The sequence below is a fragment of the Ligilactobacillus hayakitensis DSM 18933 = JCM 14209 genome, from assembly GCF_000615845.1.
In the GTDB taxonomy this organism is placed as follows: domain Bacteria; phylum Bacillota; class Bacilli; order Lactobacillales; family Lactobacillaceae; genus Ligilactobacillus; species Ligilactobacillus hayakitensis.
In genome coordinates this window covers 1-57,671 of the sequence record NZ_BAML01000006.1, presented here as the reverse complement: position 1 = coordinate 57,671, position 57,671 = coordinate 1, and the positions used below count along the sequence as shown (strand labels likewise).

At 33.6% G+C, this 57,671-nt stretch carries 54 protein-coding genes, 1 tRNA gene and 2 pseudogenes (1 of these 57 running past the window's edge); 46 read left to right on the top strand and 11 right to left on the bottom strand.

Annotation, left to right across the window (positions count from 1 at the left end):
• Positions 1–575, bottom strand: partial view of a CPBP family intramembrane glutamic endopeptidase gene (locus JCM14209_RS02940; protein WP_025022125.1) — the 5' portion only. 49 nt of this gene lie to the left of the window's left edge; the window shows 575 of its 624 coding nt (coding positions 1–575); it begins with the start codon at positions 573–575; the stop codon falls past the left edge of the window.
• A 183-nt stretch (positions 576–758) separates the two neighbouring features.
• On the opposite strand from JCM14209_RS02940, the pseudogene JCM14209_RS08910 reads away from it, so the two are divergent.
• The 7 genes and pseudogenes from JCM14209_RS08910 to hpf all read left to right on the top strand — a co-directional run bounded on the left by JCM14209_RS08910 (position 759) and on the right by hpf (position 8,807).
• Positions 759–1,048 (top strand): annotated as a pseudogene (locus JCM14209_RS08910) (co-chaperone GroES).
• Between the two features lie 18 nt (positions 1,049–1,066).
• Entirely contained in the window at positions 1,067–2,686 is a 1,620-nt protein-coding gene (gene groL / locus JCM14209_RS02930) for a chaperonin GroEL (RefSeq protein WP_025022124.1), read from the top strand.
• Positions 2,687–2,939: 253 nt separating this feature from the next.
• Complete coding sequence (gene kimA, locus JCM14209_RS02925) at positions 2,940–4,769, top strand: potassium transporter KimA (RefSeq protein ID WP_025022123.1); 1,830 nt, start codon at positions 2,940–2,942, stop codon at positions 4,767–4,769.
• 156 nt (positions 4,770–4,925) lie between these two features.
• A pseudogene (locus JCM14209_RS08905) lies at positions 4,926–6,034 on the top strand (glycosyltransferase family 4 protein).
• A 41-nt stretch (positions 6,035–6,075) separates the two neighbouring features.
• Positions 6,076–7,416, top strand: a complete 1,341-nt coding sequence (locus JCM14209_RS02915) for an ATP-dependent helicase ComFA (RefSeq protein ID WP_025022122.1) — start codon at positions 6,076–6,078, stop codon at positions 7,414–7,416.
• A 132-nt stretch (positions 7,417–7,548) separates the two neighbouring features.
• On the top strand, positions 7,549–8,097 hold the full coding sequence (locus JCM14209_RS08900; protein WP_155830662.1) for a ComF family protein: 549 nt from the start codon (positions 7,549–7,551) through the stop codon (positions 8,095–8,097).
• 155 nt (positions 8,098–8,252) lie between these two features.
• Positions 8,253–8,807 (top strand): ribosome hibernation-promoting factor, HPF/YfiA family, encoded by a 555-nt coding sequence (gene hpf / locus JCM14209_RS02905; RefSeq protein WP_025022121.1) that lies wholly within the window; start codon positions 8,253–8,255, stop codon positions 8,805–8,807.
• Between the two features lie 95 nt (positions 8,808–8,902).
• Here the strand turns inward: hpf and JCM14209_RS02900 are convergent, their stop codons facing one another.
• Positions 8,903–9,184 (bottom strand): hypothetical protein, encoded by a 282-nt coding sequence (locus tag JCM14209_RS02900; protein ID WP_025022120.1) that lies wholly within the window; start codon positions 9,182–9,184, stop codon positions 8,903–8,905.
• A gap of 298 nt (positions 9,185–9,482) precedes the next feature.
• Between JCM14209_RS02900 and secA the strand changes: the two genes are divergently transcribed.
• The 18 genes from secA to whiA all read left to right on the top strand — a co-directional run bounded on the left by secA (position 9,483) and on the right by whiA (position 30,485).
• Positions 9,483–11,846, top strand: a complete 2,364-nt coding sequence (gene secA, locus JCM14209_RS02895) for a preprotein translocase subunit SecA (protein WP_025022119.1) — start codon at positions 9,483–9,485, stop codon at positions 11,844–11,846.
• Between the two features lie 67 nt (positions 11,847–11,913).
• Positions 11,914–13,030, top strand: a protein-coding gene (prfB, locus tag JCM14209_RS02885) for a peptide chain release factor 2 (protein WP_155830661.1) whose coding sequence is annotated in 2 segments (ribosomal slippage) — positions 11,914–11,991 and positions 11,993–13,030 — 1,116 coding nt in all. Because the reading frame shifts where the segments join, the coding sequence is not laid out codon by codon here.
• A gap of 139 nt (positions 13,031–13,169) precedes the next feature.
• Complete coding sequence (locus JCM14209_RS08895; RefSeq protein ID WP_225349678.1) at positions 13,170–13,970, top strand: hypothetical protein; 801 nt, start codon at positions 13,170–13,172, stop codon at positions 13,968–13,970.
• Positions 13,970–14,299: a PDZ domain-containing protein gene (locus JCM14209_RS10230; protein WP_225349677.1), complete on the top strand. Its 330-nt coding sequence runs from the start codon at positions 13,970–13,972 to the stop codon at positions 14,297–14,299. The genes JCM14209_RS08895 and JCM14209_RS10230 overlap by 1 nt, the downstream gene beginning before the upstream one ends.
• A 16-nt stretch (positions 14,300–14,315) precedes the next feature.
• Positions 14,316–15,032, top strand: a complete 717-nt coding sequence (locus JCM14209_RS02875; RefSeq protein WP_025022117.1) for a response regulator transcription factor — start codon at positions 14,316–14,318, stop codon at positions 15,030–15,032.
• A gap of 130 nt (positions 15,033–15,162) precedes the next feature.
• Positions 15,163–16,446 carry a sensor histidine kinase gene (locus JCM14209_RS08890; protein WP_025022116.1) on the top strand — a complete coding sequence of 428 codons (1,284 nt, stop codon included), beginning with the start codon at positions 15,163–15,165 and terminating at the stop codon, positions 16,444–16,446.
• Positions 16,433–16,780 carry a PspC domain-containing protein gene (locus tag JCM14209_RS02865; RefSeq protein WP_025022115.1) on the top strand — a complete coding sequence of 116 codons (348 nt, stop codon included), beginning with the start codon at positions 16,433–16,435 and terminating at the stop codon, positions 16,778–16,780. The genes JCM14209_RS08890 and JCM14209_RS02865 overlap by 14 nt, the downstream gene beginning before the upstream one ends.
• A 14-nt stretch (positions 16,781–16,794) precedes the next feature.
• Positions 16,795–17,154 carry a phage holin family protein gene (locus JCM14209_RS02860; RefSeq protein ID WP_025022114.1) on the top strand — a complete coding sequence of 120 codons (360 nt, stop codon included), beginning with the start codon at positions 16,795–16,797 and terminating at the stop codon, positions 17,152–17,154.
• A gap of 67 nt (positions 17,155–17,221) precedes the next feature.
• A complete protein-coding gene (gene hprK, locus JCM14209_RS02855) occupies positions 17,222–18,163 on the top strand; it encodes an HPr(Ser) kinase/phosphatase (protein ID WP_025022113.1) in 942 nt (313 codons plus the stop codon).
• Positions 18,164–18,174: 11 nt separating this feature from the next.
• Positions 18,175–18,984, top strand: coding sequence for a prolipoprotein diacylglyceryl transferase (gene lgt, locus JCM14209_RS02850; protein WP_025022112.1), 810 nt, complete (start codon positions 18,175–18,177; stop codon positions 18,982–18,984).
• A 41-nt stretch (positions 18,985–19,025) separates the two neighbouring features.
• Positions 19,026–20,750 (top strand): phospho-sugar mutase, encoded by a 1,725-nt coding sequence (locus JCM14209_RS02845; RefSeq protein WP_025022111.1) that lies wholly within the window; start codon positions 19,026–19,028, stop codon positions 20,748–20,750.
• Between the two features lie 107 nt (positions 20,751–20,857).
• A complete protein-coding gene (uvrB, locus tag JCM14209_RS02840) occupies positions 20,858–22,855 on the top strand; it encodes an excinuclease ABC subunit UvrB (protein WP_025022110.1) in 1,998 nt (665 codons plus the stop codon).
• A 14-nt stretch (positions 22,856–22,869) separates the two neighbouring features.
• A complete protein-coding gene (uvrA, locus tag JCM14209_RS02835) occupies positions 22,870–25,716 on the top strand; it encodes an excinuclease ABC subunit UvrA (RefSeq protein WP_025022109.1) in 2,847 nt (948 codons plus the stop codon).
• Between the two features lie 55 nt (positions 25,717–25,771).
• On the top strand, positions 25,772–26,242 hold the full coding sequence (locus JCM14209_RS02830; protein ID WP_025022108.1) for an S-ribosylhomocysteine lyase: 471 nt from the start codon (positions 25,772–25,774) through the stop codon (positions 26,240–26,242).
• Between the two features lie 225 nt (positions 26,243–26,467).
• The gene (guaC, locus tag JCM14209_RS02825) at positions 26,468–27,445 is read left to right on the top strand and encodes a GMP reductase (protein ID WP_025022107.1); all 978 of its coding nucleotides are present in this window, start codon (positions 26,468–26,470) and stop codon (positions 27,443–27,445) included.
• Between the two features lie 204 nt (positions 27,446–27,649).
• Entirely contained in the window at positions 27,650–28,531 is an 882-nt protein-coding gene (rapZ, locus tag JCM14209_RS02820) for an RNase adapter RapZ (RefSeq protein WP_025022106.1), read from the top strand.
• Positions 28,528–29,523 carry a gluconeogenesis morphogenetic factor MgfK gene (gene mgfK / locus JCM14209_RS08885; protein WP_035519837.1) on the top strand — a complete coding sequence of 332 codons (996 nt, stop codon included), beginning with the start codon at positions 28,528–28,530 and terminating at the stop codon, positions 29,521–29,523. Before rapZ ends, mgfK begins: the two co-directional genes overlap by 4 nt.
• Positions 29,524–29,540: 17 nt before the next feature.
• Positions 29,541–30,485 (top strand): DNA-binding protein WhiA, encoded by a 945-nt coding sequence (whiA, locus tag JCM14209_RS02810; protein ID WP_025022105.1) that lies wholly within the window; start codon positions 29,541–29,543, stop codon positions 30,483–30,485.
• A gap of 89 nt (positions 30,486–30,574) precedes the next feature.
• Here the strand turns inward: whiA and clpP are convergent, their stop codons facing one another.
• Complete coding sequence (gene clpP / locus JCM14209_RS02805; protein WP_025022104.1) at positions 30,575–31,165, bottom strand: ATP-dependent Clp endopeptidase proteolytic subunit ClpP; 591 nt, start codon at positions 31,163–31,165, stop codon at positions 30,575–30,577.
• 173 nt (positions 31,166–31,338) lie between these two features.
• Here clpP and JCM14209_RS02800 point away from each other — a divergent pair.
• From JCM14209_RS02800 to smpB, 10 genes are all read left to right on the top strand, one after another.
• Positions 31,339–31,410, top strand: a tRNA-Arg gene (locus tag JCM14209_RS02800).
• A gap of 303 nt (positions 31,411–31,713) precedes the next feature.
• A complete protein-coding gene (locus tag JCM14209_RS02795; protein ID WP_025022103.1) occupies positions 31,714–32,742 on the top strand; it encodes a sugar-binding transcriptional regulator in 1,029 nt (342 codons plus the stop codon).
• 61 nt (positions 32,743–32,803) lie between these two features.
• Entirely contained in the window at positions 32,804–33,817 is a 1,014-nt protein-coding gene (gene gap / locus JCM14209_RS02790) for a type I glyceraldehyde-3-phosphate dehydrogenase (protein ID WP_025022102.1), read from the top strand.
• A gap of 107 nt (positions 33,818–33,924) precedes the next feature.
• The gene (locus JCM14209_RS02785; RefSeq protein WP_025022101.1) at positions 33,925–35,127 is read left to right on the top strand and encodes a phosphoglycerate kinase; all 1,203 of its coding nucleotides are present in this window, start codon (positions 33,925–33,927) and stop codon (positions 35,125–35,127) included.
• Positions 35,128–35,177: 50 nt separating this feature from the next.
• Positions 35,178–35,936 (top strand): triose-phosphate isomerase, encoded by a 759-nt coding sequence (tpiA, locus tag JCM14209_RS02780; RefSeq protein WP_025022100.1) that lies wholly within the window; start codon positions 35,178–35,180, stop codon positions 35,934–35,936.
• Positions 35,937–36,053: 117 nt separating this feature from the next.
• Positions 36,054–37,379, top strand: a complete 1,326-nt coding sequence (gene eno, locus JCM14209_RS02775; RefSeq protein WP_025022099.1) for a phosphopyruvate hydratase — start codon at positions 36,054–36,056, stop codon at positions 37,377–37,379.
• 69 nt (positions 37,380–37,448) lie between these two features.
• Positions 37,449–38,987, top strand: coding sequence for a ClC family H(+)/Cl(-) exchange transporter (locus tag JCM14209_RS02770; RefSeq protein WP_025022098.1), 1,539 nt, complete (start codon positions 37,449–37,451; stop codon positions 38,985–38,987).
• Positions 38,988–39,062: 75 nt separating this feature from the next.
• Entirely contained in the window at positions 39,063–39,299 is a 237-nt protein-coding gene (gene secG, locus JCM14209_RS02765) for a preprotein translocase subunit SecG (RefSeq protein WP_025022097.1), read from the top strand.
• A gap of 75 nt (positions 39,300–39,374) precedes the next feature.
• On the top strand, positions 39,375–41,768 hold the full coding sequence (gene rnr, locus JCM14209_RS02760; protein ID WP_025022096.1) for a ribonuclease R: 2,394 nt from the start codon (positions 39,375–39,377) through the stop codon (positions 41,766–41,768).
• Between the two features lie 22 nt (positions 41,769–41,790).
• The gene (smpB, locus tag JCM14209_RS02755) at positions 41,791–42,252 is read left to right on the top strand and encodes an SsrA-binding protein SmpB (RefSeq protein WP_025022095.1); all 462 of its coding nucleotides are present in this window, start codon (positions 41,791–41,793) and stop codon (positions 42,250–42,252) included.
• 44 nt (positions 42,253–42,296) lie between these two features.
• Here smpB and JCM14209_RS02750 read toward each other — a convergent pair whose 3' ends face one another.
• Positions 42,297–42,827, bottom strand: a complete 531-nt coding sequence (locus JCM14209_RS02750) for an LURP-one-related/scramblase family protein (protein ID WP_155830659.1) — start codon at positions 42,825–42,827, stop codon at positions 42,297–42,299.
• Positions 42,828–42,833: 6 nt separating this feature from the next.
• Entirely contained in the window at positions 42,834–43,706 is an 873-nt protein-coding gene (locus JCM14209_RS02745) for a Cof-type HAD-IIB family hydrolase (RefSeq protein WP_025022093.1), read from the bottom strand.
• A gap of 130 nt (positions 43,707–43,836) precedes the next feature.
• On the opposite strand from JCM14209_RS02745, the gene JCM14209_RS08880 reads away from it, so the two are divergent.
• The 3 genes from JCM14209_RS08880 to tsaE are packed head-to-tail and all read left to right on the top strand — an operon-like array spanning position 43,837 to position 45,971.
• Positions 43,837–44,523, top strand: a complete 687-nt coding sequence (locus tag JCM14209_RS08880) for a uracil-DNA glycosylase (protein WP_035519832.1) — start codon at positions 43,837–43,839, stop codon at positions 44,521–44,523.
• Positions 44,524–44,537: 14 nt separating this feature from the next.
• On the top strand, positions 44,538–45,512 hold the full coding sequence (gene pta / locus JCM14209_RS02735; RefSeq protein WP_025022092.1) for a phosphate acetyltransferase: 975 nt from the start codon (positions 44,538–44,540) through the stop codon (positions 45,510–45,512).
• Positions 45,513–45,515: 3 nt separating this feature from the next.
• Positions 45,516–45,971 carry a tRNA (adenosine(37)-N6)-threonylcarbamoyltransferase complex ATPase subunit type 1 TsaE gene (gene tsaE, locus JCM14209_RS02730; protein ID WP_025022091.1) on the top strand — a complete coding sequence of 152 codons (456 nt, stop codon included), beginning with the start codon at positions 45,516–45,518 and terminating at the stop codon, positions 45,969–45,971.
• A 34-nt stretch (positions 45,972–46,005) separates the two neighbouring features.
• Here the strand turns inward: tsaE and JCM14209_RS02725 are convergent, their stop codons facing one another.
• A complete protein-coding gene (locus JCM14209_RS02725; protein ID WP_025022090.1) occupies positions 46,006–46,539 on the bottom strand; it encodes a 3'-5' exonuclease in 534 nt (177 codons plus the stop codon).
• Between the two features lie 116 nt (positions 46,540–46,655).
• On the opposite strand from JCM14209_RS02725, the gene murB reads away from it, so the two are divergent.
• Positions 46,656–47,555, top strand: a complete 900-nt coding sequence (gene murB, locus JCM14209_RS02720; protein ID WP_025022089.1) for a UDP-N-acetylmuramate dehydrogenase — start codon at positions 46,656–46,658, stop codon at positions 47,553–47,555.
• Positions 47,556–47,619: 64 nt separating this feature from the next.
• Here the strand turns inward: murB and JCM14209_RS10355 are convergent, their stop codons facing one another.
• Together JCM14209_RS10355 and JCM14209_RS10350 are read right to left on the bottom strand one after the other, a co-directional pair.
• Positions 47,620–47,934: a DUF1361 domain-containing protein gene (locus tag JCM14209_RS10355; protein WP_263640346.1), complete on the bottom strand. Its 315-nt coding sequence runs from the start codon at positions 47,932–47,934 to the stop codon at positions 47,620–47,622.
• Entirely contained in the window at positions 47,909–48,250 is a 342-nt protein-coding gene (locus JCM14209_RS10350) for a DUF1361 domain-containing protein (RefSeq protein WP_263640345.1), read from the bottom strand. The genes JCM14209_RS10355 and JCM14209_RS10350 overlap by 26 nt, the downstream gene beginning before the upstream one ends.
• A gap of 204 nt (positions 48,251–48,454) precedes the next feature.
• Here JCM14209_RS10350 and cdaA point away from each other — a divergent pair, with 204 nt between their 5' ends.
• From cdaA to glmM, 3 genes are read left to right on the top strand one after another with little or no spacing between them, the layout of a single operon-like run.
• Positions 48,455–49,312: a diadenylate cyclase CdaA gene (gene cdaA, locus JCM14209_RS02710; RefSeq protein ID WP_025022088.1), complete on the top strand. Its 858-nt coding sequence runs from the start codon at positions 48,455–48,457 to the stop codon at positions 49,310–49,312.
• Positions 49,309–50,412 carry a CdaR family protein gene (locus JCM14209_RS02705; RefSeq protein WP_025022087.1) on the top strand — a complete coding sequence of 368 codons (1,104 nt, stop codon included), beginning with the start codon at positions 49,309–49,311 and terminating at the stop codon, positions 50,410–50,412. The genes cdaA and JCM14209_RS02705 overlap by 4 nt, the downstream gene beginning before the upstream one ends.
• Positions 50,413–50,429: 17 nt before the next feature.
• Positions 50,430–51,782 (top strand): phosphoglucosamine mutase, encoded by a 1,353-nt coding sequence (glmM, locus tag JCM14209_RS02700; protein WP_025022086.1) that lies wholly within the window; start codon positions 50,430–50,432, stop codon positions 51,780–51,782.
• Between the two features lie 35 nt (positions 51,783–51,817).
• Here glmM and JCM14209_RS09655 read toward each other — a convergent pair whose 3' ends face one another.
• Both JCM14209_RS09655 and JCM14209_RS02690 read right to left on the bottom strand, forming a co-directional pair.
• Positions 51,818–52,267 carry a hypothetical protein gene (locus JCM14209_RS09655; RefSeq protein ID WP_051523368.1) on the bottom strand — a complete coding sequence of 150 codons (450 nt, stop codon included), beginning with the start codon at positions 52,265–52,267 and terminating at the stop codon, positions 51,818–51,820.
• A gap of 122 nt (positions 52,268–52,389) precedes the next feature.
• On the bottom strand, positions 52,390–53,412 hold the full coding sequence (locus tag JCM14209_RS02690; RefSeq protein WP_025022085.1) for a lactonase family protein: 1,023 nt from the start codon (positions 53,410–53,412) through the stop codon (positions 52,390–52,392).
• Between the two features lie 93 nt (positions 53,413–53,505).
• Here JCM14209_RS02690 and JCM14209_RS02685 point away from each other — a divergent pair, with 93 nt between their 5' ends.
• Positions 53,506–53,853, top strand: a complete 348-nt coding sequence (locus JCM14209_RS02685) for a PTS glucitol/sorbitol transporter subunit IIA (protein ID WP_025022084.1) — start codon at positions 53,506–53,508, stop codon at positions 53,851–53,853.
• A 39-nt stretch (positions 53,854–53,892) separates the two neighbouring features.
• Here the strand turns inward: JCM14209_RS02685 and JCM14209_RS02680 are convergent, their stop codons facing one another.
• The gene (locus JCM14209_RS02680; RefSeq protein ID WP_025022083.1) at positions 53,893–55,173 is read right to left on the bottom strand and encodes a cation:dicarboxylate symporter family transporter; all 1,281 of its coding nucleotides are present in this window, start codon (positions 55,171–55,173) and stop codon (positions 53,893–53,895) included.
• 250 nt (positions 55,174–55,423) lie between these two features.
• Here JCM14209_RS02680 and JCM14209_RS02675 point away from each other — a divergent pair, with 250 nt between their 5' ends.
• The 3 genes from JCM14209_RS02675 to JCM14209_RS02665 all read left to right on the top strand — a co-directional run bounded on the left by JCM14209_RS02675 (position 55,424) and on the right by JCM14209_RS02665 (position 57,666).
• On the top strand, positions 55,424–55,918 hold the full coding sequence (locus JCM14209_RS02675; RefSeq protein ID WP_025022082.1) for a YbaK/EbsC family protein: 495 nt from the start codon (positions 55,424–55,426) through the stop codon (positions 55,916–55,918).
• Positions 55,919–55,920: 2 nt separating this feature from the next.
• On the top strand, positions 55,921–56,769 hold the full coding sequence (locus JCM14209_RS02670) for a methyltransferase domain-containing protein (RefSeq protein ID WP_025022081.1): 849 nt from the start codon (positions 55,921–55,923) through the stop codon (positions 56,767–56,769).
• A gap of 261 nt (positions 56,770–57,030) precedes the next feature.
• Positions 57,031–57,666 carry an IS607 family transposase gene (locus tag JCM14209_RS02665; RefSeq protein WP_025022080.1) on the top strand — a complete coding sequence of 212 codons (636 nt, stop codon included), beginning with the start codon at positions 57,031–57,033 and terminating at the stop codon, positions 57,664–57,666.
• Positions 57,667–57,671 lie beyond the last annotated feature (5 nt).

The following is a 57,671-nucleotide window of genomic DNA, read 5'->3' as shown; positions in this document are numbered from 1 at the left end:
ATAGGAGCCAAAATAGACTGTGTTTTATGATAGGTAAAGCATAAAATAAGACCTAAAACAAAATAAATAATAAAATGTCCGTCATGATGTGCGAAGCTAAATAGCAAACTTGAAAAAGCAGCCGCCAAGTTAGGAGAGATAAAATCAGACATGTTTCCAAATAATACTTTGCGAAAAACGAGTTCTTCCAAGACTGGTGCAGTAAAAATTATTCCAATGATATAAAAAGGATACTTACGAGAAATTTCTAAAAGTAAATTAGTATTTTCAGAAAAGCCGCTAAGATGGAAGAGATGAATTTCAATCCACTTAAAGATAATTTGAGCGATTAACAGACTAACAAATGCGAGAATACTTCCTAAAAATAACCTATTGAAGGAAATAACACTTGTTTCTTGACTGTTTTGATAAGCAATTTTGTAATTAATTAAAATAAATAAGCCAAGACTTAAGATATTAAAAAAAGTTTGGGTTGTAAAAGCAATTGATGGATTAGATATTCGTGATAAAAGTGGCATGACTAATCCATAAATAAGATAACTGCTTAAAATGAAAAGTGAATTTTTTTGAGTCAAGAAAATTCCCCCTTTATGACTATAATAGTTAATTTTATCATAAGTTAATTATGAGATAAATTAATGCTTAGATTAGAGCAAGGTTAAAAGCTTGCATTTTTATTTTAATCCGTTTATAGTAAGTAGTGTAAGTTAGCACTCTAGATTGATGAGTGCTAAATTTAGAGATGGAGGTACAAATTAATGATTAAACCACTAGATAATCATGTTGTATTAAAAGTAGAAAAGCAAAATCAAGAAGAAAAGCAGGTTGGCGGAATTTACTTAGCAGGAGCTAAGGAAGAAAAGCCAATACAGCAGAAGTACTTGCTGTGGGACCAGGTAGAGTTTTAGAAAATGGTAACCGTGTAGCTCCAGAAGTAGAAGTTGGACAAAAGGTTTTATTTGATAAATATGCAGGTAGCGAAGTGGAATTAGACAATCAAAAGTATCTAGTAGTACGTGATACAGATTTAATTGCAGTAATTGATTAGTTGAGGTGAATGTAAATTATGGTTAAAGAAATTAGATTTTCAGAAGATGCACGTTCAAAAATGTTAAAAGGTGTTGATAAATTAGCTAATACAGTTAAATCAACAATTGGTCCTAAAGGCCGTAACGTTGTATTAGAAGAATCATTTGGATCACCAACAATAACAAATGACGGGGTTACAATTGCAAAAGCTATTGAATTAGAAGATCATTTTGAAAATATGGGGGCAAAGTTAGTTTCAGAAGTTGCCTCAAAAACTAATGATATTGCAGGTGATGGAACAACAACTGCAACAGTATTAACCCAAGCAATTGTTAATGAAGGAATGAAAAACGTAACGGCTGGTGCTAACCCTGTTGGAATTCGTCGTGGGATTGAATTAGCAACAAAAGCAGCGGTTGATGAATTACATGCTATGTCGCATAAAGTTGAATCAAAAAGTGATATTGCTCAAGTTGCATCAATCTCATCAGCAAATCCTGAAGTAGGGAATTTAATTGCTGATGCCATGGAAAAAGTTGGTAATGATGGGGTAATTACAATTGAAGAATCAAAAGGAATTGATACTTCATTAGATGTTGTTGAAGGGATGCAATTTGATCGTGGATACCTTTCACAATACATGGTAACAGATACAGATAAGATGGAAGCTGATTTAGATAATCCATATATTTTATTAACTGATAAGAAGATTTCAAATATTCAAGAAGTCTTACCATTGTTACAATCAATTGTCCAACAAGGACGTCCACTATTAATTATTGCAGATGATATTGATGGTGAAGCTTTACCAACATTAGTTTTAAATAAAATTCGTGGAACCTTTAATGTTGTTGCTGTTAAAGCGCCAGGATTTGGTGATCGCCGTAAAGCAATGCTTGAAGATATTGCAATTTTAACTGGAGCAACTGTAATCACTGATGATTTAGGGTTACAACTTAAAGATACAACCCTTGAACAATTAGGTTCTGCCGGAAAAATTACTGTAACAAAAGAAAGCACAACAATTGTTGAAGGTGCAGGTTCTAAAGATTTAATTGCTGAACGTGTTGAACAATTGAAACGTCAAATTGCAGAAACAACATCAGATTTTGATCGCGAAAAATTACAAGAACGTTTGGCTAAATTATCAGGTGGTGTTGCCGTAATCAAAGTCGGAGCTGCAACTGAAACGGAATTAAAAGAACGTAAATATCGAATTGAAGATGCTTTAAACGCTACACGTGCTGCAGTTGAAGAAGGATTTGTCCCAGGTGGTGGTACAGCTTTAGTAAACGTGATTGATAAGGTAGCAGCATTAGAAGAAAAAGGCGATGTTCAAACAGGAATTAACATTGTTAAGCGTGCTTTAGAAGAACCGGTTCGTCAAATTGCAGAAAATGCGGGACTTGAAGGTTCAGTAATCGTTGAAAAGCTTAAGGAACAAGAACCAGGAATCGGATTTAACGCTGCAACTGATGAATGGGTTGATATGGTTAAAGCTGGAATTGTTGATCCTACTAAAGTTACACGTTCAGCACTTCAAAATGCTGCAAGTGTATCAGCTTTATTATTAACAACAGAAGCTGTTGTAGCAGATAAACCAGAACCTAAAGAAGACGACATTCAACCTGCCGGTCCTGGAATGGGAATGATGTAATTTTCTAGTCATATTAGTTATTTAAGAAGTTGGAGAATAATTAAGGATAGCTTAATTATCTCCAACTTTTTAATTTTGAGAGCATTATTTGAAAAATACTGAATAAAAGGGTTTAAAATGTCTTTTAAATATTGGTAATGAAAAAATGTTAAGATAAGTGCTTGAAACTTTATTGAAAATATGATTTTATATAATTTGTATCGAATCTGTAATGAGGAGAAAATATTAATATAGATTAAGGGGATCATAGATTATGTATCGTTATTTTAAACGACTTTTACTTGGTCAACCGCTTAAAACAAATGAAGAAGGCGAGCAAGCTTTAACAAAATTCAAAGCATTAGCCTTACTTTCATCTGACGCATTGTCATCAGTGGCATATGGGACAGAACAGATTACAACAGCGTTAATTGCTTTATCTGCCGCTGCTACATGGTATGCCCTTCCTGCTGCTGGAATTGTTTTAATTTTATTATTTGCGATTACTTTATCATATCGACAAATTATCAACGCGTACCCATCTGGTGGTGGGGCATACGTTGTTGCAACAAAAAATTGGGGAACTGGTGCTGGATTAGTTGCCGGGGGCTCATTACTTGTTGATTATATGCTGACAGTTGCGGTATCTGTAACAGCTGGGACTGAAGCGATTACTTCAGCAATTCCATCATTAAGCGCACATAGTGTCGGGATTTCAATTTTAATTGTTCTTTTCATTATGACTTTGAATTTGCGGGGAATGCGCGAGTCAGCTTCATTTTTAACCGTTCCAGTTTACTTCTTCGTGATAATGATTATTGCGTTAGTTATCTGGGGTGTTATTAACATCTTGTCTGGCAATATCGAGTATACTGCAGCTGCTAAAGTTGGATCATATGTTCCAGGAATGACAGTTGTATTATTCCTTAAGGCATTTTCAGCTGGTTCATCTTCATTAACAGGTGTGGAAGCAATCAGTAATGCGGTACCTAATTTTAAGGAACCTAAAAAAAGAAATGCAGCTAACACATTAGCAATAATGTCATTAATTTTAGCAATCTTCTTTGCTGGAATTACTTTTTTAAGTTACTATATTGGTGTGTTACCAAATGAACACCAAACTGTATTATCTCAGATTGGTGAAGCTGTATTTGGAAAAGGAATTTTTTATTACTTACTTCAATTATCAACTGCAATGATTTTAGCGGTTGCTGCTAATACAGGTTTTTCAGCTTTTCCAATTTTGGCATATAATTTAGCTAAAGATAAATTTATGCCACATATGTTTATGGATAAAGGTGATCGTCTAGGTTACTCTAATGGGATTATTTCGCTTGCTATTGGCGCAATCGTATTGATTTTTATTTTTAAAGGACAAACTAACTTATTAATTCCGTTATATGCGGTTGGAGTTTTTGTTCCGTTTACATTATCGCAATCAGGGATGATTGTTCACTGGTTAAGAGAAAGAGGAAAGAATTGGGTGTTAAATGCCGCAGTTAACTTACTCGGGGCTTTAATATCATTAGCACTAGTTATTTTCTTATTCTGGTTACATTTTGATAATGTTTGGCCATACCTCGTAATCATGCCAGTCTTATTATTTGGCTTTTATAAGATTCATGATCACTATGTTAAGATTGCTGCTCAATTACGTTTGGGTGTGGAAGTTGATACTCATAAATATGAAGGTTCAACAGTTATTGTTTTAGTTAGTTCTGTAACTCATGTTACTGAAGGTGCTATAAATTATGCTCGTTCAATTGGGGATTATGTCATTGCAATGCACGTATCTTTTGATACAAATCCGAAAAAAGAACATGAAACTGCTAAGGAATTTAAACAAGCGTTTCCTGATGTGCGTTTTGTAGATTTACATTCATCATATCGTTCTGTTTCAGTTCCGGTTGTTCGTTTTTGTGATGTAATTGCTAAGAACGCTGCTGAGAGAAATAGTTCAGTGACAGTTTTAGTACCGCAATTCGTGCCAAAGAAACCATGGCAAAACATCTTGCATAACCAAACTGCTTTAAGATTACGGACGGCATTAAATACAAGAGAAAATATCATTGTTTCAACATATAATTACCACTTGAAGAAATAATGATTTTATGAGATTAAAAAGAGTTGGAGTTCCAACTCTTTTTTAGTTTTAAAAGTCTCGTGGAAGTAATGACGGACAAAGTGAAATATGTTAATATATGAATTAATATATATTTTCAAGATGAATGTGAAATTTACTAGAAAAAGAGGACTAGTTATGTATGGGATTATAGCTACGTTATTTGTGACGATGCTTCTTTCAGTGATATTAACCCCATTTGTACGACTAATGGCTTTTAAGTGTGGGGCGGTTGATAATCCAAATGCCCGACGAGTTAATCAAGTAGTCATGCCGACAATGGGTGGATTAGCTATTTTCTTAGCTTTTAATTTAACGAATATATTTTTATTATATAAGCAATATAATCCGGAGCAATTTTGGGCATTATTATTAGCCAGATTATTATTATAGCTACCGGGATAATTGATGATATTTTTGAATTGACACCTAAAAGAAAAATTTTGGGAATTTTACTTGGTGCTTTAGTAATATTTTTTGTTGCCAAAATTAAAATGACCACGTTGACCTTACCTTTTATAGGGATGGTAAAGTTGGGATGGATGAGTTTTCCAATCACAATTATATGGATATTAGCAATCACGAACGCGGTTAATTTAATTGATGGATTAGATGGATTAGCCACAGGCGTATCGATAATTGCAATTTCAACGAGTGCGATAACAGGATTTTTCTTTTTAAATACTACAAGCATTTATATTTCAATAATGATGTTTAATCTTGTATTTGCTTTACTTGGATTTCTGCCATATAATTTCAATCCTGCCAAAATTTATTTAGGTGATACGGGATCGCTGTTTATTGGATTTATGATTTCGGTGTTTTCATTATATGGTTTAAAAAATGCCACGTTCATCAGTATAATTATCCCTGTGATTATTTTAGGGGTTCCGATAACAGATACATTTTTTGCTATTTTGAGACGTTTTTTAAATAATGTTCCGATTTCACAAGCAGATAAGCATCACTTGCACCACCAGTTGATGCAAATGGGACTTTCACATCGGCAAACAGTTTTAGTGATTTATGGAATTGCTTTGATATTCTCAATGATTTCTTTGTTATACCCAATTTCAAGTTTACTAGGATCATTATTGTTGACTATTGCGACTTTATTTGGATTAGAAATTTTCGTTGAACAAATTGGTTTGATGGGACCTAATCGGACGCCGTTGTTAGATTTTATTAAAAAAGTCGTTTTATTTACTGAAGAAAATGATGTAATTAATAAAAAAAATAAAAAATAATTCCTTTCTTGACGTATTTTATACGTGAAGGGAGGAATTTTTTGTTAGCTACGAAATATTATGGACGTTTGGTGTTAAAAAGCGATGTTCCAAAAGAAATATTAGACAATAATCCATTTGAAGAAATGGAAGCAATTTGTATAAAAAATGGTAAGATATTATGTAATCGATGTGGACAAATAACAAATAAAAATCAAGGGTACCTACCTAATAATAACTATTACTGTCCTAAATGTATTATCTTAGGGAGAATGTCAACTCTGCAAAAATTAGTCTATCTTCCTAATATGAAAGAAAAATTTACATTACCCAATGAAGTTCTAACTTGGAAGGGAAATTTATCAAAATATCAACAAAAGTGTTCCCAAGAATTGCAAACGGCAATTGAAAAAAGACAACGTTTTTTGCTTTGGGCAGTTACCGGAGCTGGAAAAACAGAAATGCTTTTTAAGCCGCTTGAAAGAGGGATTAAAGCGGGGTTACGCATTGCAATTGCTTCGCCGCGAGTTGATGTGTGTAATGAGTTATTTCCGCGAATCGATGCAGCATTTAAACATGTCTCTAAAATCTTGTTACATGGTAGGACAGATGTAAAGTATGAATATACGCAAATTGTTGTATGCACAACGCATCAATTATTAAATTTTAAGGCCGCGTTTGATATTTTAATTATTGATGAAGTTGATTCTTTTCCTTATGTTAATGACAATGGCTTAAAATTTGCAGCACAAAAAGCAATTAAAGATAATGGAGCATTAATTTATTTAACTGCGACGCCTAGTCATGAATTATCGCAGCAAATAAAAAGAAACCAACTAATAACGAGCTATTTGCCGTTAAGATTTCACCAAAATCCATTACCAGAAATTAAATTATTATTCAGTAATAATTGGTGGCAAGAAATAAGTGAAAAAAAGCAATTGAATCGCAAGGTGATTAAAATTTTAAAACAGTGGGTTCAAAGTGAAAATCAATTTTTAATTTTTGTTCCTCATGTAAGTATGCTTGAAGCAGTTTTTCAAGTAATTCAAGAAAATTTGCCTGCAAATATAAAAGGACAAACAGTTCATGCCCAAGATCCACTGCGTATTGAAAAAGTTCAAATGATGCGTGATAAAGAAATCCGATATTTGATAACGACAACAATTTTAGAACGAGGGGTAACTTTTCCAAAAATTGATTTAATAGTACTAGGCGCGGATAATGAAGTGTTTTCAATATCGTCATTAGTACAGATTGCAGGAAGAGTGGGGCGAAGTTTAGACCGACCTAAAGGAGACGTTTATTTTATGTGTGATAACTATACTAAGACGGTTCATAAAGCCAAACAGCAGATAATTTTTTTAAATCGGAAAGCAAAGAAGATGTTAGCAAATGAATAATTGTATACTTTGCCACAGAAAATTATTTCAAAAAATTGAAAGTCAATGGTTATTCTCCTTAAAACCCTTATCAAAAGCGACGATTTGTGAAGAATGTGAACAAACTTTCGTTACATTTGAAAATGAAGAAATTTGCGAAGCTGTGGACGCCTAGAAAAACAAAAATGGTGTCAAGATTGTTTACGTTGGAAAGAAAAAGGATATCTTTCATTGCATAATCGCGCGATATTTGTATATCAAAATGAAGCTATGAAAGATTATTTTCAAAAATATAAATTTATGGGGGATTATTATATGCGAAATGTATGGCAAGCAAAATTTAGCCAATATATTCGAAAAAATTATCCACCCAAAAAATGGAGATATATTCCAATTCCGGTCTCTCAAGCAACGATGCAAACTAGGGGATTCAATCAAGTTGAAGGTTTAATTAAAGGATTGAAATTAGATCATGATTTGATAGTTGCCCAACAATCGAAGCAAGTTCAATCACAAAAAAATCGAAAACAACGCATGGAAAATCATCAAATATTTGAATATGTCGGTCCAAAGATAATTAACCAAAAGAATATTTTACTAATTGATGATATCTATACAACCGGTAGAACGTTGTATTTTGCGCAAGAATTAGTTCAGAAACATACTGTTAAAGAGATAAAATCTGTAACTTTAGCACGGTAAAAAAATGTTATAAAAAAAAATATTAAAATTAATAAATTTTTTATTTGATATTTAAAGCGCTTTCTATTATAATAAAAGCAGAAAGAGTGATAAAAGTATAATTTTATACTCTCTCGAAAAGCTGGAAATTTCCAGTTGTGAAAGGAGAGATTACCATGTTAAAGATCAATGTTCGTGGTGAAAATATCGAAGTTACAGGAGCAATCCGTGAATACGTAGAAAAGAAACTTGAAAAATTAGAAAAGTTCTTTACTCCTAACACAGAAGCAACTGCACACGTTAATTTAAAAGTTTACTCAAATAAAAATGCGAAGGTTGAGGTTACTGTTCCGTTACCATACTTAACTTTAAGAGCAGAAGAAACTTCTCAAGATATGTATGGAAGTATTGATTTGGTAACAGACAAGCTTGAACGTCAAATCAGAAAATTCAAAACAAAAGTGAACCGTAAATCACGTGAAAAAGGTATTGCAAATTTTGAATTTGTAACGCCAACAAGTGAAACTGAAAATACAGAAGAAAAAGAATTAGAGATCGTTCGTACAAAGCGTCTATCACTAAAGCCTATGGATAGTGAAGAAGCTGTCTTACAAATGGATATGTTAGGACACGATTTTTTTGTGTATGAAGATGCAAATGATGGTAGTGTAAATATTGTTTACCGTCGTCGTGATGGAAAGTATGGCTTAATTGAAGCAAGCGATAAATAATTTCGGAAAAAATAAAGGAATTAGGAAGTAATTTGGCTCTTTGTCAATTAATACTGATGAAGAAAATTAATTAAATATATTCAAAAAGATAATGGTTAAGTAGATTTTAAACCAAGCTGCTTAGCCGTTATTTTTTTGCGCATTTTTTCTTTAATATTTAGAGTGCCTGCGGTAGATTCAAGACATCTTTGGACAGTATTACTAGAAACGTGGTAATCAAAAGCAGAGGCTTTCATTGATGTATTTTTCTTAAAATTAACAACAATATGTTGTTTAATATTGTTTAAAATAAAACAATGTTCTTCAACACCAGAAATCGGGAATACACGAGTTAAACGACAATTCTTACAGATGAATTTTTGTTTACGAACTTCCATATAATATGGGTATCTTTAATTCCTGTTAAAAATTTAATAATATTAGACATAGAGAAGCCAATCTTTTCTTAGAGAAACCGGGGTTCAGTCGACTTCTCTTTTTTTGTACAATTTTACACCAAAAAAATTCTCATCAGTACAGAATAGTATAGAACTAGTAATTTTCTTAATCCCTTTATTTTTTCTGTTTCTAATTGACTTAAAATATTTCATTTGTGGTGATTTAATGTTAAAATAGCAATTGGTATAATCTCAAGATTATAATGAGAAAAATGTGTGAATAGGAAGGAATTGACTTATGGCAAATCTTCTTAAAAAATGGGTGGAAAGTGATAAACGCGAACTTAGACGCCTAGGTAAAATTGCTGATAAAGTAGAATCACTTGCTGATGCAATGGCAGCTTTATCAGATGAAGAATTAAAAGCAAAAACTAATGAATTTAAAAAAAGATATCAAGATGGTGAATCACTTGATCATATGTTACCGGAAGCATATGCAGTATGTCGTGAAGGAGCACGCCGTGTATTAGGATTGTATCCATATCGTGTTCAAATTATCGGTGGAACGGTATTGCACGAGGGAAACATTGCCGAAATGAGAACTGGGGAAGGAAAAACCCTTACAGCTACAATGCCTGTATATTTAAATGCGATTTCAGGAAAAGGGGTTCACGTTGTTACTGTTAACGAATATCTTTCAGAACGTGATGCTACTGAAATGGGTGAATTGTACACTTGGCTTGGTTTAACTGTTGGTTTGAATGTCGCTGACAAAACACCTGAAGAAAAACGTGCGGCTTATAATGCTGATATCACATATTCAACTAACAGTGAATTAGGTTTCGATTATCTTCGTGATAACATGGTTGTTTATAAAGAAGATATGGTGCAACGTCCTTTGAATTTTGTTTTAGTCGATGAAGTTGACTCAATTTTAATTGATGAAGCGAGAACACCATTGATTATTTCTGGACAAGCAACAGGAACAACAACCTTATACACAAGAACAGACCGTTTCGCTAAGACTTTAGTTGAAGATGATGATTTTAAAATTGATTTAGAATCTAAGACAGTTGCTTTAACTGAAGAAGGTATTCAAAAAGCTGAAAAATACTTTAACTTAAATAACTTATATGATCCAGATAATATGGCATTAAACCACCACTTGGATAATGCTTTACGTGCTAACTTCATTATGCTTCGTGATAAAGATTACGTGGTGCGTGAAGGCGAAGTAATGATTGTTGATCAATTTACAGGTCGTATTATGGATGGTCGTCGCTATTCTGATGGACTTCACCAAGCAATTGAAGCAAAAGAACATGTGGAAATTGAAGAAGAAACTAAGACAATGGCTAACATTACTTACCAAAACTTCTTTAGAATGTATAATAAATTATCTGGAATGACTGGGACAGCTAAAACTGAACGTGAAGAATTCCGTGAAATTTATAATATGGAAGTTATTACAATTCCAACTAACCGTCCTATTCAACGTGTTGATAAACCTGATTTATTATATCCAACTCTTCAAAGTAAATTTAATGCAGTTGTGGAAGATGTAAAACAACGCCATGAAGCTGGACAACCAGTTTTAGTTGGGACAGTGGCTGTTGAAACGTCTGAATTACTTTCAAACATGCTTGATCAACAAGGAATTCCACATTCAGTTTTAAATGCTAAAAATCACGCTAAGGAAGCTGAAATTGTTATGAATGCCGGTCAACGTGGTGCAGTAACAATTGCTACTAACATGGCCGGACGTGGTACTGATATCAAATTAGGACCGGGAGTACGCGAAATTGGTGGACTTGCTGTTATTGGGACAGAACGTCATGAATCACGAAGAATTGATAATCAGTTACGTGGACGTGCTGGTCGTCAAGGGGACCCAGGATCAACACAATTCTATCTTTCTTTAGAAGATGAATTGATGTTACGTTTCGGTTCAGAACGCATTAAGAACTTCTTAGAACGGATGAAAGTTGCCGATGAAGATGCAGTAATTCAATCTAAGATGATTACTAAACAAGTCGAATCAGCTCAAAAACGTGTTGAAGGTAATAACTATGATACACGTAAGCAAGTTTTACAATATGATGATGTTATGCGTGCTCAACGTGAAGTGATTTACTCTCAAAGACAACAAGTTATCATGGAAGATAAGAGCCTTAAAGGAATCATTATGCCAATGATTGAACGTACAGTTAAGCATAATGTATTAAACAATACGCAAGGTGATAAGAGTCAATGGAACTTGGATGGAATTATCGATTTTGCCATTGCTGCAATGGTTAAAGATGATACAATTAGCACTGCTGATTTAGAAGGTAAAACTCCTAACCAAATGATTGAATATTTAATGCAACGTGCTGAAGAAGTTTATGCACAAAAAGCTGAACAACTTTATGATGAAAGCCAAATGCTAGAATTTGAAAAGGTTGTTATTTTACGGGTGGTTGATTCATTATGGACTGATCATATTGATGAAATGGATCAATTGCGTCAATCAATTGGCTTACGTGGATATGGACAATTAAATCCACTTGTTGAATATCAACAAGATGGTTTCAGAATGTTTGAACAAATGGTAGGCGCTATCGAATATGATGTAACGCGCTTATTCCTAAAAGCTGAAATTCGTCAAGATATGAAACGTTAATTTTAAAAGCTTGGATAATGATAGAAATATCAGGACCGAGCTTTTTTTAGAAAGGTAAGGGATGTAAATGAAATTTGAAACGGCAGAACTTAAACAAGAAATAGAAGAGATGAAACAAAAAGTCTCTGAGTTTAGGGGGTCTCTTTGACTTAGATGCTTTAGAAGAACAAATCGCAGAAAATGAGTCAAAGATGGCTGATCCAACCTTTTGGGATAATCAAGAAACCGCCCAAAAAGTTATTAATGAAAATAATGGATTGAAAGCCAAATATGATACTTTTCATCAATTAAGTGAAAAAGTAGATGAATTGGATGTTTCATTAGAATTGTATTTAGAAGAACCAGATGAAGATTTAGAACAAGAAATAGAAATTCAACGTGAAGAAACTAATAAGTTGTTGCAAAGTTATCAATTAGGCTTACTGTTAAATGGACCTTATGATGGTAATAATGCAATTTTAGAAATACACCCAGGAGCAGGTGGTACCGAGTCACAAGATTGGGGATCAATGTTATTGCGAATGTATACAAGATGGGCGCAACAACATGGCTTTAAGGTTGAAACGATGGATTATCAACCGGGTGATGAAGCAGGAATTAAAAGTGTTACTTTAATGATTGAAGGTCAAAATGCTTTTGGATATTTAAAGAGTGAAAAAGGGGTTCATCGCTTAGTGCGGATTTCACCGTTTGATTCAGCAGGAAGACGCCACACATCGTTTGCTTCAGTTAATGTGATGCCAGAATTAGATGATTCTGTGGAAGTTGAATTAAGACCTGAAGATATTAAAATGGAAGTTTTCCGGGCAAGTGGAGCTGGGGGACAACATATTAATAAGACCTCTTCAGCGGTGCGTTTGATTCACATTCCAACTGGAATTGTGGTTTCAAGTCAAGCTCAACGTTCTCAGTTCCAAAACCGTGCGACTGCTGAAAGCATGCTTCGTTCAAAATTATATCAATTAGAAATGGAAGAAAAAGAAAAGCAAAGAGCCGCAATTCAAGGAGAGCAACTTGATATCGGTTGGGGTTCGCAAATTCGTTCATATGTATTTCATCCATATACAATGGTAAAAGATCATCGTACTAGCTACGAAACTGGTAATGGTCAAGCCGTGATGGACGGAGATTTAGATCCATTTATGAATGCATATTTGCAATGGAATTTAAAAAGAAGTAATTAAGAGTTAGGCACAAATCCCTAACTCTTTTTTCTTAGGGGAAAACTTGCTTAACCCTTGATAATATAGGTCTTATTATCTTGAATAATAAGTGGGAAAATTGATATACTAAAAGAGACGATTTTAAAGGGAGGTTATTGTAATGGAAATCCTTAGCTTGATATTAAATTATCTGGGGGCACCGATTCTATGGCTAGGAATTCTAGCGGTTATTTTTTCCTATAATCAACGCGTAAAAAAAGAGCGCAAACAGTTTCGAGTTGCGATTAACAAAGATTTTTTTGAAGGTAGAATTTTTATTAAATATGGCCTTTTATTTGCGATAGTAAGTAGCGTTCTTGCGATAATTACAGGAATTACATTACCTGTTCAAAGTATTATAATTTATCAATTAATCGTAGTTTTAGCATGTTTATTAAGAGGCTTTTCGGATATTTCTTTTCTAACTAGTCTATTCGTATTTTTTATGAGTGGAATATTTTTTTCGAATGAATTGAATTTAGGAAAAGTTTTTAATGATAATACAGCAACAAATTGGCTAGCCTTAGTTTTTGTAAGTTTTATCTTAGAATATCTTTTAATTGGAAGCTTCAAAAAAGAATCGCTTACCCCAGAATTAAAGAAGGGAAAAAGGGGGCGCAAAATTGTTAATTATTTTGGACGCCAAACAACAGTTTTTCCAATGTTAATCCTGATTCCAAGCGGAGATATGGGGCAAGTAATGAAATTTTGGCCAATTTTAAATATTGGAAATCATACATTTACATTAGCCGTGTTACCATTTTTAATGAGTGTAGGATTAAAAGTTACAAAATATTCTAAAGAAGAAAGTATTAAGTTAAAGTTAAAAGATGTGAAATTAATGTCAATCTTAGCGTTGTTAGCTGTAATTGGAAGTTTTATCACAAAAGATGAAATGTTGGCAGTAAGCTCATTGCTTTGATGTTAATTGTAGATGCTTATTTAACGATTAAGCGGAGAAATAAAGAAAAGCAAATCGACACGGGTTATGTTCAAACTGATGAAGGGATTCGAATTATTGCCGTTAAACCTGATACTCCAGCTGCTAAAATGAATTTACATGCGGGAGATACTATTTTAACTTGCAATAATATTCCGGTAAATACAGAAGACGAATTTTATCGTGCTATTCAAAAAAATGCGGCCTATTGTCATATTAAAGCTAAAACATATGGCGGTGATTTAATAATCGTTGAGAGTGCAATTTTTAAAGATTCACCGCATGAAATTGGGTTGGTGTTATTTCGTTAATTAAAGAGGTGATAAGATGAAAAAAGTACTCGTTGTTGATGATGAAATTTCAATTGTAACTTTATTAAAATATAATTTGGAAAAAGAAAATTATGAAGTAACTACAGTTGATGATGGTCAAGACGCGTTGGAACAAGGGCTAACAAATAATTATGATTTTATTATCCTGGATTTAATGTTACCAAGTTTAAATGGAATTGAAGTCGTAAAAAAATTGCGCCAAGAAAAAATTGAAACCCCAATTTTAATTTTAACGGCTAAAGATGATGAATATGACAAAGTAATAGGATTAGAATTAGGCGCCGATGATTACTTGACAAAACCTTTTTCTCCTAGAGAAGTTATTGCAAGATTAAAAGCAATTGCTAGAAGAGTAAGTAAGCTTCAAAAAGTAGAGCAACAAAATAGAATTAAAGAAGAAAGTAAGTATATTTTTGGTCAATTTAGAGTTGATCGCGATAAGTATCTTCTTTTTAGAAATAATGAAATTGTTAAGTTAACTCCTAAGGAAATTGAATTATTAATGTATTTCCTAGAAAAACGTGGAAAAGCGTTAAGCCGTGATGAATTATTGAATCATGTTTGGGGATTTGATTTCATTGGTCAAACTAGAATTGTTGATATGCATGTTAGTCATTTACGTGAAAAAATTGAAGAAAATGCTAAAACACCGAAGTATATAAAGACGGTTCGTGGTTTTGGATATCGATTTGATGGTGATGACGATGAATAGTTTAAAAAAAATAATCATAAATTTTTTGGGAATAGCAACTTGTATTATAGTTGCTGTTTTTGTAATCTCGGATTTTAAGATAAATAAGTTTGTTAATAACATTAATCACCAATGGAGTGAGTTATTAATAATGGTTATTTTGTTATTAATGATGAAGTTATTTTTTGATTATCGAAGATATTTACTTGAACAAAAACAAATTGAGTTAATCAATAGTGAAATTAAGCGGATTGAAAAAAATCATGAACTAAAGGGGAGTTTGCATGAAGGAAATCCGTATTTAAAATTATTCCAATCACTTGAAATGATTAAGCAAAAGCAAGATCGCTTACTCAGAAAATATAGTATGCAAAGACGAGGATATTTAAGTTTGCTGGAATATCTTGAAGATGGAATTGCACTAATTGATGTAAAAGGAAAAGTGAAATATTATAACAGTTCTATGAGAGATTTATTTGGTGTTTCAACTAGTTTGAAAAATACTGATTATCGAGATTGGATTTATGATATAGGTATTCAAAAAATAATTAAAAAAACAATTGAAATGCGCTCAGATCAAAGAGAATTAGCTGAGTTTAGAAGTTTCAAATATAAGAATAAAAATATGTTTGCCAATATTCATACAATCTTTATTCCAGATGAAAAAAGAGATGTTATGATGATTATTATTAAAGACATCACAATGTTAAAGGAAAAAGAGAAGCGACAATCTGAATTAATAAGTAATGTTAGCCATGAAATTAGGACACCAATTACTTCAATTATGGGATTTAGTGAAACTTTACTGGAAGGTGCTAAAGATGAACCGGAAATTTTAGAAGAATTTTTAGGAATTATCTATAAAGAAAGTAAAAAACTAAATGAAATGGTTGAAGATATGCTTGTTTTGGCAAAAGAAGGTAATCAAAGAGAACTTGTTATTGAAAAGATAAATCTTTATCAAATGATAGTTGAGATTTTTAAATTAAGAAAAAAGGAACTTTTACAAAAGGACATCTCTTATTCAATTAATATGCCTGAAGATACACTGGTTCATTGTGATCGAATTAAGCTAAAGCATATTATTGAGAATTTAATTCAAAATGCGATTAGGTATAATTGTCAAGGCGGAAAAATTATCATAAAATTAAATGATTTTAATCAAGATAGTTGGAGCTTATCTGTAGTTGATACAGGGATTGGAATTTCAATTGAAGAACAAGAAAAAGTTTTTGAACGTTTCTATCGGGTTGATAAGTCTCATAGTAAAAAAATTAATGGAACCGGTTTAGGCTTAGCAATCGTTAAAGATTCAATTGAAATCCTTTCAGGGAGAATAAATTTAAAAAGTAAGTTAAATGAAGGAACCGAAGTTAAGATTGTAATTCCTAACTTCATTATGAATCAAAGAGGTGAGATGAATGAAAATCTATAAATCAAAAAATGATCGCTTAATTGCAGGAGTTTGTGGTGGATTAGCAAAAGCATTCAATTTAAAGGCTAACTATTTGCGGATTATATTAGTAGGATTAACCTTAATATTAGGTCTTATAAAAGAAAACTTAGTTATTATTACTCCAGGGTTATATTTAATTACAGCTTTATTTTTAGATTACGATAAAAATGAAGTGCCTAAAAGTTTATTTGTTAAGATTATTGAAAGGTTGATTGATTCTGAAGAGCAAACAACAAATCAGCAAGTAAAACAAAAAAATAATGGACGTAAGCAATTAACAGATGTTCAAGAAAGAGATGTAAAAAAGAAGTAGAGTAGAGGAATTAAATGTTAAGGTATCTTATTCAAAGAATTATTATTAATACAATCATGTTTTTAGCAATTGCAGGATTTTTTCCAATGAAATTTCAAGTTCAAAATGTTTTGGTTGCAGTCATAGCGGCAATCGTTTTATCGCTTTTGAATATAATTGTAAAACCATTGTTAATGATTATTACAATGCCGATAACTGTGGCCACGATGGGAATATCAATGCTATTTATTAATGCTTTGATCTTAGAATTAACGTCATATATTTTGGGCGGAGCTTTTCATTTTTATAGCTTCGGAACAGCCCTAATGGTGGCGATTATAATGAGTGTAGTAAATGGTATTTTGTCAATCCATGCAAGTGAAAAAAACTCTTAATTTAAACCATGAAAACGTTTTATAAAATGTGGTAAAATTAACTTAAATGTTAAAGGAGGGCTAGGAAATGAATAGTGTAACAGTTAAAGAAATTATTGATTCAATTGGACTTGAAGTCTTTTATGGCGAAGAATTTGTTCAAGAAAAGAAAATAACAACAAGTGATATTTCTCGTCCTGGATTAGAATTAACCGGATATTTTGAATATTATCCACAAGAACGCGTTCAATTATTAGGGATGACAGAAGTTTCCTTTGCGCATCAAATGAAAAATGTTGATAAAAGTCAAATTATGCGACGGTTATGTGGGAAAGATACACCATGCTTTGTTATTTCTCGTGGATTAAAAGTTCCAGAAGAGCTTGAAAAGGCCGCAAGAGAAAAGCATATTCCAATTTTAGTATCAACGTTACCAACTTCACGTTTATCGTCAAAACTTACTGACCTATTAGAAAATAGGTTAGCTGAAAGAAAATCGATGCATGGAGTATTGATGGATATTTATGGTTTAGGGGTATTTATCACAGGGGATTCCGGTGTTGGTAAATCTGAAACAGCCCTCGATTTAATCAAAAGAGGACACCGTTTAATTGCAGATGATCGTGTGGAAGTTTGGCAAAAAGATGAACAAACAGTTGCCGGTGAAGCTCCAAAAATTTTAAATCATTTACTTGAAATCCGTGGTATCGGAATTATTGATGTAATGAATCTTTATGGTGCCGGAGCTGTACGTCAAGAGACTGAAATTGATGTCATCATGCACCTAGAAGACTGGAGTCCGGATAAACAATTTGATCGTTTAGGGTCAGGGGAAGAATATCAACAGTTGTTTGATGTCAAAATTCCAAAGATTACTGTTCCAGTTAAAATTGGACGTAATATTGCAATCATTATCGAAGCAGCAGCGATGAACTTTAGGGCAAAAACAATGGGATATGATGCAACAAAGACATTTGAAAATAATTTAAACGAGTTAATTAATGAAAATTCAGCTCGTCAAGATATTTAAGGTGAAAAACAATGTTAGGAAATATTAACCCAATTGCAATAGAACTTGGACCTTTTCAAATTCGATGGTACGGACTCATTATTGCAAGTGCAGTGTTAATTGCAACTTTTCTGTCAGTGCGCGAAGGAAAAAAGCATGGAATATTGGAAGATGATATCTATGACTTGTTATTAAGGGCGTTGCCGGTAGCGATTATTTCTGCACGGATTTATTATGTGATTTTTGAATGGTCGTACTACAAAAATCATTTAAGTGAAATTTATCGGATTTGGGATGGCGGTATTGCAATTTACGGTGCGCTGATTGGTGCTATTATAACAATTATTATTTTTTGTCGTAAAAGATCCATTGAAATTTGGAATTTGTTAGATGTTTTAGCGCCAAATGTCATCTTGGCTCAAGGAATTGGCCGCTGGGGTAATTTCACTAATCAAGAGGCACATGGCAGCAAAACAACGTTAGAATTTCTCCAAAATTTACATATACCGGAGTTTATAATCAAACAAATGCAAATAGCAGGAAGCTATTATCAGCCAACATTTTTGTATGAATCACTTTGGGATATTGGTGGTTTTATAGTGCTATGTGTATTACGAAAGCAACATCATTTATTAAAAAATGGAGAAGTTGTTTTATCATATGTAATGTGGTATGCATTTGGAAGATTTTTCATTGAAGGGTTACGAACAGATAGTTTGATGCTTGGTGGAATCAGAGTTTCGCAATGGTTATCCGTGTTATTAATTATCGGAGCACTAGTAATCTTTTTCTACCGAAGACAACACAATTCGAACTTACAGTGGTATAATAAAAATACATGAAATGTAAAATTAAAAGAATGAAAATATGGGAGAGTGTATCGATGAGTTGGGAAAAAACATATCAACTATGGGATAAGAATACTGAATTACCAACAGATTTGCGTCAAAGTTTAGATGAATTAAAGGAAAATAAAGAGACATTAGAAGATGCCTTCTATGCTCCACTTGAATTTGGAACTGCAGGGATGCGTGGTGTCTTAGGTGCTGGAATTAATCGGATGAATATTTATACAGTTCGCCAAGCAACTGAAGGATTAGCAATGCTAATGGACGGCTTAAGCGAAGATGTAAAAAAACGCGGTGTAGCAATTAGCTATGATTCACGTCATCATTCACAAGACTTTGCTTTTGAAGCTGCGCGTGTATTAGGGCAACATAACATTCCAACATATGTGTTTGAAAGTTTACGCCCAACTCCAGAATTATCATTTGCTGTGCGCCATTTGCATACATATGCTGGTATCATGATTACAGCAAGTCATAATCCAAAACAATATAATGGTTATAAAATTTATGGTGAAGACGGGGCACAAATGCCACCAAAAGAATCAGATTTAATTACTGAATATATTCGCAAAGTTGACGATTTATTTGCAATCAAAGTTGCTAATAAAGATAGCTTAATTAACGAAGGTCTTTTGAAGATTGTTGGTAGTGAAATTGATAAACCATATCTTGATGAAATTAAGAGCGTAACTATTAATCAAGAACTAGTAGCAGAAGAAGGAAAAGCAATGAAGTTAATTTTCACTCCGTTGCATGGTACTGGTGCAATGTTAGGTGAAAAAGCTCTTAGACAAGCTGGTTTTGAAAACTTTACGATGGTACCAGAACAAGCTACACCTGATGCTGATTTTTCAACAGTTAAATTACCAAACCCAGAAGATCCAGCAGCTTTTGATCTTGCAATTAAACTTGGTAAGCAACAAGGTGCTGATTTATTAATTGCGGTTGATCCTGATGCTGACCGTTTAGGTGCTGCGGTTCGTCAACCAAGTGGAGAATATCAATTATTAACTGGTAATCAAATTGCGGCAATTATGCTTAACTATATCTTAACTGCTAGAAAAGAAGCAGGTAGTTTGCCAGCTAATGCAGCAGCGGTAAAATCTATCGTTTCAAGTGAATTTGCAACTAAAGTAGCAGAAAGTTATAACGTTAAGATGATTAATGTATTAACGGGATTTAAGTTTATTGCTGAACAAATTAAGAATTTTGAAGATACAAATTCAAATACATTCATGTTTGGTTTTGAAGAAAGTTATGGATATCTTGTACGTTCATTTGTACGTGATAAGGATTCAATTCAAGCTTTAGTATTATTAGCTGAAGTAGCAGCTTACTATAATAAACAAGGTAAAAATTTATATGATGGACTGCAAGAACTTTTTGAAAAGCATGGATATTTTGCAGAAAAAACAACCTCATTAACATTTGATGGTGTTGAAGGGGTTCAACAAATTAAAGATTTAATGACTAAATTTAGAAATGAATCACCAGTTGATTTTGCCGGTTATAAAGTAGTAGCAATGGAAGATTTTGATAAATCTGAAAAGCGCTATACTAATGGGACAGTTGAAAAAATTGATATGCCAAAATCTAATGTATTAAAATATCTTCTAGAAGATGGAACTTGGATTGCAGTTCGTCCTTCAGGAACAGAACCAAAAATCAAGTTTTATATTGGAACTCACGGCAAAGATCAAGACCAAGCAAATGAAAAACGAGCATCATTCGATAGTGCAATTCAATCATTTGTAAAATAATACTCCAAAGAGGCTTAGAAATACTCTAAGCCTCTTTTTACACCCTTCAAAACGGGTATGTGTTACAATATATTTACAATATTGATGCAGAAAACGAGGTTTTGTAAGTGATTGAACGACAAACAGATCGGAAGTTTGAATTAGTTTCTAAATATCAACCAACCGGCGATCAACCTGAAGCGATTAAAGAATTAACGACAGGAATAAAAGAAGGGAAAAAAGCCCAAATTCTTTTAGGTGCAACTGGAACGGGAAAAACATTTACTATTTCGAATGTAATTAAAAACGTAAATAAGCCAACGTTGGTATTGGCTCATAATAAAACTTTAGCAGGGCAACTTTATGGGGAATTTAAAGAATTTTTTCCAAATAATGCAGTGGAATATTTTGTAAGTTATTATGATTATTATCAACCTGAGGCTTATGTTCCATCCAGCGATACTTATATTGAAAAAGACTCCGCAATTAATGATGAAATTGATAAGTTACGTCACTCAGCTACGAGTTCGCTTTTAGAACGAAACGATGTAATTGTTGTGGCATCAGTTTCTTCAATTTTCGGTTTAGGTGATCCTAGAGAATATCAAGCACACATGCTTTCGTTAAGAGAAGGTCAAGAAATAGAACGGAATGAGTTGTTAGCTCAGTTAGTAGAAAATCAATATGATCGCAATGATATTGATTTTCAACGGGGACGTTTTCGTGTTCGAGGTGATGTGGTTGAAATTTTTCCTGCTTCACGGGATGAAATTGCTTTGAGAGTTGAATTCTTTGGAGATGAAATTGATCGAATTCGTGAAATTAATCCATTAACAGGAGAAATTATCGCTGAAAGAGAGCATATTACCATTTTTCCCGCAACTCACTTTATGACGAATGAAGAAAAACTTAAGCATGCAATTGAAAGAATTGAAAATGAATTAAAAACACAACTAAAAAAATTACGTGATGAAGATAAATTACTTGAAGCGCAACGTCTAGAACAACGAACGACTTATGATATTGAAATGTTGAAAGAAGTGGGATATTGTTCTGGAATTGAAAATTATTCACGCCATATGGAAGGTAGAAGTGAAGGTGAACCGCCATTTACTTTATTAGATTTCTTTCCAGATGACTTTTTGATTGTTGTTGATGAATCGCACGTTACAATGCCTCAAGTTCGAGGAATGTATAACGGTGACCGAGCAAGAAAACAAATGTTAGTGGATTATGGTTTTCGTTTACCAAGTGCTCTTGATAATCGTCCTTTAACGCGTGACGAATTTGAAGATCATGTTAATCAAATTATCTATATGTCAGCAACACCTGGACCATATGAAGAAGAACAAACAAGCACAGTAGTTCAACAAATTATCCGTCCAACTGGATTGTTAGACCCTAATATTGAAGTGCGTCCAATTATGGGGCAAATGGATGATTTAGTTGGTGAAATTAATAAAAGAGTTGAACGCGATGAACGTGTTTTCATAACGACTTTAACTAAAAAAATGGCAGAAGATTTAACAGATTACTTCAAAGAAATGGGAATAAAGGTTAAATATTTACACTCTGACATTAAAACTTTAGAACGGACTGAAATTGTACGTGATTTACGGCGTGGAAAATTTGATGTTTTAATTGGAATTAATTTATTGCGGGAAGGAATTGACGTCCCTGAAGTTTCACTAGTAGCGATTTTGGATGCTGATAAAGAAGGGTTCCTTAGAAATGAACGTTCACTTATCCAAACAATTGGGAGAGCCGCAAGAAATGCTAATGGACATGTGATTATGTATGCTGATGAAATTACACCGTCAATGCAAGCCGCAATTGATGAAACTAAGCGTCGCCGCTCGATTCAAGAAGCTTATAATGAAAAACATCATATCGTTCCTAAAACAATTATTAAACCAATCCGTGATCTAATTAGTATCGAATCTAAGAAAAATGATGTAACAAGTGATGCTACGGATATAGATTTTGATAATATGAGTAAAGAAGATAAATTAGAAATGATTGCAAGTTTAGAAAAACAAATGAAAACTGCTGCTAAAAATATGGAATTTGAAGAGGCAGCTACTTTAAGAGATACAATCATTGAATTAAAGGCACAAATAAAATAAAAGGAGGGAATAGTATGGCACAAAATAAAATTGTGATTCGTGGGGCTAGAGCTCATAACTTGAAAAATGTTGATGTTGACATTCCAAAAGATAAGTTAGTTGTTGTTACTGGATTATCAGGATCAGGGAAAAGTTCATTAGCATTTGATACATTATATGCTGAAGGTCAAAGAAGATATGTGGAAAGCCTATCAGCTTATGCACGTCAATTTTTAGGTCAAATGGATAAACCAGATGTAGATTCAATTGATGGGCTTTCTCCAGCAATTTCGATTGATCAAAAAACAACCTCAAAAAATCCGCGCTCAACAGTTGGAACGGTTACAGAAATTAATGATTTCTTTAGATTATTATGGGCGCGTGTAGGGACCCCAATTTGTCCAAATGATGGGCACGAAATTACAAGTCAATCGCCGGAACAAATGGTTGATAAAATATTAACTTTGCCCCAAAGAAGTAAGTTACAAATCTTAGCTCCAGTTGTTAGAAATAAAAAAGGACAACATAAAAAAGTTTTAGAAAAAATCAAAAAAGACGGATTTGTTCGTGTGATGGTTGATGGTGAAATTCAAGACATCGATTCTGAAATAGAATTAGATAAAAATAAAAAGCACGATATTGCAGTTGTAGTGGATCGGATCGTGATTAAAGAAAATATTCGATCACGACTATTTGACTCAATTGAATCAGCTTTAAATTTAGCTAATGGAACTGTATTTGTGGATGTGATTGGCGATAAAATGTTACAGTTTTCTGAAAATTTTGCTTGTCCATATTGCGGATTTACTATTGGTGAATTAGAACCACGTTTATTTTCATTTAACGCGCCATTTGGAGCGTGTCCAGAATGCGATGGGATTGGTTCAAAATTAGAAGTTGATTTGGATTTAGTGATTCCTGATCAAACTAAAACGCTAAACGAAGGTGCCATTGCTCCTTGGAATCCTATTAGTTCTAAATATTATCCAACTTTACTTGCACAAGCATGCGAACATTTTAAAATAGATATGGATACACCATATAAAGATTTAACCAAAGAACAAAAAAATCTCATTTTATATGGAGCCGGAACGGAAACATTCCACTTTGATTTTGAAAATGATTTCGGTCAAAAACGTGAATTGGATATGGAATTTGAAGGGGTTATCAACAATATTCAACGGCGATATGAAGAAACTAATAGTGATTTTACGCGAGATGTAATGCGCCAATACATGAATAGTTTGGTTTGTCAAACATGTCATGGATATCGGTTAAATCAACAAGCGTTATCAGTTAAAATTAGTCACCAACACATTGGGGAAGTCTCAAATTTATCAATTGCTGATGAATTAATATTCTTTGAAAATCTAGAATTATCTGAACAAAAAGAACAAATTGCTAGACCAATTTTAAAAGAAATTTTAGATCGATTAAGTTTCTTAGTGAATGTAGGTTTAGATTATTTAACCTTAAGTCGTTCAGCACGAACTTTATCTGGTGGGGAAGCTCAACGTATTCGATTAGCAACTCAAATTGGGTCAAACTTATCTGGAGTAATGTATGTATTAGATGAACCATCAATAGGGCTTCATCAAAGAGATAATGATCGTTTGATTTCTTCATTGAAGAAAATGCGAGATTTAGGAAATACGCTTATTGTTGTTGAACATGATGAAGACACAATGAGGGCAGCGGACTTTCTCATTGATATCGGACCGGGTGCTGGTGAGCATGGCGGACAAATTATTGCGGCTGGAACGCCAAAGCAAGTAGCCAAGAAAGCTAAATCTTTAACGGGACAATATTTATCAGGAAAACGTTACATTCCAATTCCAGATACCAGAAGAAGTGGAAACGGTAAGAAAATTAAGTTAATCGGAGCGAGTGAAAATAATCTCCAAAATATTGATGTTGAATTTCCTTTAGGTGAATTTGTTGCGGTTACAGGGGTATCTGGTTCAGGGAAATCTACTCTTGTAAACACAATTTTAAAACGTGTGTTAGCGCAAAAAATAAATCATAATGCTGAAAAACCAGGGAAGTACCGCAAGATACAAGGTGTAGAAAATATTGATAAAGTTATTGATATTGATCAAAGTCCAATTGGACGGACACCACGTAGTAATCCGGCAACATATACAGGGGTATTTGATGATATTCGAGGATTATTTGCACAAACCAATCAAGCTAAAATACATGGTTATAACAAGGGACGCTTTAGTTTCAACGTTAAAGGCGGTCGTTGCGAAGCATGTAAAGGGGATGGAATAATCAAAATTGAAATGAATTTCCTTCCAGATGTATATGTTCCTTGTGAAGTATGTAAGGGATCAAGATATAACTCTGAAACCTTAGAAATTCAGTATAAGGATAAAAATATTGCCGAAATATTGGATATGACAGTAGCAGAGGCACTTGAATTTTTTGAGGCAATTCCTAAGATTCAGCGAAAATTACAAACAATTGTTGATGTTGGATTAGGATATGTTTCTTTAGGTCAACCGGCAACAACTTTATCTGGTGGAGAAGCTCAACGAATGAAGTTAGCTTCTGAATTACACAAAAAATCAAGTGGTAATACCTTCTATATATTAGATGAACCTACAACGGGATTACATTCAGAAGATATAAAACGTCTATTAGGAGTGCTTCAACGTTTAGTTGATAAAGGAAATACTGTTTTGGTGATTGAACATAATTTGGATGTAATTAAGTGTGCCGATCATATTATTGATCTTGGACCAGAAGGTGGAGAAGGTGGCGGAACAATCGTTGCTGATGGAACCCCAGAAGAAATTGCTCAAGTTAAAGAAAGTTATACTGGTAAGTATTTAAAAGATGTTTTAGAAAATGGACATTATGAAAAGGTAACATCTTGATTTTTGAGGTGAACCTGTTAAAGTTATATTAAGTTAATATCTAGGAGGAGAAAAAATGGCAGAAGTTGAAAGTTTTACTTTGGATCATACAGCGGTTAAAGCGCCATATGTTCGTTTAATTACAGTTGAAAATGGGCCTAAGGGAGATGAAATTACAAATTTTGATTTGCGATTAGTGCAACCAAATGAAAATGCAATTCCAACAGCAGGCTTACACACAATTGAACATATGCTAGCAGGGTATCTGAGAGATCATATGGACGGTGTGATTGATTGTTCACCATTTGGCTGTCGCACAGGTTTCCATTTAATTATGTGGGGCAATCATGATACTGTTGAAGTTGCAAATGCTTTGAAAGCATCATTAAATGATATTCTTAATGCTAGTTGGGAAGATGTTCAAGGAACAGATATCAAGAGTTGCGGAAATTATCGAGATCATTCACTCTTCTCAGCTCAAGAATGGTGTAAGAAAATTTTAGAAGAAGGGATTTCTAGCGATCCTTTTGTCAGAAAAGTTATTTAAATATTAAAAAATAGAGCAGTATTTCGAGTAAGTTGGGACTTATTTTTGAAAGGCTCTATTTTTTTATCCCCTGAAAACACGAACGATAAAATTATTAAAATATAAAATATTGACTTTTAACTTGAAAATAGATAAGATATTCTTGGAAAGGTAAGTTTTTACTTAGCGATGCTTTGTTTTTCAAAGTTATAGGAAGGTCAAATTATTTAAGTAGGAGAAATTAAAATGTTAAATTCAATGCCAGTATTTGATTATGAAGATATTCAACTTATCCCTAATAAATGTATTATAGATAGTCGTTCAAAAGCAGACACAACTGTAAAACTTGGAAAGTATAACTTTAAAATGCCAGTTATTCCGGCAAATATGCAGACGATTATGGATGAAAAATTAGCTGAGCAACTCGCTCAAGCTGGATATTTTTATATTATGCATCGCTTTGAAGAACAAAAACGTAAGACTTTTATTAAAAAAATGCATTCTAAAAATTTGATTGCATCAATTTCTGTGGGTGTTAAGGAATACGAATATGAATTTGTTTCAAGCTTAAAAGATGATGCACCAGAATTTATTACGATTGATATTGCACATGGACATGCAGATAGTGTTATCAAAATGATTAAGCATATCAAAAAAGAAATGCCAGAAACATTTGTGATTGCTGGAAATGTAGGAACTCCGGAAGCTGTGAGAGAATTAGAAAATGCAGGAGCTGATGCAACTAAAGTAGGGATTGGTCCTGGAAAAGTATGTATTACAAAGGTAAAAACTGGCTTTGGTACAGGAGGATGGCAACTTGCAGCTCTTAGATGGTGTGCTAAAGCAGCCCGAAAACCAATTATTGCTGATGGAGGGATCCGAACTCATGGTGATATTGCTAAATCAATTCGGTTTGGGGCAACGATGGTAATGATTGGCTCGCTATTTGCTGGCCATATTGAAAGTCCAGGAAAAATCGTTGAAGTAGATGGGGAAATGTTTAAAGAATATTTTGGATCAGCTTCAGAGTATCAAAAAGGCGAAAGAAAAAACGTTGAAGGTAAAAAAATGTTACTGCCGCTCAAAGGGCACTTGTTTGATACTTTAACGGAAATGCAACAAGATTTACAATCTTCCATTTCATACGCTGGCGGAAAAAATATTGATGCTTTAAAACACGTTGATTATGTTATTGTGAAAAACTCAATCTGGAATGGTGATTAAAATAAGGCGTAAAAAATACACGAAATAATTAATAGTTTTTAAAATAAACTCTTGGTAGTTCAATTTTTAAGAGAATTACCGAGGGTTTATTTTTTTAGGATAAGGTAATGATTAAAATATTAAAAAAATATAAGAATAAAACAAAAATATCAAAAATGATACACCCGGTATGATATAATAATAAAAAAGTATGGGGGTATGGAAATGAGCGCTTTACAATTAGTAGTGGTTACAGGTATGAGTGGTGCTGGAAAGACAGTGGCAATGCAAAGTTTTGAAGACTTAGGATATTTTTGTGTTGATAACATGCCACCTAAGTTATTACCTAAATTTTATGAATTAATCAAAGAGTCAGGTAAAATTGATAAAGTTGCCTTGGTAATGGATTTACGTTCACGAGCATTGTATGACGAAATTAATGAGGCATTAATTGATTTAGATGAATTAGAGACTGTAAATTCAAAAATCTTGTTTTTGAATGCATCAGATGAAGAACTAGTTGCACGTTACAAAGAAACAAGAAGAGCACACCCATTATCACGTGATGGCCGTATTTTAGATGGAATTCAACGTGAAAGAGAATTTCTTGCGAAAATAAAGTCAAATTCTCAAATTATTATTGATACTAGCAATTTATCACCAAGAGAATTAAGAGAAGAAATTAATCGTCGATTTGAAGGAGACAATAAAGATGGGTTCCACGTTGAAGTAATGTCATTTGGTTTTAAATACGGTCTTCCAATTGATGCCGACGTTGTGATGGATGTTAGATTTTTGCCGAATCCATATTATGTTGAAGAACTCAAAAGAAAAACCGGTTTAGATAAAGAAGTTTATGATTATGTGATGCAATCGGAAAAAACAGAAAGTTTTTATCAAAAGTTTAGCGGCCTTTTAGAAGAGATAATTCCTGGATACATTCAAGAAGGAAAGTCAAATCTAACAATTGCCATTGGTTGTACAGGAGGCCAACATCGTTCTGTTGCTCTAACTAAACGTCTTGGAGAACAATTGTCAAAAAACTATAATGTTCATATTTCACATCGAGATATGAAAAAACGAAAGGAAACGGTGAATCGTTCATGATGACAGAAAATAGTCGTGCACCTAAAATCGTGGTTATGGGTGGAGGAACCGGATTACCAGTTGTTTTAAAGGGGTTAAAAAAAGAAGATGCTGAAATTACTGCGATAGTTACAGTAGCTGATGATGGAGGTTCTTCTGGAATTATTCGAGATTATATTAACGTGGTTCCGCCTGGAGATATTCGCAATGTATTGGTGGCGTTATCAGATGCGCCACAATTATATAAGGATATCTTTCAATATCGCTTTGAATCAAAAGATCAGTTTTTTTCCGGACATGCGATTGGAAATTTGATTATTGCAGCGTTAACAGAAATGGATAATCTTGGTATTTTTGGAGCGGTGCAAGAACTGTCTAAAATTATGCATGTTAAAGGACATGTTTATCCAGCTGCGAACGTTCCTTTGATTTTAAATGCGAAGTTTGATGATGGAACGATATTATCTGGTGAAGCAGAAATTTCAGCGGCAGGAAAGAATATTAAAAAAGTGTGGGTAACTTCTACGGATTCACATGAGCCACGGGCGATGCCAAAGGTAATTGATTCAATCTTGGAAGCTGATCAAATTGTTTTAGGGCCAGGAAGTTTGTTTACAAGTATTTTGCCTAACTTAATGATTGAAAATGTAGCTGAAGCATTACGACAAACAAAAGCAGAAATCATCTACATTTGCAATATTATGACTCAAAAGGGTGAAACGGAGCATTTTTCTGATGCAGATCATGTTCGAATTTTAAATGAGCACATGGGGATGAATTTTATCGATACGGTCTTGGTTAATACCGTAGAAGTACCGAGTGATTATTTAGATCGTCAAAAATATGATGAGTATTTGTATCAAGTGCGACATGATTTTGAGGGCTTAAGAAATCAAGGGGCACGTGTTATATCAGATGATTTTCTTTTATTGAGAAATAGAGGAATTTTTCATAATGGTCAAAAAGTAGTAAAAGAGTTAATTCGTTTAACAAGTCAAGCCAAACAAAAATAAAACATGGAGGAATTTGAATGTCATATGCCAGTGAAGTAAAAAAAGAGCTGACAACTTTAGAAGTCCACTTTGGAAATGCCAAAGCTGAATTAATGGCATTAATTCGAATGAATGGTTCTTTGAGTATTAGAAATCATCAATTTGAATTAAGTGTCCAAACTGAAAATCCAGCAACTGCTAGAAGAATATATACACTCCTAAAGAAATTTTATGACGTAGAAAGTGAATTAATTGTTCGACGAAAAATGAAGTTGAAGAAAAATAACTTCTATATTGTAAAACTGAAAAATGGAACAATGGAAATTTTGGAAGATCTTGCGATTTTAGATGGTCTCCAAATTCAAGAAACCGTAGCAATGGATTTTTTAGATGATGATGCCAAAGTGCGCTCTTATTTAAGAGGCGCATTTTTAGCTACCGGATCAGTAAATAATCCTGAAACAAGTCGCTATCATTTAGAAATTTATTCACTATATGAAGATCATAATAATACGATTTGCGAAATGATGAATCGCTACGGATTGAATGCACGAACAACTGAAAGAAGAAGTGGTTATATCACATATCTTAAAGAAGCTGAAAAAATTGCAGATTTCTTATCATTAATAGGAGCTACGAATGCGATGTTGAAATTTGAAGACATTCGTATTGTTCGGGATATGAGAAATTCGGTCAATAGAATTGTAAACTGTGAAACCGCTAATTTAAATAAGATTGCGGATGCTTCAAAAAAACAAGTTGAAAATATTCAATTGATTGATGAAAAAATTGGATTAGATAAACTTCCGGTAAAACTCCAAGAAGTCGCTATTGTACGTATTAATCATCCTGAAGAAAGTTTGAAAAACTTAGGCGAGTTAGTTCCAGGAGGACCAATATCAAAATCAGGAATAAACCATCGATTGCGTAAATTAAATGAAATTGCAACAAAGATAAAAAATGGCGAAGTTGTAAATCTATAATAAATAACAAAAAACCTTAAGAAATCAATGTAAAAACAGATTTCTTAAGGTTTTTTAATTATAAGACTACTTTAGTCTGTTTGATGGAATTATTTTTGCTTTTTGTTTTTCATGATACCATCAATTAAACCATATTCTACAGCTTGACTAGCAGTCATGAAGTTATCACGTTCAGTATCTTTGTTAATTGTATCAATATCTTGGCCTGAACCTTCAGCTAAAATTTCGTTAATTAATTTTCTAGTTTTTAAGATATGTTCAGCGGCAATTTGGATTTCAGTTGATTGCCCTTGAGCACCACCAAGAGGTTGGTGAATCATAATTTCTGAGTTTGGTAAAGCAAAACGTTTACCTTTTGTACCAGCTGTTGAAAGTACAGAAGCCATTGATGCTGCCATACCCATTACGATAGTTTGAACATCAGCATTAACGAAATTCATAGTATCATAAATAGCTAATCCAGCCGAAACAGAACCACCAGGAGAGTTGATGTACATGTAAATATCTTTTTCAGGGTCTTGTGCATCTAAAAATAATAGTTGGGCAATGATTGCATTTGCCATATCGTCATTGATTTCGCCAGAAACCATGATGATGCGATCTTTTAATAAACGTGAATAAATATCATAAGCGCGTTCGCCTTGTGAAGATTGTTCAATAACTGTTGGTACTAAATTCATAAATTAGCCTCCCAAATTAAATAATAACTTTCAATGAGTATTTTAGCACTCATCTCAATGTATTGCTAGTTTACAACATTGGTCAAGCTTGGTCAAATATATTGAACTAAAAAAAATAAAAATAAATATTTGATTTTAAAGTTGATTTATTTTAAGATAGTAGAGTAAAGTTTGCGCCGTTAGTGTAATGGATATCACACGAGATTCCGGTTCTCGTAATCTCGGTTCGACTCCGAGATGGCGCACTAATATTACTAGAATTTAACAGGAACAACTTTTCTTAAAGTTGTTCCTGTTTTTCTGTTTATATCTAAAAAAATAACAATTTTGAAGATGATGAGAGATATAATTCGTATTTAACAAAAGTGTAGGAAAAGTTTATATAAAGTGGAATAAAGTGCTTGCAAAACAAAATCTTTATTGTTACAATACAATTGTAGTTGAGGTATGAAAGCATTTTATTTTGCTATTGTACTTTTATTTTTTACTTAACTGGGTCGCTGATTGACAATGAGGGTCAATTAGTGACCCACGGGAAGAGGACAGTCATGCATAAGGAAATTGAATTAGTAGAGTCAATCGTTCCCGATCTGACTGATGTTTTGAAGAGAAGGGTTCTTATCTTACGAAATATCAATTGGTCTGAACCGGTAGGTAGACGATTATTAGCTCAAACCTTAGAAATGAGTGAACGAACTTTGCGAACTGAAACTGATTATTTAAAGAAGCAAGAATTAATTGCGACTACAAAATCAGGGATGGTTATCACGCATAAAGGTAAAAAGCTACTTGCAGGGTTATCAGGATTGATGACTTCATTATTAGGACTTGAATCATTAGAATTACAGTTAAAGCAAAAGCTTGGAATTGAAAAGTGTTTTGTGGTGGCTGGTGATAGTGATCAACAACCAAACATTTTGGAAGATTTAGGTAAATTAACCAATGATTTGTTAGTTGATAGTTTACCTAAGGGCCCTAATGTAGTCGCTGTAATGGGGGGGTCGACGATGGCAAAGATTGCTAGTACGTTTACCCCTGAAGTCGCAAAGCAGCGAGAGATAACTTTCGTTCCAGCCCGTGGTGGGATGGGAGAAAGGTTAGATTTTCAGGCCAATAACGTTTGTGGGCTAATGGCTCAAAAAACAGGCGGGCAGTACCGTTCATTATATGTGCCTGAACAAGTGAGTGAAGATACTTATCGTCCACTACTAAATGAACCAAGTGTTCAGGAAGTAGTTAAAATTATTCGTTCAAGCAATGCTGTTATACATAGTATTGGTGAAGCCAGTGAAATGGCGAAACGCCGTGGTATGTCTGGAAAAGCAATTAGTATGTTAGAAGAAAAAGATGCTGTTGCAGAAGCATTTGGATACTTTTTTAACGATAAGGGAGAAGTTGTTTATAAGATTCCAAGAATCGGCTTACAACTTGAAGATCTCACTCAAATGGATCGTGTATTTGCAATTGCCGGTGGCAAAAAGAAAGCACGGGCGATTGTAGCGTACATGAAAAACGCTCCTAAAAAAACATGCTTGATTACTGATGAAGGAGCTGCTAAGATGATTTTAAAAGGGTAATGTTTAACATTACTTTTTAAAATAAAAAATATTCATTTCCTAAAAGGAGGAAATTTTAGTTATGTCAACTAAAGTAGGTATTAATGGTTTTGGCCGTATCGGTCGTTTAGCATTCCGTCGTATTGCTGAAACATCACAAGATTTAGAAGTTGTTGCTATCAACGACTTAACTTCACCAGCTATGTTAGCTCACTTATTGAAGTACGACACAGCTCACGGTCAATTTGACGGTGAAGTTTCTGCAACAGAAAACTCACTTATCGTTAACGGTAAGGAAATTCCTGTATACGCAGAAGCAGATGCTAAGAACATTCCTTGGGTTAAGAACGATGGTGTTGACTTAGTTCTTGAATCAACAGGTTTCTACACATCAGAAGAAAAAGCTTCAGCACACTTAGAAGCAGGTGCTAAGCGTGTATTAGTATCAGCTCCAGCTGGTGCTATGACAACAATCGTTTACGGTGTAAACGATGACCAAATTACTGCTGACGACAAGATCGTTTCAGCTGCTTCATGTACTACAAACTGCTTAGCTCCAATGGCTAAAGCTGTTAACGATGCATTTGGTATCAAAGCTGGTACAATGACAACAATCCACGCTTACACAGCTACACAAAAATTACAAGATGGTCCAGACCGTGGTGGTAACGTACGTAACGCTCGTGCTGCTGCTCAAAACACAATTCCTCACTCAACTGGTGCTGCAAAGGCTATCGGTTTAGTTGTTCCAGAATTGAACGGTAAGCTTGACGGACATGCACAACGTGTTCCAGTTATTACAGGTTCATTAACAGAATTAGTTGTTACTTTAGACAAAGAAGTTACAGCTGAAGAAGTTAACGAAGCAGTTAAGAAAGTTACTGAAAACAACCCATCATTCGGTTACAACGCTGACGGTGTAGTATCATCAGATATCATCGGTACAACATTCGGTTCAATCTTCGACCCAACACAAACACAAGTTGTTGGTGAAGGTGAAGGCCAAGTTGTTAAGGTTGTTTCATGGTACGACAACGAATACGGTTTCACATCACAAATGATCCGTACATTAGAAAAATTTGCAAGCATGATCTAATTTTTGATTAGTATCTATTGCTAATTGCAAATTCTTAAGGCGGGAGGAGGAATACTCCTTCCGCCTTTTATTATTATTGAATCTACTTTTAGGAGGTTTACTGAATCATGGCTAAATTAACAGTTTCAGATTTAGATGTTAAGAGTAAAAAAGTTTTAATTCGTGTGGACTTTAATGTTCCTATTAAAGGTGGCGTTATCGGTAACGATAACCGTATGGTAGCCGCTTTACCAACAATTAACTACGTAACAGAAAACGGTGGTAAGGCTATCTTATTCTCACACTTAGGTCGTATTAAGACTGAAGATGACAAGAAGGAATTATCATTACGTCCAGTTGCAGAACATTTAGCAGAATTATTAAACAAACCTGTTACATTTGTTCCAGAAACTCGTGGTGCACAATTAGAAGATGCTATCAACAACATGGAAGATGGCGATGTTTTAGTTGTTGAAAACACACGTTTCGAAGATTTAGACGGTAAAAAAGAATCAGGAAATGATCCTGAATTAGGTAAGTACTGGGCATCATTAGGTGATGTATTCGTTAACGATGCATTCGGTACAGCTCACCGTTCACACGCTTCAAATGTTGGTATTTCAGAAGCAATGAAGGCAGAAGGTAAGAAAGCTGCTGCTGGTTACTTATTAGAAAAAGAAATCCAATTCTTAGGTAACGCTGTTGATGATCCTAAAACACCATTTGTTGCTATTTTAGGTGGTGCTAAAGTTTCAGATAAGATTGGTGTTATCAACCACTTATTAGGTAAAGCTGACAAAGTTATTGTTGGTGGTGGTATGACTTACACATTCTACGCTGCAAAAGGAATTAAGATTGGTAACTCACTTGTTGAAGAAGACAAGATTGAATTAGCTAAAGAAATCATGGAAAAAGCTGGTGATAAGTTAGTATTACCTGTTGATAACGTAGTTGCAACAGAATTCAACAACGATGCTCCAAGTCAAGTTGCAGAAGGTGATATTCCTGATGGTTACATGGCTTTAGATATCGGACCTAAGTCTGTTCAATTATTCAAAGATACTTTAGCTGATGCTAAGACTGTTGTTTGGAACGGACCAATGGGTGTATTTGAAATGAGCAACTTTGCTAAAGGTACACTTGAAGTTGGTAAATTCTTAGGTACATTATCAGACGCTACAACAATCGTTGGTGGTGGGGATTCAACTGCTGCTGTTCAACAATTAGGTGTTGCAGATAAGTTAACTCACATCTCAACTGGTGGTGGCGCTTCATTAGAATACTTAGAAGGTAAGACATTACCTGGTATTGCCGCTGTATCAGACAAATAATCGTTGATTATTAACTAAAAATAGATTTTATATATTGAAAGGATGGATTTATTGTGCGTACTCCTATTATCGCAGGTAACTGGAAAATGAACATGAACCCAGAACAAACAGCTGAATTTGTAAAAGCTGTTAAAGATCAATTACCAGATTCATCAGTTGTAGAATCAGTAATTGCTGCTCCAGCAGTTGATCTTCCAGCATTATTAGAAAATGCTAAAGGTTCAGATTTAAAAGTAGCTGCTGAAAACTGCTACTTTGAAGATGAAGGTGCTTTCACTGGTGAAACATCTCCTAAAGTATTAAAGGAAATGGGTGTTGACTACGTTGTTATTGGTCACTCAGAACGTCGTGACTACTTCCACGAAACTGATGAAGACATCAACAAAAAAGCTCACGCAATTTTCCGTAATGGTTTAACACCAATCATTTGCTGTGGTGAAAGTTTAGAAACTCGTGAAGCAGGTAATGCTGAAAAATGGGTTGAAGAACAAGTTACAGCAGCATTAAAAGGTTTAACTGGCGAACAAGTTGCTAGCTTAGTTATCGCTTACGAACCAATTTGGGCTATCGGTACAGGTAAGACTGCTACTGCTGATCAAGCTGAAGAAATTTGTAAAGTTGTTCGTGAAACAGTTGCAAACCTTTACGATCAAACAGTTGCTGACAAAGTTCGTGTACAATACGGTGGTTCAGTAAAACCTGAAAATGTTAAGGAATTAATGAGCAAAGAAAACATCGACGGTGGTTTAGTTGGTGGTGCTTCATTAGTACCAGACTCATACTTAGCTTTAGTTAACTACAAAGGCTAATTAATTAGGTTGATCAATGATAAAATTCATTGATTAATTGAAAGAAAAAAAGTAAAATAATACTAGGGAATTTATTCTCATTTAATTTTTTAATTTACTCAAAGGAGTGTATTTTAAATGTCTGCAATTACAGAAATTTACGCACGCGAAGTTTTAGACTCACGTGGTAACCCAACTGTTGAAGCTGAAGTTTACACACAAGATGGTGGTTTCGGTCGTGGAATCGTTCCTTCAGGTGCTTCTACAGGTGAACACGAAGCTGTTGAATTACGTGATGGTGACAAGTCACGTTACATGGGCAAAGGTGTTCAAAAAGCTGTTGCTAACGTTAACGACGTTATCGCAAAAGAAATCGTTGGTTACGAAGTAACTGACCAAGTTGCTATCGATAAAGCAATGATTGCTTTAGATGGTACACCAAACAAAGGTAAATTAGGTGCAAACGCAATTTTAGCTGTATCAATCGCTGTTGCTCGTGCAGCTGCTGATGAATTACAACTTCCATTGTACAACTACTTTGGTGGTTTCAACGCACACGTATTACCAACACCAATGATGAACGTTATCAACGGTGGTGCACACTCAGACAACAAGGTTGACTTCCAAGAATTCATGATTATGCCTGTTGGTGCAGAATCTGTTTCAGAAGCAATCCGTATGGGTTCAGAAACATTCCACAACTTACAAAAACTTTTAGCTGCTGACGGTAAGGTTACAGCTGTTGGTGATGAAGGTGGTTTCGCACCTGACTTTGCAAACAACGAAGAACCATTACAATACTTAATCAGCGCTATTGAAAAAGCTGGTTACAAGCCAGGTAAAGACGTTGCTATTGCAATGGACGTTGCTTCTTCAGAATTATGGGACAACGAAACTAAGAAATACAAGTTACGTTGGTCAACAGGTGAAGAATTCACTACTGAAGAATTCATCAACTACCTTGAAGGTTTAGTTGACAAGTATCCTATCATCTCAATCGAAGATCCTATCGACGAAAACAACTGGGATGACTGGGTAACAATCACATCACAACTTGGTAAGAAAGTTCAATTAGTTGGTGACGACTTCTTCGTTACAAACCCTGACTACTTACGTAAAGGTATCAAGATGGGTGCTGCTAACTCAATCCTTATCAAGGTTAACCAAATCGGTACTTTAACAGAAACAATGGAAGCTATCGAAATGGCTAAAGAAGCTGGTTACACAGCTATCGTTTCACACCGTTCAGGTGAAACAGAAGATACAACTATCTCAGACTTAGTTGTAGGTACAAACGCAGGCCAAATCAAGACAGGTTCAATGAGCCGTACTGACCGTCTTGCTAAGTACAACCAATTGATGCGTATTGAAGATCAATTAGGTGAAAACGTTGCAGAATACAAGGGTATCCACTCATTCTACAACTTGAGCGAACAAGCTCGTGAAGATATCACAAACAAATAATTTGTGATTTTAAGGGGTGTGGCAGTTGCCATGCCTCTTTTTTTACATATATTTAGGAGGCAGTAATAAATGAAGCTAAATACAACTAGATTTATTTTTATTCTTCGTGGAATTTTAATAGGAATCGTTGCAGGATTAGTTGTTAGTTTATTTCGGCTTGCTATCGAATTCTTATTAGAATGCGTTATTCGTTTATTTAAGTTAGGACATTTTGATGTTAAATTTTTAGGATTATTAGCAATTATTTTTTTAGTGATAGTTGTTGTGGTTGGAAAATTAATTCAAGCCGAACCTAATATTAAAGGTTCTGGAATTCCACAAATAGAAGGACAGCTTTCCGGCGAATTAGAAATGGATTGGTGGTCTGTTCTTTGGCGAAAATGGATTGGTGGAGTTTTGAGTATCAGCTCAGGCCTTTCTTTGGGAAGGGAGGGGCCATCGATACAACTAGGTGCAGCAGTCGGACAAGGACTTGCTGAAGTATCTAAAATCAAAGGCTCTGGGAGAAGAGTGTTTATTGCCGGTGGAGCTTCTGCCGGGTTATCCGCAGCCTTTAATGCGCCAATAGCTTCAACATTATTTATTTTGGAAGAAGTCTATCATAATTTTTCTCCACTGGTGTGGACAACATCTTTATCCGCAGCCTTGGCTGCAAATTATATTTCTCTTAGTTTTTTTGGTCTTACGCCTGTGTTAAATATGAAAAATAATATTCAATTTCCAATTTCACAATATTTCAATTTAATTCTCTTAGGAATAATTTTAGGCTTATTTGGATTGTTGTATCAATATTTAACGCTGAACAGCAAAAAATTTTATAAACATTTTAAGTTTATTCCCCAAAGATATTGGTCGATTATTCCGTATGTAATATTAATGTTTGTGGGGTATTTCCTTCCGAATTATATTGGTGGGGGAAATCGAATTATATTAAACTTTTCGGATTATATACCAGGGGTTAAATTTTTGATTATCTTATTGATTGTAAGATTAATATTTTCAGTTTTATCATATGGTTCGGGACTTCCTGGGGGGATTTTTTTACCAATCTTATCATTAGGAGCGATTATTGGAGCGTTGTATGGGGTAATTGCTGCAAAATTAGGGATGTTAGATTCACATTTTATTGTTGATTGTATAATTTATGCAATGGCAGGCTACTTTGCTTGTATCGGAAAAGCACCATTTACGGCTATTTTATTAATCACAGAAATGGTAGGGTCGCTGCAACATTTGATGCCATTAGCGGTTGTCTCACTTATTTCTTATACTGTCGTTGATTTATTAAATGGATTACCAATTTATGAAGCGTTGTTAGAGCAATTAAATAAAAATCCAACACGTCAGGGAAGTAATATTGCATTTACAGATAAGATTAGAATCCCTGTTTTTGTAGGATCATTAATTCAAGATCGTCAAGTTCGACAAATAAATTGGCCGAAAAATTCATTATTAATTGAAATAGAACGAGGAGAAAAACATATTTTACCTCATGGAGATACAATTATTCGCTCTGGCGATACGTTAGTAGTCGAAGCAGATGAGAAAAATCAAAATATAATTGTCAAAGAAATTAAATACCTTGCAAATGGAACTGAAAGTCATTAAATCTGCTGGGAAAATAGCTAAAGTTATGCTAAAATTAGTTGTATATATATTTAAGAAGGAATGGAGGATTTCCTTTTGTATAACATTTTATTGGTTTTACTTATTATTGTATCGATTTTAATTATTATCGCTGTGATGATGCAGCCAGCAAAAAATGACAATGCATCAACTGCACTTTCAGGTGGAGCAAGTGAACTATTTAGTAGACAAAAGCCTCGCGGGTTCGAAGCTTTCATGCAAAAAGTAACTGTAATTTTAGGAATTTTATTTTTTGCAATCGCACTCGCTTTAGTTTACATTTCATCGCATTAATAATGTTAGAGTCTTCTGAATAATATCAGGAGGCTTTTCTATATCAAAATGAATAAAAAAATTATGAGGAAATATATGAATAAAGAGAGTTTAAAGGATGAATTATTGAATGTATTCAGTGAAAATCCAAATAAAAGTTATTTTGTGCAGGATTTAGTTGAACATTTCAATATGAATGAAGCTGGGCAATTTAAATTTGTCGTACAGGCTTTAGCTGATTTAGAACATAGTAATAAAATTTCTTTACAAGAAGACGAATCATTCATTTATGTTAAGCCTGCGGTTCTTTTTGAAGGAACATTTCGTGCTAATGATAGAGGATTCGGATTTGTGAAGGTTGAAGATCAAGAACAAGATTTCTTTATTGCAGCCCCAAATACTATGGCAGCAATTAATGGTGATACTGTCAAAGTTGAAATGGTTAGCGAAGGTGTTCCCGAAGAAGATAAGGGACCAAGTGGTAAAATTGTTGAAATCGTTGATCATGCACTTACTCAAGTTGTTGGTGAATTTGTTGTTAGTGATGAAGAAAAATTACCTGATGGATACATCGGAGCAATTCGGATTAAAGATAAGAAATTAAGCAGTCTTAAGTGCTTAGTTTCGGATAAAGGATTACATCCAGTTCCAGGAGAAGTTATTTTAGCAGATATTTCAGAATATCCAACAACTGCCTTACCTGGAGTAGTTAAAGTAGTTGCAGTTAAAACAATTGGTAATGTAAATGATCCAGGAATGGATATTTTAGAAATTGTATATCAACATAATATTCCAACTGAGTTTCCAGAAGAAGTTATGGAGCAAGTTGCAAAGATTCCAGATAATGTAACTGAAGCTGAAAAAGAAGGTCGTGTTGATTTAACAGATCAAGATATGGTTACAATTGATAGTATTGAATCAAAAGACTTGGATGATGCGGTAAATGTATGGAAAATGGAAAATGGGAATTATCATTTAGGAGTGCATATTGCTGATGTATCTCATTACGTTCGTCCCAATACTCCGCTTGATAAAGAGGCATACGAACGTGGAACCTCAGTGTATTTGACTGATCGTGTAATTCCAATGCTTCCACACAAATTATCTAATGGGATTTGCTCATTAAATCCACATGTAGAACGTTTAGCAATGACTTGTGAGATGGAAATTACGCCTGAAGGAGACGTTGTAAATCATAAGATTTTTCCAAGTGTAATTCGTTCAACTGAACGTATGACTTACAAGGCAATTAATAAGATTTTGGAATCTGATGATGAAAAGACAAAAGAAAAATATGCTGCTCTTGTTCCGATGTTTAAGGAAATGGGAGAGCTTCATAAAATCTTAGTAAAAATGCGTAAACGTCGTGGTGCAATTGATTTTGATGCTCCGGAAGCAAAAATTATTGTTGATGAAGTAGGACATCCAATTGACATTGAATTACGTGAACGAGGCACTAGTGAAAGAATGGTTGAATCATTCATGTTAGCAGCTAATGAAACTGTTGCAGCTCACTATAATAAAAAGCATGTTCCTTTTGTTTACCGAATTCATGAAACACCTAAAGAAGAAAAAATTAAATCATTTTACGAATTTTTAAATAGTTTAGGGATTGAAGTTACAGGTAAGAGTAATGAAGTTAAGCCTAAGATGTTACAAAATGTCTTGAGAAAAGTTGCGGGTAAACCTGAAGAAGCAATGGTTTCAACGATGTTACTTCGTTCAATGCAACAAGCTAAGTATTCACCTGAACCAATTGGCCACTTTGGATTAGCGGCGCAAGACTATACTCATTTTACTTCGCCAATTCGTAGATATCCTGATTTAATGGTTCATCGTTTAATTAGATATTATCGTGAAAATGGGATGTCTGAAGAAGTGCAAGCTAAGTACGCTGATGTACTAGATGAAATTACAACTCACAGTTCTCAAATGGAACGTCAAGCGATTGATGCTGAACGTGCTACAGATGCAATGAAAAAAGCTGAATTTATGGCTGATCGTGTTGGAGAAACATTCCCAGCAGTAGTTAGTTCAGTTACAAAATTCGGGATGTTTGTTGCCTTGGAAAATACGGTTGAAGGTTTAATTCATATCACAGAGATGAAGGACGACTTTTATGTATTCGTTGAAAAGCACATGGCTTTAGTCGGACGCAGTTCAAAACGAACTTTTAAGATTGGTCAACCAATTCAAGTTAAATTAGTGAATGTTAATGTTGAACAAAAAGAAGTTGATTTTAAACTTCTTAATACAAAAGACGTTCCAAAATCAAACTTAATTGATGGGATGAAATTCCCTGATGCACCAAAGAAACGTGGCGATCGTCGTGGCGGTAAAAAAGATTTTCATGGTAAAGGAAGAAAATTTAGTAAAGACGATTCTAATAATCGCCAACGTGGATACAAAAAGAATGGATCAAAGAAACCATTTTATAAAACAGGTAAGAAAAATAACCGTTTCAAACATTCAAACAATAAGAGTAAGTAGCTCTTTAAAGGAGTTGTAAGCATTGAGTAAGAATGTTAAAAATAATGCACTTGCCCAAAATAAAAAAGCAAGACATGACTATAATATTTTAGAAACTGTTGAAGCAGGAATGGTTTTAACAGGAACTGAAATTAAATCAGTGCGAGCTAGTCGAATCAATTTAAAAGACGGTTTTGCGCAAGTGAAAAATGGCGAAGCATGGTTGATGAATGTACATATTTCACCGTATGATCAAGGAAATATTTTTAATCATGATCCACTTCGAAATCGCAAATTACTTTTGCATAAAAAGCAATTAAAACAATTAGGGGAAGAAACTAAGAAAAAAGGGATTACGTTAGTTCCGCTTAAAGTTTATCTAAAAAACGGTTTTGCTAAGGTGTTAATTGGAGTAGCACAAGGTAAGCATGAATATGATAAACGGGAAACGATTAAACGTCGAGACCAAGAACGTGAAATTAGAAGAACCCTTAAGAATTACTAAAAGCTGGAAATAGATTTTCTTAAAAAATCTAACTCCAGCTTTTTTTATGAATATTTAATTTTAGAATAATGACGTTGAATTTTTCTTAAAGCAGGTGGCTTATTTAAACTCCAATAATTCAGAGCGGCACAAATACATAAACAAATAGGTTCTAATTCTGTATGAGAAATTTGTAATTCAATAATTTTTCCTGATTGATTAAAAATTTCACCTGTCTGCATGATAATTGATTTATGCTTGTGAACGGTAAAGGTAAAATTATAAGCTTCTCCACTAATTATCCAATTTAATTTATTGAGATATCCAATATCTTTACCAAACAAAGAACTATGATAAAAAGTACCCATTTTTTGATTACTGGCAAAAATGTTGTAACTTGAAATTCCGACTAAATGTTGAGGTTTAATTTGAGCAAGTAATCTATTGTCGAGATTGTACACTTCAACAGAGGAATACTGCCACCCAAGAGATCCAGTCATATAATAGACTGGAATATTTTTTTCGTTGTAAATTAAAATTTTATGGTTAGTCTGACTAGGAAAATACTTAATATATAGATTGCGTATTTGAATCACATCCCATTAAGAAAGATTTTCTTTAACAATTGTTTCGATTGCCACTCCGACCCCATCTTCATTATTTTTAGGCGCAATCCGCTTGGCTAATAGCTTAACTTCATTTGAGCCATTTTGCATTGCATAACTTATACCTGCAACTTTGAGCATCGAAACATCATTATTATTATCTCCAATTGCCATTGTGTTATCGATAGGGATATTTAATAAATCCGCGTAAGCTTGTAGGGCAATCCCTTTTTGAGCGTTAACGCTATTAATTTCAATATTAGATTCAGAAGAAGCTGTTACTGCCAACGAAGAATCCTTTGAAATTTCTTTTCTGATAGGATCAAGGACTTTAGTACCTTCAGAACTGAAGGCAACAATTTTGTAAATATCAATATTCGGATTGTCGATTAATTTGTAGTAATCCTCAATATAATTAATATTCATTAATTCAAAACGATTTGAGGCCATCATTACTGCTAGCTTGTATGGAGTTTCAGGATTTACGCGGGTTAATAATTCGGCAAAATTTTCAATTCGTTTAGCTTTATTATCAGAATAAATTCCTTTTGATGTGACAAATTCAGCGTATAAACCAGCGCGCTTTAGCCGATTTAAAATTTTTCCCGCAGAATTTTTAGAAAGGGGTGAAGAGCTTAAAATTTTGCCTTCTTCATCGAGAACTTGTGCGCCATTAATAGTAATCATCGGACACTTAATTCCCGCTTCATCTAATAACGGTTTGATTTCTTCATAACCACGGCCAGATGCAATTAAAAAATGAATTCCATTGGCTTGCGCTAATTTAATCGCCTCGGCATTTCTTTTTGAAATAACCATTTCATTATTTAATAAAGTACCATCCATATCGGATGCAATAATTTGAATCATATTAGTACCTCCATTATTTATCTTTAATTTAATTTTATCATGATACTAATCAAAAGTCGGAATAAAAATGTAATTTGTATTTTTTATGCGCTTTAATAGGAATATGGTAAAATAAAGATGAGGTGTTGTTATGAAAACGTTAATTCACAATGAATGGCAAGAAGTCTTAGAAGCGGAGTTTCATAAGGAATATTATCTGAAATTACATCAATTTTTGAAAGAAGAATATAAAAATCACGTCGTTTATCCAGAAATGCACCATATTTTTGAAGCATTTGAATTGACCCCGTTTTCTCAAGTTAAAGTGGTGATATTAGGTCAAGATCCGTATCATGAACCTAATCAAGCACATGGATTAAGTTTTTCGGTTTTACCCGGAGTTAGTATCCCACCTTCATTGAGAAATATTTATCGTGAATTAGAAGATGATTTAGGCATTGCACCTGTAAATCATGGATATTTGAAGCAATGGGCTGAACAAGGGGTACTTTTGTTAAACTCTGTATTAACTGTACGAAAAGGAATGGCATATTCTCATCGGAATCACGGTTGGGAGAAATTAACTGATACTGCAATTAAGTATTTATCGGATCGAAAAACCCCAGTTATCTTTATTTTATGGGGAAATGCAGCGCGTTCAAAAAAGAGCTTAATTGATGAATCTAAAAATGTTATTATTGAATCGGCGCATCCAAGTCCACTGTCAGCGCGGCGCGGATTCTTTGGATCGCATCCATTTTCAAAAACCAATATAGCACTAGAAGCGATGGGAGAAAGAAAAATTGATTGGCAGTTAGCAAAAGAAGTTAATCAATAATTGGAGGAATAATTATGGAATTATTTGATATCTTAAAAGATAAAATTAGTGGTAAAAATAAAAAGATTGTATTTCCAGAAGGACAAGAACCTCGAATTTTAAAGGCAGCAATTAGATTGGCCAATGATGGCTTAATTGTTCCTATTTTGCTAGGAAATGAAGAAGTAATTAGGCAAACAGCCAAAGAATTAAATGTTGATTTAGGTGAAATTAAGATTATTGATCCGAAGACGTATCCTGACAATAAATTTGCAGAAATGAAAGCGAAATTTGTTGATCGTCGCAAAGGAAAAAATACATTAGAACAAGCTGAAGAAATGTTGCGTGACGTTAATTACTTTGGAACGATGTTAGTTTACATGCAAGTAGCAGATGGACTAGTATCTGGGGCTGTTCACTCAACTGGCGATACAGTTCGTCCTGCACTTCAAATTATTAAAACTAAACCTAATGTCAGTCGAACAAGCGGGGCATTTATGATGGTTAAAGGTGAGGAAAAATATATTTTGGCTGATTGTGCAATTAATATTAATCCGAGTGCTCAAGAATTGGCAGAAATTGCAATTGAAAGTGCTCATACAGCTGAAATGTTTGATATTGACCCTAAAGTTGCACTGCTCAGTTTTTCAACAATGGGTTCAGCTAAGAGTCCTGAAGTGACAAAAGTTCAAGAAGCAACTAAAATTGCACAAAGTTTAGCACCTGAATTGTCAATTGATGGTGAATTACAGTTTGATGCCGCTTTTGTTCCAACTGTGGGGAATCAAAAAGCACCAGATTCAAAAGTAGCTGGAAAAGCTAATGTATTTGTGTTCCCAGAATTACAATCAGGAAATATTGGATATAAAATTGCTCAAAGATTAGGAGGTTTTGAAGCTATTGGACCAATTCTTCAAGGGTTAAATCAACCTGTGTCTGATTTATCGCGTGGGTCTGTTGAAGAAGATGTCTATAAAGTAGCGATTATTACAGCTGCTCAAGCACTATAACGTATGAAAGAATTAATAATTAATAATGCAGAAGAAATGATGGAGTTAGGTAAAAAGTTAGCTCAACAAGTTTGTAGCGGGGATGTTTTACTTCTGGATGGCGATTTAGGCGCTGGAAAAACAACTTTTACCAAAGGGTTGGCGTTAGGATTGGGAATTAAACGTAATATAAAAAGCCCAACTTTTACTTTAATTCGAGAATATCGTGATGGAAAATTACCGTTATATCATATGGATATGTATCGCCTAGAAGAGACTGGAGCAGGTGATATTGGTCTAGATGATTATTTTAATGGGGATGGGGTTTGCGTTATTGAATGGTCTCAGTTTATTGATGACGAATTACCAAGCCAATATTTGATTATGCATATTTTAAAAGATGAAAATGATTTTGATAAACGTTACGTTACTTTAGAAGCACGTGGCGATCAATATCAAAAGATTATCGATAATATTTAATAAAAAAACTGGAGAGAAAAAATCTTTCCAGTTTTTATTTTAGTTTAATGTATTTTGCAATTTGTTGATTACCGAATTTTTTTGTTTGATATAGTAAAATTTGAGCGCATGCAACGCTATCTGAAAGCGCATTATGATGATTTTTTAATGTTATATTGAGATTGCGACAGATTGTATCTAATTTGTGATTTTCAAAGTCAGAAAAAAAGTCTTTACTTGTTTTTAAAGTATCAATTACATTAAAAGTTGGTTGTGGAATTCCATAAAATTCAAGAGTTCTTTTTAAAACACTGACATCAAACGGAGCATTGTGAGCTACCACTAATTTTTCTGGTGTAAAAAAATTCTTTATATGAGGCCAAAGTTCAGGAAAACTCGGTGCATCTTTAACATCATTTTCCGTAATTCCATTAACTTGAATATTTCTCCAAGAAAAATCGGTGTCAGGTTTGATTAGCGAATAAAATTCCGCAACAATTTGATTATTCTCAACTACACTTAAAGCAATAGAACAAGGACTATTCCGCTTAGCATTCGCAGTTTCAAAGTCGATTGCAACAAAATCCATTATTTCACCTTCTTTAATCTTTATTAAAAATAGTTTACCAAAATATGCCAGGGAAAACTAATAAAATTGGCTGAAACGTGTTAAAATTATATAAGATTATTATGAGAGGTAAAAGAATGTTAAGTAATGAATTAAAGAAGTTGTTTATTGACTTCGACGTGAAGTACGATGAACCACTTAATAAATATACAAATACAAAAACTGGTGGACCAGCAGAAGCTTTAGCTTTTCCTAAAGATATACAAACAATCGAAAATTTGGTAAAAATCACAAATGAAAATAGGATTCCACTAACAATTTTAGGTAATGCAAGTAATCTAATTGTTCGCGATGGTGGAATTGATGGATTAGTAATTATTTTGCAAGAATTAAATGAAATACAGGTGCAAGAAAATAAGGTTATTGCTCAATCAGGGGCATCACTCATTAAAACAACGCGCATTGCAGCGGAAAATGAACTTACAGGATTTGAATTTGCGTCAGGAATTCCCGGAAGTATTGGTGGAGCAGTGTTCATGAATGCAGGTGCTTATGGAGGAGAAATAAAAAATGTTCTTGAGTCAGTTGGAGTTTTAACGCAAAGTGGTGAATATAAGCGTTATCAAGTTGATGAGTTAGAATTAGGATACCGCCATAGCCGTTTGCAAGATGAACATGATATTGTTATTGATGCAACATTTACTTTAAAAAAAGGTAATAAAGATGAAATTCATCAAGAAATGCAACGTTTAAGCTTTTTAAGAGCTTCAAAACAACCATTAGAGTATCCATCATGTGGTAGTGTGTTTAAACGACCAGAAGGACATTTTACAGGCAAATTAATTCACGATGCTGGTTTACAAGGTTTTCAAATCGGTGGTGCTCAAGTTTCTAAAAAACATGCTGGTTTTATTGTAAATATCGATCATGCAACTGCAAGTGATTATGTTGCTGTAATTGAGCATATTCAAAAGGAAATTAAAGCAAAGTTTGATGTTCAATTAGAAACAGAAGTTAGAATAATTGGTCATGATTAAAAAGGGCCAAGTAATGAAAAAACCTTAAGAAATTACGCTAAAAACGTTGATTTCTTAAGGTTTTTTATTTTGTAAGATTGAATTGTGGATTGCTTAAACTAATACGACCAACATAACTTATAGTCCAAATAATTAATTGAATTAGGGTCATAAATACAATAAAAATTAACATGCGTAAATTCCACATCGATAAAAGCTCATTAATTACCCAAGCGGGTTTGATAAAAAGATATGCAGAATGAAGTCGAAGGAATCTTCCAACATAAATACCAATTGAAGAGATGATATTAAAAACAATAATTAAACTGAATTTAGTGAGAAAATTCTGTAAATTAAATCTCTGCATAATTACATCAGTAAAATACTCTAGGCTCCAAATCCCTAATAAAGAACAAGCTAAAAGCGCTTGAAAGTAAATTAGTATATGATAACCACATATGAAGATTAAAAGTCATCAAACCTGTTTGAGGATCATAAGGGTTATAGCGAGCTAAGTGGAATAAATCTGTGAGGATATAAGGCGCGTTAGGATAAAAAAGAATCCAAAGTAAGAAAATAAAATAAAAAATAAATTTATTTTGTTTAGGATTGATATGAAACGCGAGCTCGATTGGAATATAGCCTAAAAATGTATTTAATAATAAAAAACTATAGAAGTAGTTTTTTTGTACAACTGTAATATATATATAGGACATGTATAAAATAAAAGCGAAACGAATGAACCATTTGAATTTTTTTGGCATAATCCTCACCTCAAATCTAAGATATTATGTTCCATTTTAACAGATTGTGAGAGCATTGTTAAAATAAATTGAGAAGTTAAGATGAAATTAAACAATATCAAGTATTTCCTTAGTTATCGTGATATAATATTGGAGAATACCAAGGAGGGAAAATCAATGTCGATTGATTGGAATAGTCTAATTACAGCACAACATTTGATTAACCTACTAGATATCATCGTGGTATGGTATGCAATTTATAAATTGATGATGCTACTAAGAGGAACAAAGGCCGTCCAGTTATTTAAAGGGGTCGTTGTAATTATTGTCATTAAGCTGATTAGTTGGTATCTCGGTTTAGAAACTGTTTCTTGGATAATGGACCAAGTTATTAATTGGGGAATTATTGCCATTATTGTAATTTTTCAACCGGAAATTCGTCGCGGACTTGAACATTTAGGCCGTGGAACCTTTGTGCATAATAAAAAACAAGGTGAAAAAGAAGAAAAAATGGTTGAGGAGCTTGATCAAGCTATCCAATATATGTCAAAAAGACGGATTGGAGCATTGATTACGGTACAAATGAATACCGGGCTAGAAGATTATATCGAAACCGGAATCAAATTAGATGCAGAAATTACAGGGGCGTTATTAATAAATATTTTCATCCCTAATACTCCATTACATGATGGGGCAGTGATTGTTAAAGACGGTAAAATTGCGGTTGCCGCAGCATATTTACCGCTTTCTGAAAGTAACTTAATTCCAAAAGTATTAGGAACTAGACATCGAGCAGCTGTTGGAATTAGTGAAGTTACCGACGCTTTAACAATTGTTGTCTCAGAAGAAACAGGTGGCGTTACAATTACTAAAAATAGCGAATTAATTAGAGATTTAACTCGCGATGATTATCTAAAGCTCTTAACAAATGAATTAGTGCCTAAAAAAGTAGAAAATGAAAGTTGGATTGCAAAAATAATTAGTGAATCTTTTTTGAATAGCACTCGCAAAAAAAGAGGGGGGCGAAAACATTGAAATTTTCAAAGCACCTCAATACCAAATTCTTTTATCAACTGCTATCATTAGTATTTGCAATTTTTCTATTTATATTTGTGAATTCAGCACAATTTTCTCCAACAAGAAGTGCAACCTCATCAAACTTAATGAGTAATAATAAATCAGTTACTGTAAAAATGCCCGTTAAAATTAAAGGGCAAAGTAGTGATGAATTTATTTCAGGAGTTCCTAGTGAAGTAGAAGTTAGGTTGATTGGTCCCAGTGCTCAAGTAACAGCTGCAAGTAACACTAAGAACTTTGAAGTTTATATTGATGTTACTGGTTTAAAACAGGGAAATCATCAAGTTAAACTGGAACATACAGGTTTAAATCGTGAAGTTGGTGTTAAATTTGATTCAGAAACTTTGAATATTAAAATTGCAGCTAAAAAGGTAAAATCATTCCCAGTCCAAGTCAGATATAACTCGGATAATATTGCGGATGGTTTTCTTGCTGGCACACCTAAGTTGAATTATCGTAAAGTTACTGTTATTGGAGCTAAGCATGATGTTAATAATATTGCAATGGTTGTTGCTAACATTAACTTACCATATAGTATTAAAGAGAATTTCTCAGGTTCGGTATTTTTAGAAGCCTTAGATAAAAACGGAAGGATACTCGATGTAGATTTTGAACCTGAAACAGTTAAAGTTAATTTGCCAATTTATACTGCAACTGCTAGCAAGAAAGTTTCTATTAACTTGATTCATACGGATGGACAAAAAGGTTATAATTACCAACTTTCTTCAGATACTAAATCTGTTATTTTACATGGAACAAAACAAGCTTTAGATAATATTTCAGTATTGAACGTTCCGGTATCAGTAGCGGGTATTACGTCAACAAAAACAAAAACTATTCAAGTTCAAGCTCCAGTAAGTGGGATTTTGAGTATTTCTCCTACAACGATAACAGTCACAATAACCGTTTTGGGAAATGATTCCAATAGTGAATCTGAAAGGGTTGACAATAGTATCGAAAATAATTTAAAACAAAATAATCAAAGTAATCATGAGCAAAATAATACCAGTGTTTCAAACGGAAGTACTAGTGCAAGCAGTTCAAGTGCAAGTGATTAACGAAAGAGAGGATAAAAATGAAATATTTCGGAACAGACGGAGTTAGAGGGATCGCAAATGAAACTCTAAGTCCAGAATTAGCATTTAAATTAGGTCGTTATGGTGGATATGTATTAACCCAACACGCTGAAAGTAAGCCAGCTCGTGTTTTAGTGGCAAGGGATACTCGTATTTCTGGCCAAATGTTAGAACAAGCTTTAATTGCTGGTTTATTATCAGTAGGGATTGAAGTTTTTTCTCTGGGAGTTATGACAACGCCTGGTGTCGCTTATCTAGTACGAATGCAAGGGGCTGATGCAGGGGTTATGATTTCTGCATCTCACAACCCTGCTCAAGATAATGGGATTAAATTTTTCGGTGGCGATGGTTACAAGCTATCAGATGAAAAAGAAGAAGAAATCGAAGCGTTATTAGAAAAGGACACAGATGATTTACCACGTCCATCAGCAGCGGGATTAGGAACTGTGAGCGATTACCGCGAAGGAGCTTTAAAGTATACTCAATTCTTAGAACAAACAATTCCAGAAGATTTAGAAGGAATGCATATTGTGATTGATGGTGCTAATGGTTCAACTAGCGCCCTTGTATCTCGATTATTTGCTGATTTAGGGGTAGAATTTGATACAATGGCCACAACACCAGATGGAATTAACATTAATGATGGTGTAGGTTCAACTCACCCAGAAGCTTTAGCTAAGATGGTAGTTGAAAAAGGTGCCCAAGCTGGAATTGCATTTGATGGTGATGGTGATCGTTGTATTGCAGTTGATGAAAACGGTGAAATCGTTGACGGAGATAAGATTATGTATATTTGTGGTAAATACATGAATTCTCGTGGGCGTTTGAAAAAAGAAACGATTGTAACTACGGTTATGAGTAACCTTGGTTTATACAAAGCAATGGAAGAAAATAACTTAAATTCAGTACAAACTAAAGTTGGTGACCGTTATGTTGTTGAAGAAATGAGAAAAGATGGATACAACGTTGGTGGTGAACAATCAGGTCACGTTGTATTCTTAGATTTTAATACAACTGGGGATGGGATGTTAACATCTCTTCAATTGTTAAATGTTATGAAACAAACAGGCAAGAAACTTTCTGAATTAGCTGCTGAAGTGACAACATATCCACAAGAATTAGTAAATGTTCGAGTTACTGACAAACAAGCTGCCTTGAATAATGAAAAAATCAACGAAACAATTAAGCAAGTTGAAGCTAAAATGGCTGGTGATGGCCGCGTTTTAGTACGTCCAAGTGGAACAGAAGATTTATTGCGTGTTATGGCTGAAGCTAAAACTCCAGAACTTGTGCATGAATATGTAATGGAAATTGTTAATGTAGTTAAATCTGAAATGGGTATTGAAGAATAATAAAAAGGGACTTTATCAAAGTCCCTTTTTTATTACTATAAACGAATTTGTTTAATGCTATTGTTATTTAAATTTGAATCTTTCGTAGTTGAAAGGACAATTTGTTCTGTTGCAAAATATTTACTTGCAAGCTCAAACTGATCAACATTATCAACATAAATTCGATCAAGATAGTTATCGTTTGCCCATTCAAAAGAACGTTCCAATACTTTAGTTGGAATATCTTGATTAAGAATTCCAAGATTACATGCCATTCCACCACAAGCAGCAAGTAGTTGAGTAGCGGCGTCTTCATCAAATGAATCATTAGTAAAGCATGAAAATTCAACGGAATCAACACCGAGCGCTTGACATTCAAAAATGTCAGTTTCTAATATCTTAATATCACTATCTGTTAATTTATTATTTGTATCAAAGGATTGATTAATAATAACGTTTACTGAAACACGATGTTCATGGGCATACTTAGTAATTTCTGCAATCATCCGCGACTAGGGGTTAGATTATGATTATGCAAAGTTATCCGTTGAGCACCATTTTGGATTGCGTTAATTGCATTAGACATGCTTGCAACTTTAAAATCTTTAAGTAACAAAGTAATTCTCCTTTATTTGACAAAATGTACACAGACACCTTCAGGAATTGGAATATCTGTTTGTAACATAGTTAGTTTACCAGTTTTTGAATTAATTTCAAATACGCTAGCAACAGTAGAATTTTGATGGGCAACAACTAAATATTTACCTGTGGAATTAATTGCAAAGTCACGTGGAAAATCACCATTTGTTGGGGTAATTTCAATTAAAGTTAATATACCATCATTAGCGATTGAAAAGACAGCGATTGAATTGTTACCACGGTTAGAAACATATAAGAAACGGTTATCATCAGAAATTCTGATAGCAGCAACACCATTATGTGAAGACCAATCTTCTGGAATAGTACTGATAATTTGGATTAAATTAAATTGACCGTTCTTATATTTTAAGACTGCAATTTCACTAGATAACTCACCAGCAAGAAAAGCAAGCTGACCATCCTTACTAAAAGTTATATGACGGGGACCGAAGCCTTCTGGTGTTTTGAAAACTTGGATTTCAGTCAATTCTCCCTCGTTACTTACTTCATAAGTGTGGACTTGATCTGAACCAAGATCAATCGTTACTAATTTGTTATCTGGTGTCAAATCAGCATAATGAGCATGAGGTCCATCTTGTTCATCTTTAGGGCCGTTTCCAGAATATTGGACAGTATCACAAAGAGTTAAGTGTCTTTGTTCGTTTAACTTAAAAACGTCAACTTGGCCTTTATGATAATTGGCAGTAAATACAAGTTGGCGCTTTTGATCAAAGCTAACATAACAAGGTGCGGCACCGTCAGTAAGATTTTCATCTACTAAAACAGGATTTTGATCATTTAAATTATAAATCGCAATTCCGCCTTGATTGTGCTTTACTGCAACAGTTATTAAATAATTATCAGATGTTGTTGTTAAATATGTTGGATTATCAATTCCACTAATCAAAAGTTTGGGATCAGAAAGTTGAGATGTATCTGAGTCCAAAACTGCTTGATAAATTCCTTGGCTATTATTCCGAGTATATGTTCCAAAAAGAATATTTTCTTTCATGGCGTTCACTTCCAATTTTTTAGTAAATTTTACAATCTAAGTATATCATAGATTTGGATGTGATATACTAAAAGAAAAATGGAGGAATTTAAAATGAAAGCAACAGTTACAAATATTGGTGCCAATGCTATTAGCCCAAACGAACAAGTAATGATACTTTTTGGCGATAAAGAAATTACTGAAAATTTACAAAAAGTTTCAGTAGCTCAAAAATTCACCACTCCAAGACAAGGGTTTCAAATTAGTGATGAAATCTTAATTGATGGAGAAAAGTTTGAAGTAGAGTATAAAGGAAAATTGGTTGATCAAAATTTTGAAGAATTAGGGCATATTACATTATTCTTTAGTGAAGTTCCAGACACTCCACAACATAATGCTATTTATCTCACTCCTCATAGAATGCCACAGGTTCATGTTGGAAGCAAAATTGAATATTGCTAACAAAAAAGGATTAGAAACTAAACTTCTAATCCTTTTTAATTATGCTTTTTTTCTAAATGATTCGACGTATTTATCATGTTGTTCTTGATTAAATGAATGTTCTGATTTACCAAGAACAAGAGTAGCAGTAACATTACCGGCAACGTTAACAACTGTACGTCCCATATCTACTAAACGGTCGATTCCTGCAATAATAGCTAAACCTGAATGTGGAACCCCAACAATTGACATTGTTGCTAATAAAACAACGAATGATGCTCCAGGAACGCCGGCCATTCCTTTAGAAGTAACCATTAAAGCTAATAATAACGTAATTTGTTGAGCTAATGTAAGATGAATACCGTATGCTTGTGTTAAGAAAATAGCTGCTAAAGCTTGATAAATAGCAGATCCGTCAAGGTTAAAAGTGTAACCTGTTGGAATAACAAATGAAGCAACTCCCTTGTCAACACCTAATTTTTGAGTTTTTTCAAGTAATTTTGGAAGTGTAACTTCTGAACTGGCAGTTGAAAATGCGAGAATTAATTCGTCTTTAACAACAAGTAATTGATCAGTAATTTTGAATCCAAAAATACGAGATGTAATACCTAATACAACGAAGATAAAGAAAATCATTGTTAAGTATGACATTAAAATAAATAAGGCTAGTGGCTTAAGAGAATTTAAACCAAGTTGTGCGACGGTAGCACCAATTAATCCAGCAACACCAAATGGAGCAAATTTCATAACCCACCCAGTAACTTTAAACATTACTTCAGCGACAGCTTGTAAGATGTCAATCAAGATTTTAGCACGTTCACCTACAGCGGCAATTCCTAAACCAAACATAGCAGTGAAAAAGATAACTGGTAACATTTCGCCGGTGGATAACGCTTCAAAAAAGTTTGAAGGGACAATTGATAATAAAATTGAACCTAATCCGTGGTGTGAAGCACTGTTGGCAGTTTTAATATAACTAGAGATATCAGTTTTAGAAAGTTGTGATAAATCTAACATCGAACCTAAATTAAAGATATTAGCAACAATCATACCAACAATAAAAGCGATTGTTGATAACACTTCAAAGTAGATTAAAGTTTTTAAGCCAATGCGACCTAGTTTTTTAAGATCACCCATGTTAGCAATTCCGACAACTAAACTTGATACAACGATTGGAAGAACAATCATTGAAATCATATTAATAAAAATTGACCCTAGGCCGCTTGCAAAATTGATAAATTGTTTATTATTTTGGAAAATAACGCCGAAAATAATACCAATTGCAAGTCCGATAAGAATCTGCCACCCGAGCGATAATCTCAGTGTTTTATGCTTTTTCATATTCTTCATCTCTCCTAAACATATTCTAAAATCATTATACCATTAATTATAAACGGGTATTATGATAATAAATGTTAATAAAAATATTATAAATTTACTCTTAGAATACAAAAAAAATGACTAAAAGTCAAATATTTATAAATTAAAATCATAATAGTTCGTCTTTAGGATAAAGGTGAGATATCTTTAAATTTATAAAGAATTCAGTTAAGATATTAATAGTGAATTCTTGATGGAAGAGGAGTTACGTATGGCAAAGAAAAAGAAAGAAAAGAAAACAAATGAAGAAAGAGTTTTAGATCAAAATAATATTGAATATATTGAAACTTCTTATAATTGGTTAGAAAAAGGAGTTCTTAGTGAAGCAAATGATTTAGGAATTGAAGTTGATTCAATTTTAAAAACAATTGTACTTCAGGCTAATAAAGATCCTAAAGATTATGTTGTAGTATGTTTGCCAATTACTAAGGAAATTAATTTGAAATTAGTGGCAAAACAATTAAGGAAAAAACAGTTACATTTAGCTGACAACAAAAAATTAATTAATATTACTGGTTATGTTCATGGAGCTAACACACCAATCGGTATCCATGCATTTAAAGGATTTCCAATTTATTTTGATGAACGTACAAAATCATTTGATGAAGTTTCGGTTTCATCCGGTAAAGTCGGACGTTCGGTACGTTTGAAATTAGAAGACTTAGTTAATTTAGTTGATGGAAAATATATACAGGTAGAAGAATAGTCATGAAAAAAATTGAAAAGGGAAAGTTATTTTTAAAGCAAAATTTGGATATTTTCAGTTGTCCGTTTTGTCATGAAAATATTAATGCACTAGAAAATAATAGTTTGATATGTGATAACCAGCACGTAATAAATTTAAACAAAAAAGGGACGGTTAATTTTTTAACTCATAGTCAAAAAGGAGATTATGATAGTAAAGAAATGTGGCATGCAAGAAGAAATATTCTTCAAAAAGGCCTTTTTGATAAAATTATCGAAGAAATTTTAAAAGAAATGCCCAATGAAAAAGTTAATTTAATCGATGTGGGATGTGGAGAAGGGACACCACTTGTAAAGTTAACAGAAAAAAGACCCCAGTTTAAAGATGCGATGGTAGGCTTTGATATTTCTAAAGATTCAATTAATCTAGCGACAGATAATCAAAAAGATATTTTCTTTTGTATTGCAGATTTAGCAAACTTACCATTTGCTACTAATAAAATCGATGCGATAATTGATATTTTTTCACCATCTTCTTATAAAGAGTTTAATCGAGTCTTAAGTGATAAGGGAAAAGTATATAAAATAGTTCCTAATTCAGATTATTTAAAAGAACTTCGCAGTTTGTTATATGATAAATCAAGTGAACATGCGACCTATAGTAATCAAAAAGTTGTTGAGTTATTTTTTGAAAACTATCCGCAAGCTCAAAAAAAAGAAATTAAATATAAATTTAAATTGACTGACGATGATTTTTTAGACCTTTTAGAAATGACGCCCTTAAAATGGGGAGCATCTGATGAAAAGATTGCTGATGTAAAACAACATCCATTAAATGAAATTACGGTTGACGTAGTCTTATTAATTTCGTAGTTTAATCTTGAATTTTAAATTTAAGAGTGATATTATTTAATTTGAGAAATCGGTTGTTAGTAATTAACGGGACTGTCGTTAGTTACTATATGATTGTACTTCATTAACGTAGCTGTTCGCCGTGCCCACACCGAATGGCTACGCTTTTTTATGCATAAAATTGGGAGGAAATTAACTGTTAATAAAAATATAGAATAAGGTAAAAAAAGTTGAAATGTAAATTATAATAAACCATAGAAACAAAAATGTAGGTGGTTTATTATGGAAATGTTAAAACCTAAAGAAATAGCAGAACGTTTAGGTGTTACTGTTAGAACTTTACAAATTTGGGACAAGAAAGGTATCTTGAAGGCTTATCGAACTCCCACCAATCGAAGATATTATACTGAAGAACAATATTTAGAATATATTGGACAATCCATCAGGGATAAACGAAAAAATGTAGCTTATGCTAGAGTATCAACTAACGGTCAGAAATACGATTTGAAAAATCAAATAGATTTTATTAGACAATATGTGAACGCTAAAGGGGTAATCCTTGATGAAGCCATAAGCGATATTGGCAGCGGACTCAATTATAATCGTAAAAAATGGAATAACTTGTTGGAAGATGTAATGAATAATAAGGTTGATACGATTTACATTACTTATAAAGACAGGTTTATCCGTTTTGGTTATGAATGGTTTGAACGTTTATGTAACATGCACAATACTAAAATAGTTGTATTAAATAACGTTAATACCAGTCCAACTCAAGAAATGGTTGATGATATAATGAGTATTATCCATGTATTTTCTAGTCGTTTATACGGTTTACGAAAGTATAAAAATAAACTTAAAAACGATGAATCTTTAAAAGGTGGTAATGTTGATGGTAGTGCGAACGCAAAAAGTTAGGCTCT

Bases quoted from the DNA above. Each gene is read 5' to 3' on its own strand.
- groL (WP_025022124.1), top strand. From the start codon at position 1,067: ATGGTTAAAGAAATTAGATTTTCAGAAGATGCACGTTCAAAAATGTTA.
- kimA (WP_025022123.1), top strand. From the start codon at position 2,940: ATGTATCGTTATTTTAAACGACTTTTACTTGGTCAACCGCTTAAAACA.
- hpf (WP_025022121.1), top strand. From the start codon at position 8,253: ATGTTAAAGATCAATGTTCGTGGTGAAAATATCGAAGTTACAGGAGCA.
- JCM14209_RS02900 (WP_025022120.1), bottom strand. From the start codon at position 9,184: ATGGAAGTTCGTAAACAAAAATTCATCTGTAAGAATTGTCGTTTAACT.
- secA (WP_025022119.1), top strand. From the start codon at position 9,483: ATGGCAAATCTTCTTAAAAAATGGGTGGAAAGTGATAAACGCGAACTT.
- JCM14209_RS08895 (WP_225349678.1), top strand. From the start codon at position 13,170: ATGGAAATCCTTAGCTTGATATTAAATTATCTGGGGGCACCGATTCTA.
- JCM14209_RS10230 (WP_225349677.1), top strand. From the start codon at position 13,970: ATGTTAATTGTAGATGCTTATTTAACGATTAAGCGGAGAAATAAAGAA.
- JCM14209_RS02875 (WP_025022117.1), top strand. From the start codon at position 14,316: ATGAAAAAAGTACTCGTTGTTGATGATGAAATTTCAATTGTAACTTTA.
- JCM14209_RS08890 (WP_025022116.1), top strand. From the start codon at position 15,163: ATGGTTATTTTGTTATTAATGATGAAGTTATTTTTTGATTATCGAAGA.
- JCM14209_RS02865 (WP_025022115.1), top strand. From the start codon at position 16,433: ATGAAAATCTATAAATCAAAAAATGATCGCTTAATTGCAGGAGTTTGT.
- JCM14209_RS02860 (WP_025022114.1), top strand. From the start codon at position 16,795: ATGTTAAGGTATCTTATTCAAAGAATTATTATTAATACAATCATGTTT.
- hprK (WP_025022113.1), top strand. From the start codon at position 17,222: ATGAATAGTGTAACAGTTAAAGAAATTATTGATTCAATTGGACTTGAA.
- lgt (WP_025022112.1), top strand. From the start codon at position 18,175: ATGTTAGGAAATATTAACCCAATTGCAATAGAACTTGGACCTTTTCAA.
- JCM14209_RS02845 (WP_025022111.1), top strand. From the start codon at position 19,026: ATGAGTTGGGAAAAAACATATCAACTATGGGATAAGAATACTGAATTA.
- uvrA (WP_025022109.1), top strand. From the start codon at position 22,870: ATGGCACAAAATAAAATTGTGATTCGTGGGGCTAGAGCTCATAACTTG.
- JCM14209_RS02830 (WP_025022108.1), top strand. From the start codon at position 25,772: ATGGCAGAAGTTGAAAGTTTTACTTTGGATCATACAGCGGTTAAAGCG.
- guaC (WP_025022107.1), top strand. From the start codon at position 26,468: ATGTTAAATTCAATGCCAGTATTTGATTATGAAGATATTCAACTTATC.
- rapZ (WP_025022106.1), top strand. From the start codon at position 27,650: ATGAGCGCTTTACAATTAGTAGTGGTTACAGGTATGAGTGGTGCTGGA.
- mgfK (WP_035519837.1), top strand. From the start codon at position 28,528: ATGATGACAGAAAATAGTCGTGCACCTAAAATCGTGGTTATGGGTGGA.
- whiA (WP_025022105.1), top strand. From the start codon at position 29,541: ATGTCATATGCCAGTGAAGTAAAAAAAGAGCTGACAACTTTAGAAGTC.
- clpP (WP_025022104.1), bottom strand. From the start codon at position 31,165: ATGAATTTAGTACCAACAGTTATTGAACAATCTTCACAAGGCGAACGC.
- JCM14209_RS02795 (WP_025022103.1), top strand. From the start codon at position 31,714: ATGCATAAGGAAATTGAATTAGTAGAGTCAATCGTTCCCGATCTGACT.
- gap (WP_025022102.1), top strand. From the start codon at position 32,804: ATGTCAACTAAAGTAGGTATTAATGGTTTTGGCCGTATCGGTCGTTTA.
- JCM14209_RS02785 (WP_025022101.1), top strand. From the start codon at position 33,925: ATGGCTAAATTAACAGTTTCAGATTTAGATGTTAAGAGTAAAAAAGTT.
- eno (WP_025022099.1), top strand. From the start codon at position 36,054: ATGTCTGCAATTACAGAAATTTACGCACGCGAAGTTTTAGACTCACGT.
- JCM14209_RS02770 (WP_025022098.1), top strand. From the start codon at position 37,449: ATGAAGCTAAATACAACTAGATTTATTTTTATTCTTCGTGGAATTTTA.
- rnr (WP_025022096.1), top strand. From the start codon at position 39,375: ATGAATAAAGAGAGTTTAAAGGATGAATTATTGAATGTATTCAGTGAA.
- JCM14209_RS02745 (WP_025022093.1), bottom strand. From the start codon at position 43,706: ATGATTCAAATTATTGCATCCGATATGGATGGTACTTTATTAAATAAT.
- JCM14209_RS08880 (WP_035519832.1), top strand. From the start codon at position 43,837: ATGAAAACGTTAATTCACAATGAATGGCAAGAAGTCTTAGAAGCGGAG.
- pta (WP_025022092.1), top strand. From the start codon at position 44,538: ATGGAATTATTTGATATCTTAAAAGATAAAATTAGTGGTAAAAATAAA.
- tsaE (WP_025022091.1), top strand. From the start codon at position 45,516: ATGAAAGAATTAATAATTAATAATGCAGAAGAAATGATGGAGTTAGGT.
- JCM14209_RS02725 (WP_025022090.1), bottom strand. From the start codon at position 46,539: ATGGATTTTGTTGCAATCGACTTTGAAACTGCGAATGCTAAGCGGAAT.
- murB (WP_025022089.1), top strand. From the start codon at position 46,656: ATGTTAAGTAATGAATTAAAGAAGTTGTTTATTGACTTCGACGTGAAG.
- JCM14209_RS10350 (WP_263640345.1), bottom strand. From the start codon at position 48,250: ATGTCCTATATATATATTACAGTTGTACAAAAAAACTACTTCTATAGT.
- cdaA (WP_025022088.1), top strand. From the start codon at position 48,455: ATGTCGATTGATTGGAATAGTCTAATTACAGCACAACATTTGATTAAC.
- glmM (WP_025022086.1), top strand. From the start codon at position 50,430: ATGAAATATTTCGGAACAGACGGAGTTAGAGGGATCGCAAATGAAACT.
- JCM14209_RS09655 (WP_051523368.1), bottom strand. From the start codon at position 52,267: ATGATTGCAGAAATTACTAAGTATGCCCATGAACATCGTGTTTCAGTA.
- JCM14209_RS02690 (WP_025022085.1), bottom strand. From the start codon at position 53,412: ATGAAAGAAAATATTCTTTTTGGAACATATACTCGGAATAATAGCCAA.
- JCM14209_RS02685 (WP_025022084.1), top strand. From the start codon at position 53,506: ATGAAAGCAACAGTTACAAATATTGGTGCCAATGCTATTAGCCCAAAC.
- JCM14209_RS02680 (WP_025022083.1), bottom strand. From the start codon at position 55,173: ATGAAAAAGCATAAAACACTGAGATTATCGCTCGGGTGGCAGATTCTT.
- JCM14209_RS02675 (WP_025022082.1), top strand. From the start codon at position 55,424: ATGGCAAAGAAAAAGAAAGAAAAGAAAACAAATGAAGAAAGAGTTTTA.
- JCM14209_RS02670 (WP_025022081.1), top strand. From the start codon at position 55,921: ATGAAAAAAATTGAAAAGGGAAAGTTATTTTTAAAGCAAAATTTGGAT.
- JCM14209_RS02665 (WP_025022080.1), top strand. From the start codon at position 57,031: ATGGAAATGTTAAAACCTAAAGAAATAGCAGAACGTTTAGGTGTTACT.